The 56,104-nt window shown below is 69.3% G+C and carries 57 protein-coding genes, 1 pseudogene and 1 riboswitch (1 of these 59 cut by a window edge); of the genes and pseudogenes, 33 read left to right on the top strand and 25 right to left on the bottom strand.

The annotated features are described in order from the left end of the window. Positions 1-226 precede the first annotated feature (226 nt). Positions 227-1,330: a hypothetical protein gene (locus VHD82_RS19775; protein WP_325705670.1), complete on the top strand. Its 1,104-nt coding sequence runs from the start codon at positions 227-229 to the stop codon at positions 1,328-1,330. On the opposite strand, the gene thiE is transcribed toward VHD82_RS19775, so the two are convergent. Continuing rightward, on the bottom strand, positions 1,327-1,995 hold the full coding sequence (thiE, locus tag VHD82_RS19780; protein ID WP_325705673.1) for a thiamine phosphate synthase: 669 nt from the start codon (positions 1,993-1,995) through the stop codon (positions 1,327-1,329). The two genes, VHD82_RS19775 and thiE, sit on opposite strands and share 4 nt — an antisense overlap. Positions 1,996-2,050: 55 nt before the next feature. Continuing rightward, positions 2,051-2,159: riboswitch (TPP riboswitch) on the top strand. On the opposite strand from thiE, the gene thiO reads away from it, so the two are divergent. The 5 genes from thiO (at position 2,154) to VHD82_RS19805 (ending at position 5,819) form a co-directional block, all read left to right on the top strand. Continuing rightward, positions 2,154-3,251 (top strand): glycine oxidase ThiO, encoded by a 1,098-nt coding sequence (thiO, locus tag VHD82_RS19785; RefSeq protein ID WP_325705676.1) that lies wholly within the window; start codon positions 2,154-2,156, stop codon positions 3,249-3,251. It overlaps the preceding riboswitch by 6 nt. Next, positions 3,251-3,451, top strand: a complete 201-nt coding sequence (gene thiS, locus VHD82_RS19790) for a sulfur carrier protein ThiS (RefSeq protein ID WP_325705679.1) — start codon at positions 3,251-3,253, stop codon at positions 3,449-3,451. The genes thiO and thiS overlap by 1 nt, the downstream gene beginning before the upstream one ends. A 4-nt stretch (positions 3,452-3,455) precedes the next feature. Then, on the top strand, positions 3,456-4,223 hold the full coding sequence (locus VHD82_RS19795) for a thiazole synthase (protein WP_325705682.1): 768 nt from the start codon (positions 3,456-3,458) through the stop codon (positions 4,221-4,223). 124 nt (positions 4,224-4,347) lie between these two features. Continuing rightward, entirely contained in the window at positions 4,348-4,779 is a 432-nt protein-coding gene (locus VHD82_RS19800) for a MarR family winged helix-turn-helix transcriptional regulator (protein ID WP_325705684.1), read from the top strand. A gap of 47 nt (positions 4,780-4,826) precedes the next feature. Next, on the top strand, positions 4,827-5,819 hold the full coding sequence (locus VHD82_RS19805; RefSeq protein ID WP_325705687.1) for a hypothetical protein: 993 nt from the start codon (positions 4,827-4,829) through the stop codon (positions 5,817-5,819). On the opposite strand, the gene thiD (VHD82_RS19810) is transcribed toward VHD82_RS19805, so the two are convergent. From thiD (VHD82_RS19810) to VHD82_RS19830, 5 genes are all read right to left on the bottom strand, one after another. Next, the gene (gene thiD / locus VHD82_RS19810; protein WP_325705689.1) at positions 5,803-6,639 is read right to left on the bottom strand and encodes a bifunctional hydroxymethylpyrimidine kinase/phosphomethylpyrimidine kinase; all 837 of its coding nucleotides are present in this window, start codon (positions 6,637-6,639) and stop codon (positions 5,803-5,805) included. The genes VHD82_RS19805 and thiD (VHD82_RS19810) overlap by 17 nt on opposite strands. A gap of 5 nt (positions 6,640-6,644) precedes the next feature. Further along, the gene (gene thiD, locus VHD82_RS19815) at positions 6,645-7,463 is read right to left on the bottom strand and encodes a bifunctional hydroxymethylpyrimidine kinase/phosphomethylpyrimidine kinase (RefSeq protein ID WP_325705692.1); all 819 of its coding nucleotides are present in this window, start codon (positions 7,461-7,463) and stop codon (positions 6,645-6,647) included. Beyond that, complete coding sequence (gene thiC / locus VHD82_RS19820; RefSeq protein ID WP_325705695.1) at positions 7,460-9,091, bottom strand: phosphomethylpyrimidine synthase ThiC; 1,632 nt, start codon at positions 9,089-9,091, stop codon at positions 7,460-7,462. The genes thiD (VHD82_RS19815) and thiC overlap by 4 nt, the downstream gene beginning before the upstream one ends. Positions 9,092-9,309: 218 nt before the next feature. After that, positions 9,310-10,227, bottom strand: a complete 918-nt coding sequence (locus VHD82_RS19825; RefSeq protein WP_325705698.1) for a S1C family serine protease — start codon at positions 10,225-10,227, stop codon at positions 9,310-9,312. A 170-nt stretch (positions 10,228-10,397) separates the two neighbouring features. Beyond that, positions 10,398-10,955 (bottom strand): peptide deformylase, encoded by a 558-nt coding sequence (locus VHD82_RS19830; protein WP_325705701.1) that lies wholly within the window; start codon positions 10,953-10,955, stop codon positions 10,398-10,400. A 128-nt stretch (positions 10,956-11,083) separates the two neighbouring features. On the opposite strand from VHD82_RS19830, the gene VHD82_RS19835 reads away from it, so the two are divergent. After that, positions 11,084-11,392 carry a DUF3263 domain-containing protein gene (locus tag VHD82_RS19835; RefSeq protein ID WP_325705704.1) on the top strand — a complete coding sequence of 103 codons (309 nt, stop codon included), beginning with the start codon at positions 11,084-11,086 and terminating at the stop codon, positions 11,390-11,392. Further along, the gene (locus VHD82_RS19840) at positions 11,389-12,015 is read left to right on the top strand and encodes a LytR C-terminal domain-containing protein (protein ID WP_325705707.1); all 627 of its coding nucleotides are present in this window, start codon (positions 11,389-11,391) and stop codon (positions 12,013-12,015) included. Before VHD82_RS19835 ends, VHD82_RS19840 begins: the two co-directional genes overlap by 4 nt. On the opposite strand, the gene VHD82_RS19845 is transcribed toward VHD82_RS19840, so the two are convergent. Both VHD82_RS19845 and VHD82_RS19850 read right to left on the bottom strand, forming a co-directional pair. Further along, positions 12,012-14,216 carry an AAA family ATPase gene (locus tag VHD82_RS19845; protein WP_325705710.1) on the bottom strand — a complete coding sequence of 735 codons (2,205 nt, stop codon included), beginning with the start codon at positions 14,214-14,216 and terminating at the stop codon, positions 12,012-12,014. The genes VHD82_RS19840 and VHD82_RS19845 overlap by 4 nt on opposite strands. 4 nt (positions 14,217-14,220) lie before the next feature. Then, complete coding sequence (locus VHD82_RS19850; protein ID WP_325705712.1) at positions 14,221-14,811, bottom strand: TetR/AcrR family transcriptional regulator; 591 nt, start codon at positions 14,809-14,811, stop codon at positions 14,221-14,223. 66 nt (positions 14,812-14,877) lie between these two features. On the opposite strand from VHD82_RS19850, the gene VHD82_RS19855 reads away from it, so the two are divergent. Further along, positions 14,878-15,804, top strand: coding sequence for a zinc-binding dehydrogenase (locus tag VHD82_RS19855; protein WP_325705715.1), 927 nt, complete (start codon positions 14,878-14,880; stop codon positions 15,802-15,804). Here VHD82_RS19855 and VHD82_RS19860 read toward each other — a convergent pair. Then, positions 15,797-16,411: a nitroreductase family protein gene (locus VHD82_RS19860; protein ID WP_325705718.1), complete on the bottom strand. Its 615-nt coding sequence runs from the start codon at positions 16,409-16,411 to the stop codon at positions 15,797-15,799. The genes VHD82_RS19855 and VHD82_RS19860 overlap by 8 nt on opposite strands. A gap of 51 nt (positions 16,412-16,462) precedes the next feature. On the opposite strand from VHD82_RS19860, the gene VHD82_RS19865 reads away from it, so the two are divergent. Beyond that, positions 16,463-17,101, top strand: a complete 639-nt coding sequence (locus VHD82_RS19865) for a TetR/AcrR family transcriptional regulator C-terminal domain-containing protein (protein ID WP_325705721.1) — start codon at positions 16,463-16,465, stop codon at positions 17,099-17,101. On the opposite strand, the gene pssA is transcribed toward VHD82_RS19865, so the two are convergent. Next, positions 17,098-18,063: a CDP-diacylglycerol--serine O-phosphatidyltransferase gene (gene pssA / locus VHD82_RS19870; protein WP_325705724.1), complete on the bottom strand. Its 966-nt coding sequence runs from the start codon at positions 18,061-18,063 to the stop codon at positions 17,098-17,100. The genes VHD82_RS19865 and pssA overlap by 4 nt on opposite strands. A 2-nt stretch (positions 18,064-18,065) precedes the next feature. Continuing rightward, entirely contained in the window at positions 18,066-18,785 is a 720-nt protein-coding gene (locus VHD82_RS19875) for a phosphatidylserine decarboxylase (protein WP_325705727.1), read from the bottom strand. Positions 18,786-19,042: 257 nt separating this feature from the next. Here VHD82_RS19875 and VHD82_RS19880 point away from each other — a divergent pair, with 257 nt between their 5' ends. After that, positions 19,043-19,228, top strand: a complete 186-nt coding sequence (locus VHD82_RS19880) for a hypothetical protein (RefSeq protein WP_325705730.1) — start codon at positions 19,043-19,045, stop codon at positions 19,226-19,228. Between the two features lie 60 nt (positions 19,229-19,288). On the opposite strand, the gene VHD82_RS19885 is transcribed toward VHD82_RS19880, so the two are convergent. Beyond that, positions 19,289-19,576 (bottom strand): GlsB/YeaQ/YmgE family stress response membrane protein, encoded by a 288-nt coding sequence (locus VHD82_RS19885; RefSeq protein ID WP_325705734.1) that lies wholly within the window; start codon positions 19,574-19,576, stop codon positions 19,289-19,291. A gap of 22 nt (positions 19,577-19,598) precedes the next feature. Continuing rightward, entirely contained in the window at positions 19,599-20,804 is a 1,206-nt protein-coding gene (glp, locus tag VHD82_RS19890; RefSeq protein WP_325705737.1) for a gephyrin-like molybdotransferase Glp, read from the bottom strand. A 72-nt stretch (positions 20,805-20,876) separates the two neighbouring features. On the opposite strand from glp, the gene VHD82_RS19895 reads away from it, so the two are divergent. From VHD82_RS19895 to groL, 4 genes are all read left to right on the top strand, one after another. Continuing rightward, positions 20,877-21,491 carry an AIM24 family protein gene (locus tag VHD82_RS19895; RefSeq protein WP_325705740.1) on the top strand — a complete coding sequence of 205 codons (615 nt, stop codon included), beginning with the start codon at positions 20,877-20,879 and terminating at the stop codon, positions 21,489-21,491. Between the two features lie 99 nt (positions 21,492-21,590). Beyond that, complete coding sequence (locus VHD82_RS19900) at positions 21,591-21,797, top strand: cold-shock protein (RefSeq protein WP_325705743.1); 207 nt, start codon at positions 21,591-21,593, stop codon at positions 21,795-21,797. A 23-nt stretch (positions 21,798-21,820) separates the two neighbouring features. Then, positions 21,821-23,227, top strand: a complete 1,407-nt coding sequence (locus VHD82_RS19905) for a serine/threonine-protein kinase (RefSeq protein ID WP_325705746.1) — start codon at positions 21,821-21,823, stop codon at positions 23,225-23,227. Between the two features lie 237 nt (positions 23,228-23,464). Then, the gene (gene groL / locus VHD82_RS19910; RefSeq protein ID WP_325706420.1) at positions 23,465-25,096 is read left to right on the top strand and encodes a chaperonin GroEL; all 1,632 of its coding nucleotides are present in this window, start codon (positions 23,465-23,467) and stop codon (positions 25,094-25,096) included. Positions 25,097-25,170: 74 nt separating this feature from the next. Here groL and VHD82_RS19915 read toward each other — a convergent pair whose 3' ends face one another. Continuing rightward, entirely contained in the window at positions 25,171-25,383 is a 213-nt protein-coding gene (locus VHD82_RS19915; RefSeq protein ID WP_325705751.1) for a PspC domain-containing protein, read from the bottom strand. Positions 25,384-25,510: 127 nt separating this feature from the next. Between VHD82_RS19915 and VHD82_RS19920 the strand changes: the two genes are divergently transcribed. Next, positions 25,511-27,883 (top strand): xanthine dehydrogenase family protein molybdopterin-binding subunit, encoded by a 2,373-nt coding sequence (locus VHD82_RS19920; RefSeq protein ID WP_325705754.1) that lies wholly within the window; start codon positions 25,511-25,513, stop codon positions 27,881-27,883. Here VHD82_RS19920 and VHD82_RS19925 read toward each other — a convergent pair. Continuing rightward, entirely contained in the window at positions 27,880-28,815 is a 936-nt protein-coding gene (locus tag VHD82_RS19925) for an o-succinylbenzoate synthase (protein WP_325705756.1), read from the bottom strand. The genes VHD82_RS19920 and VHD82_RS19925 overlap by 4 nt on opposite strands. A gap of 73 nt (positions 28,816-28,888) precedes the next feature. Between VHD82_RS19925 and VHD82_RS19930 the strand changes: the two genes are divergently transcribed. Next, positions 28,889-29,860 carry a zinc-dependent alcohol dehydrogenase gene (locus VHD82_RS19930; RefSeq protein WP_325705759.1) on the top strand — a complete coding sequence of 324 codons (972 nt, stop codon included), beginning with the start codon at positions 28,889-28,891 and terminating at the stop codon, positions 29,858-29,860. 69 nt (positions 29,861-29,929) lie between these two features. Further along, entirely contained in the window at positions 29,930-30,502 is a 573-nt protein-coding gene (locus VHD82_RS19935) for a type 1 glutamine amidotransferase domain-containing protein (protein WP_325705762.1), read from the top strand. A gap of 60 nt (positions 30,503-30,562) precedes the next feature. Here VHD82_RS19935 and VHD82_RS19940 read toward each other — a convergent pair whose 3' ends face one another. From VHD82_RS19940 to VHD82_RS19950, 3 genes are read right to left on the bottom strand one after another with little or no spacing between them, the layout of a single operon-like run. After that, the gene (locus VHD82_RS19940) at positions 30,563-31,357 is read right to left on the bottom strand and encodes a DUF72 domain-containing protein (protein ID WP_325706423.1); all 795 of its coding nucleotides are present in this window, start codon (positions 31,355-31,357) and stop codon (positions 30,563-30,565) included. A gap of 24 nt (positions 31,358-31,381) precedes the next feature. Further along, positions 31,382-32,137, bottom strand: a complete 756-nt coding sequence (locus VHD82_RS19945; protein ID WP_325705764.1) for a DUF4253 domain-containing protein — start codon at positions 32,135-32,137, stop codon at positions 31,382-31,384. A 41-nt stretch (positions 32,138-32,178) separates the two neighbouring features. Beyond that, a complete protein-coding gene (locus tag VHD82_RS19950; protein WP_325705766.1) occupies positions 32,179-32,754 on the bottom strand; it encodes a hypothetical protein in 576 nt (191 codons plus the stop codon). Between the two features lie 69 nt (positions 32,755-32,823). On the opposite strand from VHD82_RS19950, the gene VHD82_RS19955 reads away from it, so the two are divergent. Continuing rightward, on the top strand, positions 32,824-33,579 hold the full coding sequence (locus tag VHD82_RS19955) for an arginase family protein (RefSeq protein WP_325705768.1): 756 nt from the start codon (positions 32,824-32,826) through the stop codon (positions 33,577-33,579). Positions 33,580-33,622: 43 nt separating this feature from the next. Here the strand turns inward: VHD82_RS19955 and VHD82_RS19960 are convergent, their stop codons facing one another. From VHD82_RS19960 to VHD82_RS36845, 3 genes and pseudogenes are all read right to left on the bottom strand, one after another. Then, a complete protein-coding gene (locus VHD82_RS19960; RefSeq protein ID WP_325705771.1) occupies positions 33,623-35,281 on the bottom strand; it encodes a DNA repair helicase XPB in 1,659 nt (552 codons plus the stop codon). Positions 35,282-35,289: 8 nt separating this feature from the next. Then, positions 35,290-35,574, bottom strand: coding sequence for a hypothetical protein (locus tag VHD82_RS19965; RefSeq protein ID WP_325705774.1), 285 nt, complete (start codon positions 35,572-35,574; stop codon positions 35,290-35,292). Further along, a pseudogene (locus tag VHD82_RS36845) lies at positions 35,571-36,330 on the bottom strand (FAD-dependent monooxygenase). The gene VHD82_RS19965 and the pseudogene VHD82_RS36845 overlap by 4 nt, the downstream one beginning before the upstream one ends. Here VHD82_RS36845 and VHD82_RS19975 point away from each other — a divergent pair. Continuing rightward, the gene (locus VHD82_RS19975; RefSeq protein ID WP_325706441.1) at positions 36,260-36,478 is read left to right on the top strand and encodes a hypothetical protein; all 219 of its coding nucleotides are present in this window, start codon (positions 36,260-36,262) and stop codon (positions 36,476-36,478) included. The pseudogene VHD82_RS36845 and the gene VHD82_RS19975 overlap by 71 nt on opposite strands. On the opposite strand, the gene VHD82_RS19980 is transcribed toward VHD82_RS19975, so the two are convergent. Then, positions 36,455-37,402 (bottom strand): ABC transporter substrate-binding protein, encoded by a 948-nt coding sequence (locus tag VHD82_RS19980; RefSeq protein ID WP_325705777.1) that lies wholly within the window; start codon positions 37,400-37,402, stop codon positions 36,455-36,457. The two genes, VHD82_RS19975 and VHD82_RS19980, sit on opposite strands and share 24 nt — an antisense overlap. Before the next feature lie 202 nt (positions 37,403-37,604). Here VHD82_RS19980 and VHD82_RS19985 point away from each other — a divergent pair, with 202 nt between their 5' ends. The 5 genes from VHD82_RS19985 to VHD82_RS20005 all read left to right on the top strand — a co-directional run bounded on the left by VHD82_RS19985 (position 37,605) and on the right by VHD82_RS20005 (position 43,987). After that, positions 37,605-40,097 (top strand): nitrate- and nitrite sensing domain-containing protein, encoded by a 2,493-nt coding sequence (locus VHD82_RS19985; protein ID WP_325705780.1) that lies wholly within the window; start codon positions 37,605-37,607, stop codon positions 40,095-40,097. A 169-nt stretch (positions 40,098-40,266) separates the two neighbouring features. Beyond that, positions 40,267-41,238, top strand: a complete 972-nt coding sequence (locus tag VHD82_RS19990) for a lipase (protein ID WP_325705784.1) — start codon at positions 40,267-40,269, stop codon at positions 41,236-41,238. A gap of 166 nt (positions 41,239-41,404) precedes the next feature. After that, entirely contained in the window at positions 41,405-42,427 is a 1,023-nt protein-coding gene (locus tag VHD82_RS19995; protein WP_325705787.1) for an ABC transporter substrate-binding protein, read from the top strand. 16 nt (positions 42,428-42,443) lie between these two features. After that, positions 42,444-43,208: an ABC transporter permease gene (locus VHD82_RS20000; protein ID WP_325705790.1), complete on the top strand. Its 765-nt coding sequence runs from the start codon at positions 42,444-42,446 to the stop codon at positions 43,206-43,208. Further along, positions 43,205-43,987: an ABC transporter permease gene (locus tag VHD82_RS20005; RefSeq protein ID WP_325705793.1), complete on the top strand. Its 783-nt coding sequence runs from the start codon at positions 43,205-43,207 to the stop codon at positions 43,985-43,987. Before VHD82_RS20000 ends, VHD82_RS20005 begins: the two co-directional genes overlap by 4 nt. Positions 43,988-44,060: 73 nt before the next feature. Here the strand turns inward: VHD82_RS20005 and mdlC are convergent, their stop codons facing one another. Both mdlC and VHD82_RS20015 read right to left on the bottom strand, forming a co-directional pair. Continuing rightward, a complete protein-coding gene (gene mdlC, locus VHD82_RS20010) occupies positions 44,061-45,647 on the bottom strand; it encodes a benzoylformate decarboxylase (RefSeq protein WP_325705796.1) in 1,587 nt (528 codons plus the stop codon). After that, on the bottom strand, positions 45,648-46,490 hold the full coding sequence (locus tag VHD82_RS20015; protein WP_414637552.1) for an ABC transporter ATP-binding protein: 843 nt from the start codon (positions 46,488-46,490) through the stop codon (positions 45,648-45,650). 276 nt (positions 46,491-46,766) lie between these two features. Between VHD82_RS20015 and VHD82_RS20020 the strand changes: the two genes are divergently transcribed. The 6 genes from VHD82_RS20020 (at position 46,767) to VHD82_RS20045 (ending at position 52,657) form a co-directional block, all read left to right on the top strand. Further along, positions 46,767-49,688 (top strand): nitrate- and nitrite sensing domain-containing protein, encoded by a 2,922-nt coding sequence (locus VHD82_RS20020; RefSeq protein WP_325705803.1) that lies wholly within the window; start codon positions 46,767-46,769, stop codon positions 49,686-49,688. Positions 49,689-49,691: 3 nt separating this feature from the next. Next, positions 49,692-50,144: a roadblock/LC7 domain-containing protein gene (locus VHD82_RS20025; protein ID WP_144746958.1), complete on the top strand. Its 453-nt coding sequence runs from the start codon at positions 49,692-49,694 to the stop codon at positions 50,142-50,144. A 24-nt stretch (positions 50,145-50,168) separates the two neighbouring features. Beyond that, positions 50,169-50,951, top strand: coding sequence for a DUF742 domain-containing protein (locus VHD82_RS20030; RefSeq protein WP_414637549.1), 783 nt, complete (start codon positions 50,169-50,171; stop codon positions 50,949-50,951). Beyond that, the gene (locus VHD82_RS20035) at positions 50,932-51,540 is read left to right on the top strand and encodes a GTP-binding protein (protein ID WP_325705815.1); all 609 of its coding nucleotides are present in this window, start codon (positions 50,932-50,934) and stop codon (positions 51,538-51,540) included. The genes VHD82_RS20030 and VHD82_RS20035 overlap by 20 nt, the downstream gene beginning before the upstream one ends. Before the next feature lie 142 nt (positions 51,541-51,682). Next, positions 51,683-52,105, top strand: coding sequence for a roadblock/LC7 domain-containing protein (locus VHD82_RS20040; protein ID WP_325705817.1), 423 nt, complete (start codon positions 51,683-51,685; stop codon positions 52,103-52,105). A 3-nt stretch (positions 52,106-52,108) separates the two neighbouring features. Beyond that, complete coding sequence (locus VHD82_RS20045) at positions 52,109-52,657, top strand: DUF742 domain-containing protein (RefSeq protein WP_325705819.1); 549 nt, start codon at positions 52,109-52,111, stop codon at positions 52,655-52,657. A 282-nt stretch (positions 52,658-52,939) separates the two neighbouring features. On the opposite strand, the gene VHD82_RS20050 is transcribed toward VHD82_RS20045, so the two are convergent. Continuing rightward, a complete protein-coding gene (locus VHD82_RS20050) occupies positions 52,940-55,171 on the bottom strand; it encodes a helicase-associated domain-containing protein (RefSeq protein ID WP_325705822.1) in 2,232 nt (743 codons plus the stop codon). Between the two features lie 91 nt (positions 55,172-55,262). Here VHD82_RS20050 and VHD82_RS20055 point away from each other — a divergent pair, with 91 nt between their 5' ends. Both VHD82_RS20055 and VHD82_RS20060 read left to right on the top strand, forming a co-directional pair. Further along, complete coding sequence (locus tag VHD82_RS20055) at positions 55,263-55,448, top strand: hypothetical protein (protein WP_325705825.1); 186 nt, start codon at positions 55,263-55,265, stop codon at positions 55,446-55,448. 12 nt (positions 55,449-55,460) lie between these two features. After that, on the top strand, positions 55,461-56,104 hold the beginning of the coding sequence (locus VHD82_RS20060) for an NAD-dependent malic enzyme (protein WP_325705828.1). The gene runs 751 nt beyond the window's last position; 644 of the gene's 1,395 nt are visible here — the first part of the coding sequence; its start codon is at positions 55,461-55,463; its stop codon lies off the right edge, out of view.

A 56,104-nucleotide genomic window follows, 5' to 3' on the forward strand; every position in this document is an offset into this window, starting at 1 on the left:
GGCACACTGTTCGCCATCGGTGCCAGTAACACTGTGCTCGTCCGGAAACACGTTGGGGCACAAGGAGAAGATTCCTCCGTTCGGATGAGTGGTCATTTCACCGAGAGCACACACGGTTGACCGACGAGTCCATTGTGGACGGTGCTGAGTGTTGCTGCTCACGAAACTGCTAACACCGGGAGCATTTCAATCGACTAACACGTTGAGTACCCGGAGATCACGGGCAATGGGCGAGCAGATCGGGATCATGACCGAGGAGAAGGAAAGCACCGAGAAGACCGGCCTCAAGCCGGCACAGATAGCGGCGTCGGCACTGGCAGCCGTCACGGCTGCGTTCCTTGGCTCGACGCTGGGAGTGGCGGGCACCGTCGTGGGCGCGGGCATCGCCAGCGTGGTCACGACGGTCGGCGGCGAGCTGTACCTGCGGTCGCTGCGGCGGACACGGGCCGCGGCCCGCAAGACCGCGGAAGTCCTGGCGCTGACCGACACCCGGTTGCGGCAGGAGACCCGGCTGGTCGAGCCGCCGCCGAGCACGCCGAACCCACTGATGCGGCGCTCGCCGGCGCGAAAGGGCCACCTGCCGCCCCTCGCGCGGAACGGCCAGTTGCCGCCCGCGCACGTGAACGCCGCGCAGCCGACGAGGCTGATTCCGAACGCCGGTGACGGTCAGTCGCAGAGCGGCCAGCGCACCGTGTTCATCGGGCGGCCCGGCGCGCACAACATCGCGTGGCCCCAAGGCACCCGGAACGGCGGCCCGCGGAACGGCGCCCCCGCCGCCGGGCCGAACGGCTTGCCCACTCAGCTGAACGGCGCGAGCGGTCTGCCCCCGCAGGTGAACGGCGTGAACGGCGTGCCAACGCAGGTGAACGGCGTGAACGGGCGGAACGGTGTGCCGCCGCTGGGCGGGGCGCCGACACAGGCCATGGCCGGGCCGGACACCGGGCCGGAGTCCGAGGCCAAGCGGCCGTGGTGGAAGAACCGCTGGACGCTGCTCGTCGGCACCAGCGTGATTGCGTTCCTGGTCGGGATGCTCGTCATCACCGGCTTCGAGGGCGTGACCGGGCAGGCCGTGTCCGGCGGGTCGGGCACCACGTTCGGCAAGGTCGTCGGCGGGTCCCGGGGCTCGTCCACGACGACACCCGAGACCAGCACGGTCACCCGACAGCCCGAGAGTTCGACGAAGCAGACGGGTTCGTCATCCGCCTCCACCACCAAGACACAGGCGCCCGCTCAGCAGACGGCAACAGCGGAACCCTCGGCGTCGAGCAGCGCGCAGAACACCGCTTCGGCAACGCCGACGGAGAGCGCCGCCCCGTCCAGCGGTCCCTAACCAGGGAGCCTGGAGACGATTTCCCTTGCCGCGGCCGCGGGATCCGCTGCCTGCGTGATGGCGCGAACCACCACCACGCGCGAAGCCCCCGCGGCCAGCACCTCGGGCAGCCGTTCGGTGTCGATCCCGCCGATCGCGAACCACGGCCGGGTCGTGCCGAAAGCCGCCGTGTCCCGCACCAGGTCCAGGCCCGGTGCGGGACGGCCCGGTTTCGTGGGCGTCGGCCAGCACGGGCCGGTGCAGAAGTAGTCGACGCCATCCTCGACGGCCGCGGCCTGCGCCTGCTCGGTCGAATGGGTCGAGCGGCCGATCACGGGCCGCTCCCCGATGACCCTCCGAGCGAGCGGTACGGGCAGGTCGTCCTGGCCGAGGTGCAGCACATCCGCGTCGACAGCCAGCGCCACGTCGGCCCGGTCGTTCACCGCGAGCAGGGCGCCGTGCCGGGCGCAAGCCTCGGCCAGCACCTCCAGCGCCGCCAGTTCCTGCTTCGCCTCCAGCGGTGCGCCGCTCGTCTTGTCGCGCAGCTGGATGATGTCCACCCCGCCGGCGAGCGCGGCGTCGGCGAACTCCGCGAGGTCGCCACGGTCGGCGCGCGCGTCGGTGCACAGGTACAGCCGTGCCGCGTCGAGTCGTTTCCGGATCTGGTCCCCACTGAGCCCTGGCATGGCCGCAACGGTAACCCACCCTTACGAGCGCACCGTCCGCAACGAGGTACCGTGGAGAGGTCCGCACGGGAGCCCGGGGCACGGGCTGAGAGGGAGCCAAGGCCGCTCCGACCGTGGAACCTGATCCGGATCATGCCGGCGCAGGGAGCGTGATTTCCGTGCAGAGCAACCAGATCGTCATCGTCGGCGGCGGCGTCATCGGGCTGTCCGCGGCCTGGCGGCTCGCCGCCGCCGGTCATGCCGTGCGGCTCGTCGATCGCACCCCGGGCCGTGGCGCCTCGTGGGTGGCGGGCGGCATGCTCGCCCCGGTCACCGAGGCGTGGCCGGGCGAGGAGGCTTCGCTCCACCTCGGCGAGGAGTCGTTGCGCCGCTGGCCGGCGTTCGCCGAAGCGCTCGCCGCCGAGGGTGGTGACCCGGGCCTGTCCACGGCGGGCACGGTCGTGGTCGCGTTCGATCGTGGTGACGCCGATCAGCTGGCTGTGGTCGCCGAGTATCTCGCCAAGGTCGGCCGCGCCGCCGAATGGCTCACCAGCAGGCAACTGCGCGGCGTCGAAGCCGGCCTCGGCTCGGTCCGCGGCGGGTTGCTCGTGCCCGGCGATCTCGGCGTCGACAACCGGAAACTGCTGCGTTCGCTGCAGGTGGCCGCGGCCCGGCGCGGGGTCGAGTTCGTCGAGGACAACGCGACCGCGATCGAACCAGGCCGTGTTCGCACTCCGGCCGCGGATCTTGACTGTGACGTGGTGGTCCTCGCCGCCGGCGCGCACAGTGGTGGGTTGCATCCGAAGCTCGCCGACGCGGTGCGGCCGTTGAAGGGTGAGATCCTGCGTCTCCGCGCCCGTCGCAGTAGCCTGTCGCCGCCGCAACGCACTGTCCGCGCGGTGGTCGAGGGCAGGCCGATCTACCTGGTGCCGCGTGTGGACGGCGAACTCGTTGTCGGCGCGACACAGTACGAAGCGGGCTTCGACGAGACGGTCGGCGCGCGCGGGGTACGCGAACTGCTCGAAGGCGCCGAGCGCGTGTTCCCGAGCATCGGCGAGTACGAACTCGTCGAGAGCGCGGCCGGGTTGCGTGCCGCGAGCGTGGACACGTTGCCGTTCATCGGCGAGCTCGAGCCCGGGATCTTCGCGGCGACCGGGCACCACCGCAACGGCCTGCTGATGGCACCGGTGACCGCGGACGCGATCGTCGCCTCGCTGTCCGGGGAGAAACCGCCCGCCGAGGTGGAAGCCGCACATCCGGAAAGGCTGGAGCACTAGTGGAAGTACAGGTCAACGGGGACTGGAAGGCCTTCCCCGACGGCACCACGATCGCCGGGCTGCTCGACGCGCTCGGCGCGGCGCGCCAGGGCATCGCGGTGGCGCTGGACGGCGAGGTGGTGCGGCGCGGCGACTGGGCCGAGGTGGTCGTGCCCGCGGGCGCCCGGCTGGAAATCCTGACGGCGGTACAAGGTGGGTGAGGTCATGTTCGACGGCACCGAGGATCAGCTCACGATCGGTGCGTACAAGTTCAGCTCGCGGCTGATCATCGGCACCGGCGGCGCTGGGAACCTCTCCGTGCTGGAGCGCGCACTGACCGCGTCCGGCACCGAGCTGACCACGGTCGCGATGCGCCGGGCGGACGCCGAGGGCGGCTCCGGTGTGCTGGAACTGGTGCGGCGACTGGGAATCCGGCTGCTGCCCAACACGGCCGGCTGCCGCAGCGCGGCCGAAGCGGTGCTCACCGCGCGACTGGCCCGCGAGGCGCTGGACACCGATCTGATCAAGCTGGAAGTGCACGCCGACGAACGCACGCTGCTGCCGGATCCGGTGGAAACCCTTGATGCGGCGGAACAACTGGCCGCCGACGGGTTCACCGTGCTCGCCTACACCAACGACGACCCGGTGCTGGCGCTGCGTTTGGAGGAGGCCGGTTGTGCCGCGGTGATGCCGATCGGCGCGCCGATCGGCACCGGGCTCGGCATCCGCAACCCGCACAACATCGAGCTGATCGTGTCCCGCGCAGGGGTCCCGATCGTGCTCGACGCCGGGATCGGCACGGCTTCCGACGCCACGCTGGCGATGGAACTGGGCTGTGACGCGGTGTTGCTGTCCACAGCCGTCACGCGCGCGCAGGATCCGGAAAGGATGGCGTACGCGATGCGTTCGGGCGTACTCGCCGGGCGGCTCGCGCGCGGCGCCGGCCGGGTGCCGCAACGGTTCTGGGCACAGGCGTCCAGCCCGCCGAGGTAACGATTCTGTGAGGGCGAACCGCGGGAAACGCCCGGCTATCGGTGTTCGCCGCACGACATCGTCGCGAGCACGTAAGGTTGTCCGCACCTGAATTCGGGGGAACGGCGAGCAGAAGGAGCTCGAGGTGGACGCGTCGGCAACCGAGGATGTCGCGGGGCGACTGTTTCTCGCGGTCGGAAGGCTGTCCAGGTCCCTGCGGCAGGCCGGTACCCCTGGCCCCGGGCACGGCTCGATCTCGGCGCTCGCAACGCTGGTCGCGCACGGCCCGATGAGGCTGGGCGACCTGGCGGTGAAGGAGGGCGTCGCCGCCGCGACCATGTCGCGGATAGTCGCGACGTTGGTGGAAGCAGGCTACGCGCGTCGCGAGCCGGATCCGATCGACAGGCGGGCCTGGCTGGCCACGGCGACCGAGGACGGCGAGCGGATGTTGTCCGGGGTCCGTTCCACCAGGGTGCACGAGCTGAACAAGCGCATCGACCGGCTGCCGATCGAGCTGCAGAAGGATCTGGCCGCCGGTTTGGTGTCGCTGGAAGCATTACTGGCCGACGAAGACTGAGCCGCGAGGTAATCGGGACGTAGGCGGACGTCACTAACGTTCGCGAGGTGAAGTTCCGGAAACAGAAGCCGGTCCCGTCGACGCCGTTGCCTCGTCCGGCCGCACCAGTGATCGCGCCGAAGTTCACGAAGATCGCGGCGATCGACGACTCGATCCGGGAGCTGTACTCCAAGCTGTCTGCCGAAAAGGTGCGCTCGTACGCGGCGAATCTGGCGCCGGTCTTCACCAAGGCCGGCAACGAGCCCGTCGGCGCGGTGCAGGAACTGGCCACGACGATGGTCCGGCATCTCGGGATGTCCGGCGTCCGGCTCATCGTTTCCTTCGCCGCGCTCGGTTCCGACGGCGCGCACGGGCACGCCGGTGAAGTCGAAATCGGTTCGGGTCCGGACTACTTCGTGCGGATGAGCGACAGTTACCGCCGCGATCTCACCGATGCGGCGGGGGTGCTTTCGCACGAGGCCATGCACGTGTTCCTGGCGAGAGCGAACGTCGCCTTCCCCGAGCGCGACCGCAACGAGATCCTCACCGACACGGCCGCCGTCTACCTCGGCCTCGGCTGGACGATGCTCAACGCGCACCGGCAGACCACCCGCTACGAAGGCGGCCGGCGTTTCCTGGCAACCCAAACGCTCGGATACGTCTCGCCCGCCGAACTCGGTTACATACTGGCGAAACGGGCACTCGCGTTCGACGAGAACATCGAGGCCTACCTTGGCGGCAACAATCTCGCGCTGACGGCCTACCGAGCCGGGTACTCCCGCGCACTCGACGACTACCGCCGCGCCCCGCTGGCCGCCTGCAGTGCGGCGGTGGCCAGGCAGTACGACGCCGACAAGAAGTTCGCCGTGGAACGGACTCGTGCCACCGGGATCAGCGGCCTGGTAAGGGAGTTCGACGGTGGCTACAAGTTCGAGGGCTACCAGCCGATGCACGTCGTGTTCCGGTGCCCGGCCTGTCACACCCGGCTGCGGGCGCCGATCGATCGCAAGGTGACCGTCCGGTGCCGCGTCTGCCGCTCCACGCTCAGCTGCCGGACCTGAACTCCTCCGGCGCCAGCCGCCAGAAGGTGCTCACCGGGCCGACTTTCGCGCCCATCGGGTACGAGTTGGCGACGGCGTTGCTGACGAACCACTTGCCGAACTTCGCCGCCTCGGGGACGGACATTCCCCGCGCAAGCCCGGCGGTCAGCGCGGCGGCCATCGAGTCGCCCGCGCCGTGGGTGTGCGGGGTCGCGTATCGCGGGCCGGGCAGCTCCAGGAACTCGGCCCCGTCGTAGAGCAGGTCGACGCATTCCGGGTCCTCGGTCAGGTGCCCGCTCTTGACCAGCACATATCGCGGCCCGAGCGCATACAATGCGATGGCGGCTTCGTGCATCTCGGCGCGGCCGGTCACGGTCAGGCCGGTCAGCAGCCGCACCTCGTCGAGGTTCGGGGTCAGCACCGTGGCCCGCGGCAGCAGCAGGTCGCGCAGCGCCGAGAGGCCGGCATCGTCGAACAGCGGGTGCCCGTGCATCGACGCGGCCACCGGATCGACGACGAACGGCACCGCGCGGCCCCGGCCGATGTCCGCGCGGTCGCACGCTTCGGCGACCGCCTTGATGATCTCGCCGGAAGCGAGCATTCCCGTCTTCGCCGCGTTCACGCCCATGTCGGCCGCGACCGCCTCGATCTGGCCCGCGACGATTTCCGGCGGGACGTCCGACCGGTCGTGCACGCCGAGGGTGTTCTGCACGGTCACCGCCGTGACCGCGACCAGGCCGTGCACCCCGCAGGTCAGGAACGTGCGCAGGTCGGCCTGTAGACCGGCGGCCCCGCCGGAGTCGGAACCGGCGATGGTCAGCGCACTAGGAACAACACCCATGCGCCCTATTGTCTCAGCCGCCAGAACGGGGACACCGGGCCGACGCCCGCACCGAGTGGATAGGCGTCCGCCACGGAGCGCTCGATGAACCACTTGCCCTCGGCCACCGCGTCCGGCACGCCCAGATCCATCGCCAGCGACGCGGTGATCGCCGAGGCCAGCGTGTCCCCGCCGCCGTGCGTGTGTTTCGTGTCGTAGCGGCGGCCGGGCAGCTCGATGTACTGCACCCCGTCGGAGAGCAGGTCCACGCACTCCGGATCGGTGTAGAGGTGCCCGCCCTTGACGAGCACCCATTGCGGGCCCAGCTCCAGCAGCGAATCCGCCGCGTGGCGCTGGCTCTCCCGGTCCGTCACCTCGACGCCGGTGAGCAGCCGCACCTCGTCCAGGTTCGGCGTGACGAGGGTGGCGCGGGGAAAGAGCAGGCTACGGATGGCTTCCAGCGCCTCCTCGCGGAGCAGCGGGTCACCCGTCATCGAGGCCGCGACCGGGTCCACTACGAACGGGGTCTCCGCCGAGCGGCCGATCCGGACCTCATCCAGGGTGACGGCCACCGCCTCGATGATCTCCGCGGTGGCCAGCATCCCGGTTTTCGCCGCGTCCACGCCCATGTCCCGCGCGACGGCCTTGATCTGCGCCGCCACCACGTCCGGCGGGATCTCGGTGAACCCTTGCACGCCAAGGGAGTTCTGCACGGTGACCGCCGTGATCGCGGTCATCCCGTGCACCCCGCAGGCGAAGAACGTGCGCAGGTCCGCCTGGATGCCCGCGCCACCACCGGAATCGCTGCCGGCGATGGTCAGTGCCGTTTTCGGGGTCGCCGTCATCGCTCCACTACCGGTAGATAGACCTGGTTGCCCTGTTCGCCGAACTCGGCCGACTTCTCCCGCATCCCGGCCTCGATCGCGTCCACAGTGGACAGACCGTGTTCCTCGGCGTACTTGCGCACGTCCTGGGTGATCCGCATGGAGCAGAACTTCGGCCCGCACATGGAGCAGAAATGCGCGGTCTTGGCCGGTTCGGCAGGGAGCGTCTCGTCGTGGAAGGAACGCGCGGTGTCCGGGTCGAGGGAGAGGTTGAACTGGTCCTCCCAGCGGAACTCGAAGCGCGCCTTGGACAGTTCGTCGTCCCAGTCCTGGGCGTACTGGTGGCCCTTGGCGAGGTCGGCGCTGTGCGCGGCGATCTTGTACGTGATCACGCCCGTCTTCACATCGTCCCGGTTCGGCAGGCCGAGGTGTTCCTTCGGGGTGACGTAACACAGCATCGCCGTGCCGTACCAGCCGATCTGCGCCGCGCCGATGGCCGAGGTGATGTGGTCGTACGCCGGGGCGATGTCCGTCGCAAGTGGACCTAGGGTGTAGAACGGCGCCTCGCCGCAGAGCTTTTCCTCCAGCTCCACGTTCTCCTTGATCTTGTGCATCGGCACGTGGCCCGGGCCCTCGATCATCACCTGCACGTCGTGCGCCCTGGCGATGTGGGTCAGCTCGCCGAGCGTCTCCAGCTCGGCGAACTGCGCGCGGTCGTTGGCGTCGGCGATCGAACCGGGGCGCAGCCCGTCGCCGAGGGAGAACGTGACGTCGTAGGCGTGCAGGATCTCGCAGAGTTCCTCGAAATGCGTGTACAGGAAGGATTCCTGGTGGTGCGCGAGGCACCACGCGGCCATGATCGAACCGCCGCGGGAGACGATCCCGGTGACCCGCTTCGCCGTCAGTGGCACGTACCGCAGCAGCACCCCGGCGTGCACCGTCATGTAGTCCACGCCCTGCTCGCACTGCTCGATGACGGTGTCCCGGTACACCTCCCAGGACAGTTTTTCCGGGTCCCCGTCGACCTTTTCCAGCGCCTGGTACATCGGCACGGTGCCGACCGGGACCGGCGAGTTGCGCAGGATCCATTCGCGCGTCTCGTGGATCCGCTTGCCGGTGGACAGATCCATGATCGTGTCGGCGCCCCAGCGGGTCGCCCACACCATCTTGTCCACCTCCTCCTCCACCGAGGACCAGACGGCCGAGTTACCCATGTTCGCGTTGACCTTCACCAGGAAGTTCTTCCCGATGATCACGGGCTCGCTCTCGGGATGCCTGCGGTTGACCGGGATCACCGCGCGGCCGGCGGCCACCTCGGCGCGCACGAACTCGGGGCTCACCCGCTCGCGGGTGGCCACGAACTCCATCTCGCGGGTGATCACCCCGGCTTTTGCCCAGCCCAGCTGGGTGTTGTGCTCCGTCGACCAGCCGCTGCGCAACGGCTTGAGTCCACTGTGGACATCGATCACGGCGTCCGGATCGGTGTACGGGCCGGAGGTGTCGTAGACGTCGAAATGGTCCCCGTTGGACAGTTCGATCCGCCGGGCCGGCACCTGGAGGCCGGATTCGGTTGCGTGGTAGACCTTGCGTGATCCGGTGATGGGGCCGGTGGTCACCCGGACGTCGGCGTTGTTCTCCAGCGTCGTCAAAAAGATCACTCCCTACGCCGGCATTACCCGGTCAGGTTCGGCGGTCGGTGACACCCGGGTCCGGATCGGACACCAGTCACCCTCTCAGCCCGCCAAGGCGCGAGCTCCCGCGTTGTTTGTCCTTCCGACCATGCCACGCCTGGCCGCGCAGAACAAGTGCGGCCCGTCACCCGCTTTCGCCCCAGTCCGGGTGATCTCGTCTTGCGCACCAAGGAGTTCTAGCTCGGCAGCTCCGTCGGGGTGGCGATCACGTCGACCATCGCGCCGTTGCGCAGCACGGTCACCGGCAACCGGGTGCCGATCACTTCGGCGAAGAGTTCCCGCTGGATGTCCTGTGCGTCCGACACCCGCGCGCGGCCCACGCTCAGCACCAGATCACCGGCATGCAACCCGGCGCGCGCGGCCGGGCCGCTGGGCACAACCTCGACCACGCGCAGCCCCGCGCGCTGCCCGGTGTGCTCGGCCACCTCGTCGGGCAGCGGCGCAGGTTTACCGACCACCCCGAGGTACGCGCGCCGCACCTTGCCCTCCACGAGCAGCGTGTCGATGATCCGCCGGGTGGTGGAGTTGATCGGCACGGCCATGCCAAGCCCGATCCCCGCGACCGCCGTGTTCACCCCGACCACGTGGCCGCTGGAGTCGGCGAGCGCGCCGCCGGAGTTGCCCGGGTTCAGCGCCGCGTCGGTTTGGATCACGTTTTCGATCACCCGCCCCGCGCTGCGGGTCTGCACCGGCAGCGACCGGCCGAGTGCGCTGACCACGCCGGCGGTGACCGAACCCGCCAGCCCCAGCGGACTGCCGACCGCCACCACGAGCTGCCCGACGACGAGCTTGTCCGCATCGCCGAACCGGACCGGGGCGGGCGCCTCCCCGCGCACCCGGACCACCGCGAGATCCGACAGCGGGTCCGCGCCGATCACCCGGAATGGGACTTCGGTGCCGTCGGAGAACGTGGCTGTGCCACTGCGTTCGCGACCGACGACGTGCGCGTTGGTGATGAGGTAACCGTCGTCGGCGAAGACCACCCCGGAGCCGCCGCCACGGCCGAGGCCGAGACTCGCCACGTGCGGGGTCACCTCGGCGGCGACGGAGCTGACCGTGCGGGAGTAGGCGTCGAGAGCGTCCGAATCCGGCATCACGACCACCCACTTGATTACACCGTTACAGGTGCTACCAGTGTGCGCCCGATTTACTCAGGTCCGCCGCCCCTTTCACCGTGGGCGAACTCGGTGTCCGGCGGGACACCCGCACCCGGCCGGTCCTCCTGGGCGATCGCTTCCTTCGTCGCGCCCGCGCCGTGTGGTCCTCAGCTCTCCCGCGGCGGCAGCCAGGAAAGCCCCGGAACGCCCCACTTGTTGCGCTTGAGCATCCGCTTCGCTTCCCGCGCGTGCCGTCCGACCAGCCTGTCCAGGTAGATGTAGCCGTCGAGGTGGTCGGTCTCGTGCTGCAGGCAGCGGGCGAAGTAGCCGGTGCCCTCGACCTCGATCGGATTGCCCTCGACGTCGTACCCGGTGACCTTGGCCCAGCTCGCGCGCCCCGTGGGGAACGACTCGCCGGGCGCGGACAGGCAGCCCTCCCAGTCGTCGTCCGGGTCCGGCATGGTCTCCGGAACGGGCGAGGTCTCCAGCTTCGGGTTGACCACGATGCCCTTGTGCTGCGCGCCCTCGTCGTCGTGGCAGTCGTAGACGAACAGGCGGAGGTCCACGCCGATCTGGTTGGCCGCGAGGCCCACTCCCTCGGCGGCGTACATTGTCTCGAACATGTCGTCGGTGAGGGTGCGCAGTTCCTCGTCGAAGCGGTCGACTTCGCGGGTCGGGTTGTGCAGCACCGGGTCGCCGGCGATACGAATCGGGTGGATCGTCACAACCTGCGATCGTACCCATTGTTGCACCGTGACGCGCCGGGCCGTGATCCCACCCCGATGCATGGCCAGCGTGGTTCAATGGCGCCGCGGAATGACAACCGTGTGTTTCGCCGAAGTTGAGGAGTCACATGGACGCCGCGGAGTCGATGGCTGACGGGCAGCCATCCCCGCCCGAGCCGGCCTCCGGCCTGTCCGAACGCGAGCGAGCGATCCTGGCGTTCGAGCGCCAGTGGTGGCGCTATGCCGGCGCGAAGGAACAGGCGATCCGCGAGCAGTTCGAACTCTCCCCGACGCGGTACTACCAGCTGCTCAACCAGTTGCTCGAGAAGCCGGAGGCGCTGGCCGCCGATCCGATGCTCGTCAAGCGCCTGCGCAAGCTCCGTACCGCAAGGCAGCGCAAACGGGTGGCTCGTCGGCTGGGGATCGAGGCGCGATGAACTTCTTCCAGAGTCTGTCCCGGCCGATGCGGCTGGCCGGGGTCGCATTGCTCGGCATCGCCGTGATCGCGGGCGTGATCGGCGTGGTGACGGCGCTCAGCGGGGGCGAATCGAGCCAGACGGCGGCGCCTTCGCCGACGGCTTCGGCCTCGGGCACCAGCCAGGCGCCGGGCACGTCGGCGTCCAGCCCGACCACGACGACGCCCCCGCCCGCCAGCAGCGCCCCCGCCACGACGGGCGCGCCGCCGGCTTCGCCCGGGCCGCAGGGCGGCGCGCCGACGGCGCCGAACGGTGGCGTCCCGGCCGACCAGGCCGCGGCGAAGTGGGTGCCGGTGCGCGTCTACAACAACAGCACCATCACCGGCCTCGCGGCGCGCGCGGCACAGGACTTCCGCGGCGACGGCTGGAACGTCGCCGAGACGGCGAACTACCCGTACGGCATCATCCCGACCACGACGGCCTACTACACCCCGGGCACCGACGAAGAGACCGCGGCGAAGGCGCTGGCCGCGGACTTCGGGATGAAGGCCGAGCCGCGGTTCGAGGGCATCCAGAACTCGAGCGCCGGTGTCATCGTGATCGTCACCAACGACTACCGCGGCCTGCAGTCCAAGGGTTCCTAACGCCCCTTGGCGTAGGCCTCCAGTTCGGCGAGCTGCTCCGGATCCAATGAGGGGCGCACCTTTTCCCGCGCGGCCGTGAGGTGCGCGGCAGTGACCTCGGTGGCATCCAGTGACTCGCGCATCGCGGTCAGCGCCGCCTCCCTGATCAGCGCCGCGCAGTCGGCCGCCGAGTAACCGTCCAGAGTGGACGCATACTCGGCAAGGTCCACATCGGACGCCAGCGGCGTGTTCTTCGCCGTGGCGCGCAGGATTTCGGTGCGGGCATCGGAATCGGGCGGCGGCACGTAGACCAGCCGCTCCAGCCGGCCGGGGCGCAGCAGCGCGGGGTCGACCAGTTCGGGCCGGTTCGTGGCACCGAGTACGACCACCTCGCGCATCGGCTCCACCCCGTCCAGTTCGGTGAGCAGGGCGGCCACCACGCGGTCTGCGACGCCGGAGTCCGACGACTGCCCGCGGCGCGGCGCGAGCGCGTCGATCTCGTCGAGGAACACCAGCGACGGCGCGGCCTCGGCGGCTCGGCGGAACAGTTCGCGCACCGCGCGTTCGGATTCGCCGACCCACTTGTCCAGCAGTTCGGCGCCCTTGACCGCGAACACGTTCAGCGCGCCGGTGCCGGCGAGCGCCCGTACCAGGAATGTCTTCCCACCACCGGGCGGACCGTAGAGCAGCACCCCGCGCGGCGGCGCGACGCCGAGCCGGGCGAAGGAGTCCGGGTAGCGCAGCGGCCACAGCACCGCTTCGGTGAGGGACTGCTTCACCTCGCTCATGTCGCCGACGTCGTCGAGGCTCAGCCCGCCGGTGGCCAGAGTGTCCGAAGTGGACATGGAGATCGGGCGCACGGTTGCCAGCGCGTCCAGCAGATCCTGTTGGGAGATCCGCGGTTCCTCGGCTTCGCGTTGACGCAGGGCGGCGCGAAGGGCCGCATCCCGGCGCAGCGCGATCAGGTCCGCAGCAACGAATCCTGGCGTACGTGCGGCGAGCGCTCCACAGTCCACACCGGACTCGACCGGTACGTCGCGGAGCAGCATCCGCAGCAGCTCGGTGCGGATCTTGTCGTCCGGCAGTGGGACCGACAGCTCGCGCTCCAGCAGTTCGACGCCGCGCAACCGCGGGTCGCAGGCTTCGGGGTGCGCGGTCGTGGCGACCACGGCGAAACCCTGCTGGCCGAGTGCGTTTCGCAGCTCCTCCAACAGAATCGTGGCGACCGGCGGCCGCTGCGTGGCGGGCAGGAGCGCGTCGATGTCCGTGATCAGCAGGACGGTGGGCGTGTCCGCGGCCGCCTTGGCCATGGTCTCGCGCAGCACGCTCGCGGCCGCGTTCGGTTCCAGCACCGCGATGTTCGGCGCCGCGAGGCTGAGCACCCGGATGTCCTCCGCCGCCGCGACCGAACGGACCAGGGTGGACTTGCCGACGCCCTCGGGGCCGGACAGCAGCACGCCGAGCCGGGCCGTGGTGCCCAGCCTGGCCAGCAGCTCGGGCCGCTGGAAGGCCAGATCGAACCATTCCGCCAGCGTCCTGGCCTGCGTCTGCGCGCCGACCAGGTCGGTCACCGGCACCGGCTCGCCCTCGTCCTCCTCGGGCGGCGCGATCGTGACGGGGGCGGGCGCCGGGGCGGCTTGTTGCTGGGCCTGCGTGACGCTGTCGCGCCAACTGACCACAGTGGACTGACCGACGGCGACCGCGCCGGGCGGCTCGGTGGCGGTGACGGTCAGCAGCTCCGTGGTCCAGGTGGAGCCGATCGCGCGGGAGAGCTGGCCGCGCACGGTGGCGGCGTCCGAACCCGTCGTCGGCGCAAGGTCTTGCGGCAGCAGGGAAACCGCGTCGCCGATCGTGAGCACCTTGCCCACCAGCGCGAGCCGCAGCGTGTGCGGGGTGACCGAACTGCTCGCCAGCCGTGAGCCGGCGACTGTCACCGTGCGAGCCGCCGAAACCGAGGCGCGCGAGACCACGACCTCCGCGCCTTCGGTGACGCCGAGGTTGGACATCGTCACGTCGTCGGCGAGCACGATGCCGGGAGCGTTCCCCCCGTCCGCCGGTGCGGCCAGCGCGGCGCTCACACGGGCGCCGGTGAGGTGCACGGCGTCCCACGCCCGCAGGCCGAGCGCGTCGAGCACCTCAGGGTGCAGGCGGACGATGCCGCGCCTGCTGTCCAGCGCCGACGGGGTGTGCCGGAGGGTAAGCGTGATCTGGGGTGAGCTCACTCTGTCACCTTAGAGACAGACTCCGCGGAATGGCGGCGAACGCCCGCTCGATCTGCGCGGGCAGTTCCGCGGGGTCGCCGGACTCCTGCCACGCGGCGATCGCGACCCGCCAGGAGGCGACCACGACCTCGATCAGCAGCCGCAGTTCCATCTCGTCGCCCCGGCCGATCCGCCGCACCAGCTCACGCTGGACGTCCGAGCAGTAGCGCAACGTGTGGCCCTCCAGCGACGGCGAGGACTGGACGAGCTCCAGCGTCGGCCGGAACTGGCGGAACCAGTAGTCGTCCATCCGGCTCACCGCTTCGAGCAACACCTCGCGCAACGCGTCGAACAGCGGCGCGGCCAGCTCGCCCTCGCCGACTATTTCCAGGAAGGTGTCCCAGAACTGCCGGACCGCGGTCAGCGCAACGTCCTCTTTGGACGGGAAGTTGCGGAAGAACGTGCGCTTGGAGACGTCCACGGCGTCCACCAGCGCATCGAGCGTGGTCGCTTCGAAGCCGTGCTCGGTGAACATCGCGACGGCCGTCTCGGCGAGCGCCTGACGGGTGCGCAACTTCTTGCGCTCTCGCAGCGGGAGTGGCTCTGTCGCGGTCATCGCAACGAGTGTAGCTTGTGCTTCGAGATGGCAAATGCCACTAAGTGGCACTTTCTGGAGGAACCTATGCGAGCACTGGTCGTCGACCACGCCGCCGAGTCCCACCTGGCCCTCGCCGAGGTGCCCGAACCGGTACCCGCGCCGAACGAGGCGCTGGTCCGGGTGCGGGCGATCTCGTTCAACTACGGCGAAATCGGCGCGAGCACGGACCCGGGGGTGCCCGACGGAACGTTGCTGGGCTGGGACGCGGCCGGGGTCGTGGAACGTGCGGCGGCGGACGGTTCCGGGCCCGCCGCAGGCACGCCGGTGGTCACGCTCAACGGCGCCGGGGCGTGGGCGGAACGCCGCGCGGTGCCGACGAGCCTGCTGGGCGCGGTACCCGAAGGCGCCGACTCCGGCGCGATCAGCGCGATTCCGGTCGCCGGGCTGAGCGCGCTGTATGCCTTGCGCCGCTTGGGTTCCATCCTCGGCAGGCGGGTGCTGATCACCGGCGCCTCGGGCGGGGTCGGGCGCTTCGCGGTGCAGCTCGGGGTGCGCGCCGGAGCAGAGGTCGTGGCGTCGGCCAGGCAGCAGGACGGCCTGCGGGAGCTGGGCGCCACCGACGTCGTCGAGAATCCGGCCGAGGTGACCCGGCCGGTGTTCGGGATCCTGGACAACGTCGGCGGCGCGCACCTCGTCGCCGGTTTCCAGGCGCTGGAAGCGGGCGGAAAACTCGTCAGCATCGGGCACACCGCGCACGCGGAAGCCGTGTTCGAGCTGGGTGCGTTCCGTGCCGACGCCGGGCGGCACGAGCGCTCCATCGAGACCTTCTACCTGTTCGCCGACCCGGCGAAGGACTTCTCCGCCGACCTGTCCTGGCTGGCCGGAGAGGTCGCCGCCGGCCGGGTCGACCCGCAGATCAGCTGGCGGGGCGACTGGTCCCGGCACGCCGAGGCGTCCGCGGCCCTGCTCGGCAGGCGGCTGCACGGCAAGGCGGTACTGGAGGTCAGTTGAGAGTGCCCCAATGGTCGAAGTAAGTGACTTCTTCGACCGGCCGCCGCGCGGCAGGGCGGAAGTCCTGCTGTGTGGTGTAAGCCACGGGCAGCACGGCGATCTGCGTGAAGTCCGCCGGAATGCCGAGCAGTTCGCCGACCTCACGCTCGTGGCCGTAGAGGTGGTAGCCGGAGATCGTGCTGCCGAGGCCGCGGGAGCGCAGCGCCAGCTGGAAGCTCCAGATCGCGGGGTACGCCGAGCCGTAGAAACTGGTCAGCGTCACGTTGTCGCCCTCGGGTTTTCCTTGCAGGCAGGCGAAAACCAGCGCGGGCACCCGGTCGAAGACATCGAGCAGGCGAGTGGCCGACGCCAGCGCCTTTTCCGTGACGAGGTGCCCGTACTCGGCCTGCATGGCTCGGCCGACCGCACGGGTCGGCTCGGCGATCTTCGCCTTGAGACCGGGATCGGTGACCACGACCCAGCGCAGGTTGCCCAGCTGGCTGCCGGCCATCGGCGCCTGCATGGCCAGGCGCAGGCAGTCGAGCAGCACCTCCCGTTCCACCGGCCGGTCGAGATCCAGTTTCCGGCGGACGGAACGGGTGGTCGTGAGGGCGGTGTCGATGTCCACGTGCGGCTTCCTCTCGCTTACTTACACCGTAAGTACTTACACTGTAAGGCAATGAGCCGCGAAACGCTATCCCGGGAGAAGGTGCTCGACGCCGCCCTGCGCCTTGCCGACCAGAACGGCCTCGGCGGACTGTCCATGCGCAAGCTCGCCACCGAACTCGGGGTGGAGGCGATGTCGCTGTACAACCACGTGCGGAACAAGCGCGATCTGCTCGACGGCATCGCGGCCAGGGTGCTCGAAAGCATTCCGCTGCCGGACGCGAAGTTGTCGTGGGAGAACCGCCTGCGGGAGTTGGCATACACCACGTTCGCGGCGTTCAACGCGCATCCCGCGGTGGCGCAGGCGCTCGCCGCGGGCGAGGTGAAACCGTTGTCACGCGGCGCTTTGCGACTGATCGACGCGATGGTCGGCGCGTTCCTGGACGCGGGACTGACCGAACCGCACGCCGTGCGCGGCTATCGCTCGATGCTGGGCATGGTGTTCGGCGCGGTGCTGGTGGGCTCCTCGGCGCCGGGCGGCCAGCCCGCCGCGAAGCCCGTCGAATGGTTCCAGCGCAACGTTTCCGCGAAGGACCTGCCGCATCTGCACCGCGTGCTGCCGGATCTCGTCGAGGTCGACTGCGCGCAGGACTTCGAGTTCCAGCTGGAGCTGTTCCTCAACGGGCTGGCGAACAGCGGGACCTGCTCCTAGTGCTCCCCGCGCTGGCGCAGGCCGATGCGGCGCCAGCTGCGCCGACGGTTCCGGTCCTGACCGTCCGGCGGGAAAGTACGCACGCCGCGCACGACGTGACTGTTGGTTCCTGGCCGGGGCAGCCGCGCGCCGAGCCTGCCGGCGCCGGCCAGCGTGGGACGGCGCAGCCGCAACCGGCGCGTACTGCGCGAGCGACGGATGGCGCGGCGCTCCCGCAGCGGCACGTTCCACGCCTCGGGGTGGTTCGCCAGCCAGTGGTAGCGGCGCACGGCATACGGGATGTGCACGAGGTAGATCAGCAGCGCCGCGGCGAGCGCGATCAGCGGGTACTGGATGATCGCGGCGGCGAGCAGCCCGACACCGACCAGCAGCGGGGCGATCGCCTTCGCCGGGGCCCGGACCGTCTTCAGCGACAGCGTCGGGATCCGGCTGATCAGCAGCATCGAAGTGCCGACCGTCCAGATCCACACCAGCGGCCGCGAGGCCCACCAGCCGTCGCCGAACTCCAGGGTCAGGATCAGCGGCAGCAACGCCAGCAGGCCACCGGCCGGCGCCGGCACGCCGACGAAGAACTCGTTGGCGTAGGGCGGTTTTTCCACCTCGAGCAGGGTGTTGAACCGGGCCAGCCGCAGCACCATGCACACCGCGAACACCAGTGCGCAGATCCAGCCGATGCCCTGGGTGTCGGTGTGCCAGATGTAGAGCACGAGCGCGGGCGCGACACCGAAGGAAATCGCGTCGGACAGCGAATCCAGCTCCGCGCCCATCTTCGAGGTGGCGTCGAGCAGGCGCGCGATGCGGCCGTCGAGGCTGTCCAGCACGGCCGCGACCCCGATCGCCCCGATGGCGAGCACGTAGTTGTGGTTCAGCGCGAACTGCACCGAGGACAGCCCGGCGCACAACGCGAGCACCGTGATCGCGTTCGGCAGCAGCCGGACGCCCGGGGTCACCACGCGGACCATGCCTAGTCCTTCCCCTGGGGGAGCTCGGCGAGCGGGGTTTCGCCGCCGATCGTGCGCTGGCCGAGGCTGACCAGCACCCGGCTGCCCGCGGGCAGGTAGAGGTCAACGCGTGAGCCGAAGCGGATCAGGCCGTAGGTCTGACCGGCGGTGATCTTGTCGCCTTCGGCGACCTGGCACAAGATGCGCCGCGCCACCAGTCCCGCTATCTGGACGACCACCAGCTCGTGCCCGTCCACGGTGCGCAGCAGCATCGAGTTGCGCTCGTTGTCGTCGCTGGCCTTGTCGAGGTCCGCGGACAGGAACTTGCCCGGCCGGTAGGCGATCCGTTCGACGAGTGCGCTCGCCGGCGCGCGCTGGACGTGCACGTCGAAGACCGACAGGAAGACGCTGACCCGCATCCGCTTCTCGGCTGGCAGCCCGAGCTCCGGCGGCGGCGTGGCCTCCTCGATCAGCGAAACGAGCCCGTCCGCCGCGGCGAGTGCCAGGCCGGAACGCTCCGGCGGCACCCGCTTCGGCTCGCGGAAGAACGCGGCGGTCGCCAGCGTCGCCAGGCCGGCGAGCGTGCCCAGCGGCTTGGACAGCCGCCGCAGCAGCAGCGTCGCCGCCACCCCGCCGGCCACGAACGGGCGGCCTGCCGGGTGCATCGGGGGGAGGGTCTCGCGGGCGAGTCGCACGGCGTGGGCGACGGGATTGTTCGCCTGCTCAGGCAGGTTGGGGCTCATCTGCTTCCCATGGGTTGGCTCAAAGGTAACCGGTTGGTATCGACCAGGCGGGCACGAGCTTGGCATTCCACCGACCCGGGTATCCACGCTACCGCCAGGTCCCCACCGGCCCGGTGCTGCGTCCCCGCAGACGGCTCCCCACCTCGCGTTCCGGCCGCGGATGTGCACCCAACTGGGTGAACCCGCGCGGGGAGGGGATGTTAACGCACCGTTGCATCCGGCGATGCAGAACGTAGTAATGGCAGAGAGGAACCGTCATGGTGATCCCGGACTACGCGCTCGGCGGGCGTCTTGGCCGGATGCTCGAAGCCTGGCGGAAGGACATCGGCAGCGTGCCGATCCCGGAGGTGGTCGACCTCGCCACCGCCCTGGCCATCGTGCGGGCGGGGCGGCGGCGGACTGACGCCTCCCCCGACGAGGCGCCGATCCGGCTGCGCGACTGAGCACCAGCCGGAAAAGCTTAGCCTCGGTCACGCATTTTGTGACCTTTTGTGGAGAACTTGTTACAAACGGTCACGCGGATTGCGCCGGACCAGCCCCACGACGAGGCGCATGATCCCCAGCAACACGATCGCGCCCAGCACGGCGACCCCGAAACTCGGGAAGTCGAAGCCGAAGTCCTTCTCGTGCCCGGTGGTGAGCCGGTAGATCAGCCCGCCGAGCGCCGCGCCGACCACGCCCACCAGCACGCTGACCAGGCAGCCCTGCCGCCGCCGGTCCCGCCCGCCGATGACCAGGTTGGCTGCCCACCCCGCCAGCGCGCCGAACACGATCCACGAGAAGAAGCCCATGGCCACACCCTAATGGCAGCGCTCAGAACAGCAGGACGTCCACTTCGCTGCCTTCGGCGGCCTCGGTCACGTCCTCCGGCAACACGATCAGGCAGTTGGCCTGGGTGAAAGCGGCGAGCAGATGCGAGCCGGGGCCACCGCGCGGGCCGACCTCGCCGGTCACCTCGCCCTCCAGCTGCCAGTAGTACCCGCGCCGGAACTGCCGCCGCCCGGCCGGGGACTTCAGCCGCTCGGTCAGCCGCGCGCGCACGCGGTGCCTGCTGACCGCCGTGTGCCCGAGCGCGGACAGGATCGCGGGTCGTAAGAAGACCTCGAAGGACACCAGCACGCTCACCGGGTTCCCGGGCAGCGTCACCACTGGAACCCCTTGCCAGCGCCCGTTTCCCTGCGGCCCGCCCGGCTGCATCGCGACCTTGCTGAACGTGACACCGGCGCCGGTCAGTGCATCCTTGACCACCTCGTACGCCCCGGCGCTGACGCCACCGGACGTGACCACGAGATCGGTGCCGGACAGCTTCGGTTCGAGGATGCGGCGGAACTCGTCGACGTCGTCGACCACACTGCGCACGATCTCCACTTCGCAGCCCAGCGCCCGGATCCCGGCTTCGAGCATGATGCTGTTCGACTCGTAGATCTGCCCGAAGCGCAGCTCCGCAGGCGGGACGACGAGCTCGGAACCCGTCGACACCACCAGCACCCGCAGCGGCGCCCACACCGTCAGCCGGTCCAGTCCGACCGCCGACGCGAGCCCGAGCTGGGGTGGGCCGAGCACCGTGCCCGCGCTCAGCGCGACCGTGCCCTTGGCAACGTCCTCCCCGGCGTGCCGGACGTGCGCGTCGACCGTCGCGGCCTCGCGGATCAGCACATTTTCGGTGCCGCCGTCGGTGTGTTCGACCATCACGACGGCGTCGGCACCGGGCGGCATCGGGGCGCCGGTCATGATCCGGTGCGCGGTGCCCGTGGCCAGCTCGGGCGGATCCGTGCGCCCGGCCGGGATGTCCGCGGTGACCGGCAGCTCGACCGGGTGGTCCGCGCTCGCTCCCGCGACGTCGGCCGCGCGGACGGCGTAACCGTCCATCGCGGAGTTGTCGAACGGCGGCAGGGAGACCCCGGCCAGCACGTCCTCGGCCAGTACCAGGCCGGCGCATTCGCCGAGCGGTCTGCGCACCGGGTCTCGCCTGCCCAGCAGTTCGGTCACGCTGGCGCGGTAGTCGTCGACGGAAATCACGTGCACCATCCTCCCCCGGGGGATCGTCCGTGCAACACTCTCCCCGTTTCGATCAGTTGAGGGGGAGGCGGAGTGCAGGTCCACACGCGCCACACGCCCGTGTTCGGCGTCGCGCGGGTCAGTCTCGCGTCCGGCGAGGCGGTACAGGCCGTGGGCGACACGATGATCGCCAGCAGCTTCGGGATCACCGAGGTGCAGCAGTCCCGTGGTGGCATGCGCGCGGGCGGCAAGGGCGCGCCGTCGGTGTTCACCGCGCCCGCCGAAGGCGGCTGGGTGGACCTCGCGCCGCCGGGCGCGGGCGACGTGTACCCGCTGGAGCTGGACGGGCGCACCGGCTGGAACGTGGCCAAGCTCGCCTTCCTTGCCCGGCCGTCCACGGTCCGGGTGGACCCGGGCTGGCAGCCGCTGCAGGCACTGTTCGGCGGGGACAACGGTTTCCTCGAGCATTACAGCGGAACCGGCCCGCTGGTGCTGGCGTGCGCCGGCCCGGTGGACGCGTTCAACATCGAGGCGGGGGAGCTGATCACCGTGCGCCCGGGCTTCCTGCTCGCCTACCCCGACACCGTGCAGTGCCGGCTGCGTGCGATGGATCCGTCCGGTCCTCAATCGATCCGGACGGGCGAAGGACTGGCGCTCGACTTCGCCGGTCCCGGGACGGTTTTGGTGCAAGCTCGTAAATCTCGGTAATCAACCATTGCCCAGGGCCGTAATTCCGGTAGCGTGATCGCATCTCGGGCGCCGGTTCAACCGGTCTCCCGGTGGTTCTTTCGCCGCAAGGAGGACGCCGTGGCAGTCGGCACGGTCAAATGGTTCAATTCCGAAAAAGGCTATGGGTTCATCGCGTCACCCGAAGGCCCTGACGTTTTCGTACATTATTCGGCCATTCAGTCTGATGGATTCCGCACCTTGGACGAAGGGGACAAGGTGGAGTTCGAGATCCAGGCCGGCCGCGACGGGCGAAGCCAGGCGGCGGACGTCCGCAAGCTCGCCTGAACGCTGCGGCTAGGCTGCGCTGTGTGACAGGCGATGTGTCGGGGGACCTCACCGGTCGCCGGCTGGGTAACTACCGCATTGACGGGGTGCTCGGCAAAGGCGGCATGAGTGTCATGTACAAGGCCACCGACGTCCGGCTCGGGCGGAAGGTGGCCTTGAAGGTCATCGGTGAGCACCTCGGTGCCGACGCCGAGTTCCGCGAGCGGTTCGTCGACGAGGCACGCAACACCTCGGCCATCGACCACGCCAACGTCGTGCCCCTGTACGACTTCGGCGAGATCGACGGTATGCACTACATCGCCATGCGGCTCGTCGACGGCGCGGACCTGGCCAGCCTGATCTCGACCGGTCCGATGTCCCCGGACCGCACACTCCGCCTGCTCGACCAGGTCGCGGACGCGCTGGACAGCCTGCACAACCGCGGCCTGGTGCACCTGGACGTCAAACCGGCCAACGTGCTGGTCACCAGCCGGGAGTCGGCGCGCGAGCACGTCTACGTCGCCGACTTCGGGCTGACCCGCCGTGGCGCCACCGGGCACCGCACCAGGGGCGGGGACTTCCTCGGTTCGCCGACCTACGCCGCGCCCGAACACCTGCGCGGTGAACCGCTCGACGGCCGCACGGACCAGTACGCGCTGGCGTGCGTGCTGTTCGCCTGCCTCACCGGCGGGCCGCCGTACAAGGGCGACGTGCCCACGGTGATCAAGGGACACCTCGCCGGGGAGCCGCCGCCGGTGTCGCGCCAGGGCGGGCTGCCGCCGGCGATCGACGAGGTGATCCGCAAGGGGATGGCCAAGAACCCGCCCGACCGCTACGACAACTGCGTCGAGTTGATCTCCGCCGCGCGCAAGGCGCTCGGCCCGGCCGCGACGCCGGAGACCCCGCAGGCCGGAACACGGGAGGCAGGCCAGATGCAGCCGTTCGGACAGCAGCCGGGGCAACCGCCGCAGCCCGGTCCGCAGTCGGGCCCGCACCAGCAACAGCACCAACAGTCCGGGCCGCACCAACAGCAACCCGGGCAGCAGCAGCCGCCGGGCTGGGGCCAGCAGCAGCCGCAGTACCCACAACAGCAGCAGCCGTATGGTCAGCCGTATCCGCAGCAGCACCAGCAGTACGGGCCGCCGCAGGGCTACGGTCCCCCGCCGCAGTACGCCGCCCCGGGCTACGGCGCTCCCGGTTACGGGCCGCCCGGTTTCTCCCCGCAGCCGCCGCCCAAGAAGAACAGCCTGCTCTGGCTCTGGCTGGTCGTCGCCGGGATCGTGGTGGCCGCCGGGATCGTCGCGGCCGTCCTGCTGCTGAACAACGGCGGCGGCACCACGCCGACCACCACCGCACCCCCCATCCCGGTCGGGCCGACCGACACGGGCTCCGCCGGGTCTTCTTCGAACAAGCCGCCGCCCACCAGTATCTCGATCAAGCCCTCCTCCTGACCTGTGGTTCTTGCACTCTCACCCGGAGAGTGCTAAACACGAGATTGGCACTCGACACCGTTGAGTGCCAGGCAGGTGGTCGCCGATCATCTGCCTGAAGGTCGGGACGGTGAGGCCGGACTCGGGGTACCGAGCGAGGTCGTCCGTCGCGGGCACCGAGCCTGGCCGAGGACGTGTCCTGCTGCAGGCAAGCCAGCAATGGCCACGCAGCGCCCAATACCGGAGGACAACACCGCAATGGCCAAACTGATCGCGTTCGACGAGGACGCCCGCCGCGGTCTCGAGCGCGGCCTCAACACCCTCGCCGAAGCCGTCAAGGTGACGCTTGGCCCTCGTGGCCGCAACGTCGTGCTCGAAAAGAAGTGGGGCGCGCCGACCATCACCAACGATGGCGTTTCGATCGCCAAGGAGATCGAGCTCGAAGACCCGTGGGAGAAGATCGGGGCCGAGCTCGTCAAAGAGGTAGCGAAGAAGACCGACGACGTCGCGGGTGACGGCACCACCACCGCCACCGTGCTGGCCCAGGCGCTTGTGCGCGAGGGCCTGCGCAACGTCGCCGCCGGCGCTGACCCCATCAGCCTCAAGCGCGGCATCGAGACGGCCGTCGAGGCCGTCGTCGAGCAGCTGCACAAGGCCGCCAAGGAGGTCGAGACCAAGGAGCAGATCGCTGCCACCGCCTCGATCTCGGCCGCTGACCGCACCATCGGCGAGCTGATCGCCGAGGCGCTCGACAAGGTCGGCAAGGAAGGCGTCGTCACCGTCGAGGAGTCGAACACCTTCGGCCTGGAGCTCGAGCTCACCGAGGGTATGCGCTTCGACAAGGGCTACATCTCGGGCTACTTCGTCACTGACGCCGAGCGTCAGGAAGCCGTTCTGGAGGACCCGTACGTCCTGCTGTTCGGCTCGAAGATCGCCAACGTCAAGGACATGCTCCCGGTCCTGGAGAAGGTCATGCAGTCGGGCAAGCCGCTGCTGATCATCGCCGAGGACGTCGAGGGCGAGGCCCTGGCCACCCTGGTCGTCAACAAGATCCGCGGCACCTTCAAGTCCGTCGCCGTCAAGGCGCCCGGCTTCGGTGACCGCCGCAAGGCCATCCTGCAGGACATCGCGATCCTGACCGGTGGCCAGGTGATCAGCGAGGACGTGGGCCTCAAGCTGGAGAACGCCGACATCACCCTGCTGGGCCGCGCCCGCAAGGCGGTCATCACCAAGGACGAGACGACCATCGTCGAGGGTGCCGGCGACGCCGACCAGATCCAGGGCCGGGTCAACCAGATCCGCGCCGAGATCGAGAACTCGGACTCCGACTACGACCGCGAGAAGCTGCAGGAGCGGCTCGCCAAGCTGGCCGGCGGCGTTGCCGTCATCAAGGCCGGCGCGGCTACCGAGGTCGAGCTGAAGGAGCGCAAGCACCGCATCGAGGACGCGGTGCGCAACGCCAAGGCCGCCGTCGAGGAGGGCATCGTCGCCGGTGGTGGCGTGGCTCTGCTGCAGGCTGCCGAGATCGCGTTCGCGGGCCTGAAGCTCACGGGTGACGAGGCGACCGGTGCCAACATCGTCAAGGTGGCGGTCGAGGCTCCGCTCAAGCAGATCGCGGTGAACGCCGGCCTTGAGGGCGGCGTCGTGGTGGAGAAGGTCAAGGGCCTGCCGCAGGGTCACGGCCTGAACGCCGCCACCGGTGTCTACGAGGACCTGCTCGCCGCCGGCGTGCCGGACCCCACGAAGGTCACCCGCTCCGCGCTGCAGAACGCCGCCTCCATCGCGGCGCTGTTCCTGACCACCGAGGCCGTTGTCGCCGACAAGCCGGAGAAGGCTGCCGCCGCTCCGGCCGGCGACCCGACCGGTGGCATGGGCGGCATGGACTTCTGAGTCCAGTCGTCAGCTGAGTACCAGAAAGGCCCGGGCGGGTTTCCCGCCCGGGCCTTTCGCTGTCTCGGCCCGGCTCACTCGGCGTTGTCTTCCGGGGGCAGCGCCCAGCAGGCGGCGTAGACCAGGATCGGCGCACCGGCCCCGAGGATGGTGGCGGCGACCAGGCCGATCCGCAGGATCGACGGGTCGACGCCCAGATAGTCGGCCCAGCCACCGCACACCCCGGCGACCATCCGGTCGCTCGTGCTGCGGTGGAGCTTCTTCACGGTGTTCGCGGTGTTGTTCATGGTTCGATCCTGGGTCACGAACCCCTTGGCACATCGGGGAACGGCCCTGACCGGACCCGGATTCGCAACCCTGACCCTGGAGTTGCTCCACATAGGCATCGCGGCGTTCGAGCGTTAGGGTCGAATCATGGCGGGATCTTTGCTGGGCACCGAGGTACGCCGGGTCGAAGACCCGGAACTACTGCGCGGACAAGGCAGTTATGTCGGCAATCTCAAGTTCGACGACGCGTTGCATGTGGCGTTCGTGCGCTCGCCGTTCGCGCATGCGCTGATCAACTCGATCGACGTGACCGAGGCCGCGAAGGCGCCCGGCGTCGTCGCCGTGTACACCGCCGAAGAGCTCGGCTTGCCGGAGCTCCCGGTGTTCATCGAGGTCAACCCCCAGTGCGGCCGGCGTCCGCTGGCCGTGGACCGGGTGCGGTTCGTCGGAGAGCCGGTCGTGGCCGTAGTCGCCGAGAATCCGGTCGCCGCGGCCGACGCGCTGGAACTCGTGGACATCGACTACGACGCGTTGCCCGCGGCTGTCGACCCCGAGGGTGCGCTGGAACCCGATGCGCCACAACAGTTTCCGGAGCTGGGCAGCAACATCGCGGCCGGCGAGCGCGACGAGGACGAGGCGGCCGTGCTCGACGGCGCCGACGTGGTGGTGCGCGCCAGGATGGAGAACCAGCGCCTCGCGGTGGCCCCGATGGAGGGCAACGCGATCGTCGCGGTCGTGCCGTCCGACGGCGAGTTCGACGCCACCATCTACGTTTCCACCCAGATGCCGCACGGTTTCAAAGCGGCGGCCGGGAAGGTGTTCGGCTGGGCGGCGGACAAGATCCGCGTGGTGACCCCGCACGTCGGTGGCGGGTTCGGCGGCAAGGTCGGGGTGATCCCCGAGCACGCGGTGGTGATCGAGGTCGCGCGTCGGCTCGGCAGGCCGGTGCGCTGGACCGAGACCAGGTCGGAGAACCTGCAGGCGATGCCGCAGGGTCGTGCCCAGGTGCAGTTCGGCGAGCTGGGCCTGCGTTCGGACGGCACGATCGTCGGGCTGAGGTGCCGGGTGATCGGCGACGCGGGCGCGTACGCGGGCTTCGGCGGCGCGCTGGCGCTGGGGCCGACGAGGACGATGTCGCAGGGTGTGTACCGGATCCCGAAGATCAGCTACGCCGGGATAGCCGCGTTGACGAACACCACGCCGGTGGGCGCGTTCCGTGGCGCGGGCAGGCCCGAGGCGGCGGCGATGCTGGAGCGGCTGATGGACCTCGCCGCGGCGGAGCTCGACCTGGACCCGGCGGAGATCCGCCGGCGCAACTTCCTGCAGCCGGAGGATTTCCCTTACACGACAATCACCGGCGCCGGCTACGACACCGGTGACTACGACCTGCCGTTGCGGGAGGCGCTGCGGCAGGCGGGATACGAGGAGCTGCGCGAGGAGCAGGCCCGGCGGATCGCGGCCGGTGAGCCGGTGCTGCTTGGGATCGGGATGAGCGCTTACGTCGAGATCACCGGCGGTGGCGCGGGCGAGTACGCGTCGGTCGAGGTGCGGCCGGACGGCGGGGCGTCGATCAAGGTCGGCACGTCCGGGCACGGGCAGGGGCATCCGACGTCGTTCTCGATGATCGTGTCGGATCTGCTGGGGATTCCGATGGAGTCGGTGACGTTCCTGCAGTCCGACACCGCCCAGGTGCCGCGCGGCGGTGGCACCGGCGGCTCGCGGTCGTTGCAGGTCGGCGGCAGTGCCGTCCGGCAGGCCGCGGATCTCGTGTTGCGGCGCGCGAAGGAATTGGCGGCGTCCCGGCTGGAGGCGGCCGTCGAGGACATCGAGCTGACCGAGGACGGTCGCGTCGGCGTCGCCGGGGTATTGACGGCGACGATGAGCTGGGCGGAGCTGGCGAAGGCCGCCGAGGAGGACGGCGAGCCGCTGACCGAGGAGACGGACTTCAAACCGGGTGGGGCCACTTTTCCCTTCGGGGCACACGTTTCCGTCGTCGAAGTGGACACCGAGACGGGATACGTGCGGCCGTTGCGGCACATCGCGGTGGACGACTGCGGCCGGGTGCTGAACCCGTTGATCGTGCGCGGGCAGCAGCACGGCGGTGCGGTGCAGGGGATTTCGCAAGCGTTGTGGGAGCAGGTCTCCTACGACGAGGATGGGAACCCGGTCACCGCAACCTTCGCCGACTACCACGTGCCCTCGGCCGCGGACGTGCCGAACCTGGAGGTCTCCAACACGGAGACGCCGTCACCGAGGAACCCGTTGGGTGCCAAGGGAATCGGCGAGTCGGCCACGGTCGGCTCGACCCCGGCCGTGCAGAACGCGGTGATCGACGCGGTGCGGCATCTCGGCGTGCGGCACATCGATCTGCCCGCCACCCCGCAGCGGGTGTGGAGGGCGATCCAGGCCGCGCGCGGCGGCTCGCCGATTTCGCCGTGGCGCGAGCCGCCGGCCGCTTTCGACACGCTGCCGATTCGCTCTTCGTCCACTTCGGCGGACGCGGACGAAGCGGTGGCTTAGACCGCGCGCACCCTCGTCAGCCGGTCGAGCCAGGCGGCGCGGGTGGCGTCGTCGGCCTCGAATTCCTTTGCCACGTCCGGTTCCGGCGCGGTGCGCAGCACGGGCAGGTAACCGTCCACAGGGGACAGTGACGAGCTGGTGACATCGCCCGTCAGCAACGAGCGAGTGCCGAGCCCGCAAGCGAAATCCAACGTCGGGAGCGCGCCGGCCAGCGCCAGTCCGGCCGCCAGGCCGACACTGGTTTCCACCGCCGAGGACACCACGCAGGGCAACCCGCACGCCTCGGCGACCTCGAGCGCCCGCCGGACGCCGCCGAGCGGGGAAACCTTGATCACCGCGACATCCGCGGCCCCGGCCACCGCCACTTTCAGCGGATCCTCGGCACGCCGGATCGATTCGTCGGCGGCGATGCGGACGTCCACTTGCCGGCGTACGGCCGCCAGTTCTTCGACCGACGGGCAAGGTTGTTCGGCGTACTCCAGTCCACCCGCGGCGCGTTCCAGTTCACGGATCGCCTTCACCGCGGTGTCGACGTCCCAGGCCGTGTTCGCGTCGATCCGGATCGCGCCCGCCGGGCCGAGTGCGTCGCGTACCGCCGCCACCCGGTCGCAGTCGTCCACAATGGACGAGCGCGGGTCGGCGACCTTGACCTTCGCCGTCCGGCAGCCGGAGGCGGCGACCAGTTCGTGTGCCCGCTCCGGCGAGACGACGGGGACGGTGGTGTTCACCTCAACCCGGTCGCGGACCGGGGCGGGCCAGCCCTCTTCGCCGGCCTCGACCGCGGCGGCGAGCCACGGCGCGCTCTCGGTGTCGGAGTAGTCGGCGAACGGGCAGAACTCACCCCAGCCCACTGCTCCGCGGAGCAGCACACCCTCGCGGACGGTGATGCCTCGGAACCGGTTGCGCATCGGCACGGCGTACACGAACTCCATGCCCGAGATTGTCGCAGCCCCGCTAATGGACCTTTTGGTTAATTAGCCTTACGATGCGAGAGGAGGTGGTCTGATGAGGGCGGTTGTGCTGACCGAGCCGGAGACGATGCGGCTGGTCGAGCTGCCGGAGCCGGAGTGCGGCCCGCGGGACGTGCTGGTCCGGATGCGTGGGCTGGGCCTGTGCGGGTCCGACCTCGGGGTGTACACCGGCAGCCGGAAGGTCGCCGGCACGCCCTGGCTGATGGGGCACGAAGGCGTCGGCGAGGTGGTCGCGGCCGGGGCCGAGGTCACCGACCGAACGGTCGGGCAGCAGGTCGCGATCGAGCCGAACTACTGCTGTGGCCGGTGCCCCGCGTGCGTGGCCGGGTTCACCTCGGCCTGCCCGAACCGGGTGATCGTCGGGATGAACCACCCGGGCCTGCTCGCCGAGTACGTCGTCGTGCCTGCCGAGTTCGCCTGGCCGGCTGCCCCGACCGTCGTGCTGGAGGACCTGGTGTGCACCGAGGCGCTCACGGTGGCCCGGTCAGCCATCCGGCGGTCCGGTGTGCGGCCCGGTCAGCGGTGCCTGGTGGTCGGCGCGGGGTCGCAGGGGTTGCTGCTGTGCCTGGCGCTGCGCGAACTCGGGGTGAACGCCGTCGTGCAGGAGCCGCACGAAGGCCGGGTCGAACTGGCGCGGTCGTTCGGCGCCGAGCTGGTGCGCGAGACCGATGCCGGGTTCGACTTCCTGTTCGAGACCTCCGGCGTGCCGCAGGCATTGCGCGCCGGCCTGGCGAAACTCGCCCCGGGCGGGACGGCGCTGCTCGTCGGCATCAGCAGCCGGTCGCTGGAGCTGACTAGCGCCGACCTGGTGTACCGCCAGCTCACCGTGCGCGGTTCGCTGATCTACGACCACCCACGGGATTTCGCGGACACCGTCGCGGTGCTCGGCCAGGGCCGGATCACGCCGGGCAAGGTGCTGCAGGCCCGCTTCCCGCTCGCCGACGCCGCCGAAGCGTTCGCGAGTGTCCGTTCGGTGGCGGGGAAATCCTGGATCGCGTTCGACTGAGTCCGTCATGTTTCGGTCGCACCCGACAGCGGGTATCGCCAAGTCCTGACAGACGAAAGGAGTGCGATCGTGACTGACCGGTTGGCTGGTAAACGAGTCGCTTTCGTGGTGGCGCCCGAGGGGATCGAGCAGGTCGAGCTGACCGAGCCGTGGCGGGCGGTCAAGGACGCCGGGGGAACGCCGGAACTGCTTTCGACCCAGCCCGGCAAAGTGCAGGCGTTCAACCACCTCGACAAGGCCGACACGTTCGGAGTGGACAAGGTGATCGCGGACGCGTCGGCCGGGGACTACGACGGCTTGGTACTGCCCGGCGGCGTCGCCAACCCTGACTTTCTGCGAACCGACAAAACGGCGGTTTCGTTCATCGGCGACTTTTTCCGGCAGCAGAAGCCTGTCGCGGCCATCTGCCACGCGCCGTGGACGCTGGTCGAGGCCGACGTGGTGCGCGGTCGGCGACTGACTTCGTGGCCGAGCCTGCAGACGGACCTGCGCAACGCGGGCGCCGAGTGGGTGGACGAAAAGGTCGTGGTGGACAACGGCTTGGTGACCAGCCGGAAACCGGACGATCTGCCCGACTTCTGCTCGAAGATGGTCGAGGAGATCGCCGAAGGTAAGCATTCGAAGCAGGCAGCCGGCGCCTGAGCGACCGGCCGGTGCACTGGAGCGCGCCACGCTCGGGGTGCGCGCTCCGTGTGCCAGGCCTCAGCCCTTCAGCCTTTCCGCCAAGGCGATCGCGTCGGCCGGGGCGTGCACCTTCATATCGTTGTCGAAGTACACATACACGTCTTTCTCTTGCCAGGAGCGGATCTTCGCCGCCCATTCGTCCAGCGCGCGCTCGCTGTAGCCGCTGGCGTACAGCTCCTCGTCACCGTGCAAACGCACGTAGACGAACTCCGCGGTGACCTCTTCGAGGCTGACCCAGGTGCCGGCCGAATCCGCTATCACACATGCGATGTCCTTCTCCGCCAAAAGTTTCGGAAATTCGGGCTGCCGGAAGCTGGAGTGCCGGACCTCCAGGGCGTGCCGGATGGGCCGCTCCGGGCCAGGTTTGGTGCAGGGCTCGCCCTTGAGCTTGTCGTCGTGCTTCCGGGCGAGCGCGGCGGCCGCTCGCGCTGTCCGGGGAAGCAGGTCGAAGAACTCTGTCAGCTGGTCTGGGTCGTAACTCAGGTTCGGCGGAAGCTGCCAGAGGATCGGCCCGAGTTTGCGGCCCAGCGCGAGCACACCGGAGGCGAAGAAGTTCGCCAGCGGTGTCTCCACCTCCCGCAGCCGCTTCATGTGCGTGATATAGCGCCCGCCCTTGACCGCGAACACGAAATCCTCCGGCGTCTCCTCGGCCCAGGCCCGGTAGCGCTCCGGACGCTGCAGCGAGTAGAACGACCCGTTGATCTCGGCCGAGTTCATCCGGCGCGACAGGTACTCCAGCTCGCGCCGCTGCACCAGCCCCTTGGGGTAGAAGACACCGCGCCACGGCGGATACCGCCAGCCGGAGGTGCCGATCCTCAGTTCCGCGATGAAAACTCCTTAGTCCCAGGAAAAACGCCAGTGCCGACGGTGCACGAGCCCGGCCGCGTACTCGCGCAGGTTGCCCGGCTGGCCCGAGAAGCTGCGCTCCGAGAACGCTCTGTGCTCCGCCGCGAGCACGAGCGCCCGGCCCTGCAGGCGGGGCGGCGCCGCGACGGACAGTTCCAGCTCGTCGAACCCGAGGACGATGAGAGTGGCGCCGAAGCGATCTTCCCAGCTGCGCAGCACCGCGGAAATCGCCGCCACCTGGTCCGTGGACTTGATCATGCCCGTCCAGCCCAGCGCGGCAGGCACGTCCGCCGGCCTGTCCACCCGCACCAGCCCGAGCCGGTACGAACCGCGGCGGGCGAGGATGGAGCCGGTGTTTCCCGCCTCCGCCAGCGGGTCGACCCGGAGGGTGGATTTCCTTGCCAGGCCGGGAAAACCGGCCCCGTACGGGCGCAGGCAGCCGGTACCGGCCGCGCAGCAGAACGGGTCCCACCAGCGCTCCAGCGTCGCCGCCACATCGATCGCCTCGACCTCGTGCACGGCGGGGGCGAGCCGGCCGCGATCGTCTATCCAGTCCTCCCCGTTGGCGGCGAAGCGCTCGTCGTGCGGCACCAGCACGGGCCAGAGCCCGGAGTGTTCGAAAGCCGCGATGCAGTCCCGGAAGCGGCCGGGCTCGGCCAGCGGCTCGTCCGACAGCCACATCGGCCCGTGCCAGCTGCCCGCGGGCAGGTCCAGGCCCGGTGCGGTGTCGATGGAAGTGATCGTCATCTGGTCCCCTCAGTGGTCCGTTTCACCAACGCATCCGAACACTAGTTCGAGGGTACGACAGTTTTGCTCCGGCGATGACGGGCGTACCCCAGCAGTGCGAGCGTGAGCGCCCAGCCGCCGGCGACGGCCACGGAAATGGGCAGCAGGAGGAACAATGGCTGCCAGAACACGAACGTGACGATCGCGACCAGCAGGCAGAAACCCGTGGTCAGCGGCAGTGCGTCCGGTTTTCGCCTGGCGACGAACACGGGCAGGCCGCCGATCAGGATCGCGGCCAGGCCGAACAGCGATTGGGCGCTGCCGCCGGACACCCACAGTGCGAACCAGATCAGTCCGGGCACCGCGGCGATCGCGAAGACCACCCATAAGAGATGCCGGGAGATCCGTTCGATCGTCTCGCTGTCCGCGTGCCGCGCGACGAGGAACGACGCGACGGCGAGCACGGCGACGAGCACCACCGCGCCGACGAGCAAGGCCGGTACCGCGCGCTGAGTTCCTTGCGCGGCAATGAAATGTGCGCTTCCCAGCGCGCTGATCACGCCTGCGGCGCAAGCGGCGACGAGCGCTGTCACATAACGCGGCAGCAGCGCCGAGGTGGGGAACCCATGCTCCGTCACGACCCCAGAGTTCCACGCCGGACGTAAAATCATGCTTCGGTCCGATCGCCGGTCGCCTATGCTCCGCGCGTGCCGATTCTCGTACCCTTCCATCAGGACGAACGACTCCCGCGGGACACCATCCCGGTGCCCGGCGCGGCGCCGTTCACGCCGGAGCTCACCGGCGCGGATCAGTTGGCGCGGATGGGCCAGCTGTACGACGCGGTGGCGGACGAGGTCGCGAGCCGGATCCGCGCGAACACCGTGCCGGCGGTGGTTTCCGGGGACTGCCTGATGGCGCTCGGGGTGCTCACCGGTGTGCAGCGGGCCGGGGTGAGCCCGTCGATCCTGTGGCTGGACGCGCACGGCGACGTGCATACCCCGGAGACCTCGACCTCCGGCTACCTTGGCGGAATGGCGTTGCGGTTCCTGCTCGGCGCCGCGCCAGGCCCGCTCGCGGAAAAGCTCGGCCTGCGCCCGCTCGCCGAAGAGTCCGCGACGCTGGTGGACGCGCGCGATCTCGATCCCGCCGAGGTCGAATACCTCGCCACGGCGAAGGTCCGGCGGGTGCCCGTTTCCGACGTCGAGGCGCCGGAAGGCCCGGTGATCCTGCACGTGGACGTCGACGTGCTCGACAGCGGCGAGCTGCCCGGCCTGCGGTTTCCTGCCGCCGACGGACCCGCGAAAGCCGAGCTGCTGCGGGCCGTCGGCCGGATTCTGGACGGTGGCAACGTCGTCGCGGTGCACATCGCTTGCCCGTGGTTCCCCGGGCAGGAGCAGGAAATCCGCGCACAGCTGCTGGCCGAGCTGCTCGACTGCTTGTCGCCGGTTTCGTGTGACGAATAGGTGTCTGTGTCATGCGTTGGTGCTGTGGTGTGGCCCTGCTCGGCTACTCGCCGCCGATTTCGCCTGACAAATAGGCGTCCGCGTCATGAATCGTGTAGGCGTAACCCTGCTCCGCGAGGAAGCGCTGCCGGTGCGCGGCGTACTCGGCGTCCAGCGTGTCCCGCGCGACGACGGAGTAGAAGTGCGCCTGCCGTCCGTCGCCCTTCGGGCGCAGCAGCCGGCCGAGCCGCTGCGCCTCTTCCTGCCGGGAGCCGAACGTGCCGGACACCTGGATGGCCACCGACGCCTCCGGCAGGTCGATGGAGAAGTTCGCCACCTTCGACACCACGAGCCGGTCGATCTCCCCGCGCCGGAAGGCGTCGAACAGCGCCTCGCGTTCCTTGTTGCGCGTCGAGCCCTGGATCACCGGGGCGTCCAGCTCCCGCCCGAGCTCGTCCAGCTGGTCCAGGTACGCGCCGATGACCAGGGTCGGCTCACCGGCGTGTTTGTCCACAAGGGACTTGATGACCGCGATCTTGGTGTGTGCCGTCGACGCCAGCTTGTACTTCTCGTCGGCCTCGGCCGTCGCGTACAGCAAGCGCTCGTTGTCGGTCAGCGTCACCCGGACCTCGATGCATTCGGCGGGCGCGATCCAGCCCTGCGCCTCGATGTCCCGCCACGGCACGTCGTACCGCTTCGGCCCGATCAGCGAGAACACGTCACCCTCGCGGCCGTCTTCGCGCACCAGCGTCGCCGTCAGCCCCAGGCGGCGGCGCGACTGCAGGTCCGCCGTCATCCGGAACACCGGCGCGGGCAGCAGGTGCACCTCGTCGTAGACCACGAGCCCCCAATCGCGCGAATCGAACAGCTCCAGGTGCCGGTATTCGCCCTTGGTCTTGCGGGTGACCACCTGGTAGGTCGCGATGGTGACCGGCCGGATCTCCTTCTTCTCCCCGGAGTACTCGCCGATCTCCTCCTCGGTCAGCGACGTGCGCGCGATCAGCTCACGCTTCCACTGCCGCCCGGCCACGGTGTTGGTGACCAGGATCAATGTCGTCGCCTGTGCCTGCGCCATCGCGGCGGCGCCGACCAGCGTCTTCCCCGCGCCACATGGCAGTACGACCACACCTGAGCCACCGGCCCAGAACGCCTCGGCGGCCTTGCGCTGGTAGTCCCGCAGCTGCCAGTCCCGCTCCTCCAGCGACATCGGGTGCGCCTCGCCGTCCACGTAGCCGGCGAGGTCCTCGGCCGGCCAGCCGACCTTGAGCAGCGCTTGCTTGAGGCGCCCGCGTTCGGACGGGTGCACGAGCACCGTGTCCTCGTCGACCCTGGCGCCCAGCATCGGGCTGATCTTCTTGTTGCGTGCCACTTCCTCCAGCACCGCGCGGTCGGTCGTGGCCATCACCAGCCCGTGTGCCGGGTGGTTGGTGATCTGCAGCCTGCCGAACCGGCCCATCGTGTCCACGATGTCGATCAGCAGCGGTTGGGGAACCGGGAAACGCGAATAGCTGGTCAGCGCGTGCACGACCTGCTCCGCGTCGTGGCCGGCCGCGCGGGCGTTCCACAGCGCGAGCGGGGTGATGCGGTACGTGTGCACGTGCTCGGGCGCGCGCTCCAACTCGGCGAAGGGCGCGATCGCGATCCGGGCGTCATCGGCCTGCGCGTGGTCGACCTCGAGCAGCACGGTCTTGTCGGATTGGACGATCAGCGGGCCATCAGTCACGTATCCCTTTATACGGCGCCGCCGAACCAGCTCGTCAGCGCGTCGGTCACCGGGCCATCGCCTGACCAGCAGACACGGCCGTCGGGACGGCACAGCAGCGCGTCGAAGTCCTCGTCTGCCTTGGCGTGCATCACGTCCACCCGGCCGGCCCAGCCCGCCGGCCACTCGCGGTCGTGCAGGTCGAGCAGCAGACCGCGGCCTGAACGCAGGAGTTCGGCTAGCCTGGCCGGGCCGTCGGCCGTGGTCAGGTCGAAGTCGCGGACCCGGCCGGGCGCGTCCAGGCCGGAGATCATCCCGGCGAGGCAGCGGTTGGGGTCGGGACGCGTTGTGCGGCGGTGTGGTGCAACACCCGCGCGGCGGCGGGATGGCGTTCTTCCTGGTAGGTGTCCAGCAGATGCACGTCGCTGCGGATCTTCGCGGCGAGTTTCCAGCCGAGGTTGGATGTGCGCGGCATCCCCGGCGCAGAGGATCCGGCCGTGGCGGTAGTTCTCCAGCTGCCGGGTGGCGTCGCTGAACCGGTACTTGCGGTCACCGACCGGCACGAGCGCGCGCCGTCGCAAGCGACGAAGTACTTGGCGCGCAAGGACTTCCCGCCTGCTGCCACGGTGACGCCTTCGTCGGCCTGCTCGACAGCGGTGATCTAGTGACCGCGCAGCACGGGCCTCCTCGACCATCCACTGTGGAATAGAGAGCCGATACGGATGCCTTGTGTCCCAACGTGTTGCGTCGAGTGGCACCGGCGGAAACGCGAAGGGCCCGCCGACGTCCTGGCGCGGCAGTTTCCGGGCCTGCAGCGATTCGAGCAGGCCGCGCACGTCCAGCAGCTCGCTGGTGCAGGCCTGGAGCGTGCCGCCCTTGACCTGCTCGATCCGCTCGGTCAGCAGCTCGACGACCGTCACGTGGAGCCCGGCCAGGCGCAGTTCGCAGGCCAGCGTGAGCCCGGTCGGGCCCGCTCCGGCGATCAGGACGTCTGTCGCAATGAGCTTGCGAGAGCGAAAGAAGGTGCGAACCCGCGAGACGATTTCCGGCACCGCCATCGAGTCGTTCATCGCCAAGGGGTTCGCCCAGGTCTCGATCACCGAGGTCGCGGACCGGATCGTCGGAGGAACCAGCGTGGATGACGCCGACGCGGCTGCAGCCGCTGAACAGGGATTTTCGTTGCTGGTAGAGGGTTTAGGGAGTGTCGGCCTTCGGTAGCAGCGAAGGCACGTCGAGCCGTTGCGCCAGCATTCCCGTGTCGTGCATCAGGTCGGCAACGCGCTGCAGGCGCACGCCGTTGAGCGAGGTCGGGTACACGCCGAGTTCGATCAGCGCCGCCGTGGTTTCGTCCACCCCGGCGATCCCCGGCAACGCGGACCGCACCACCGACTGGTCCGCCGCGCGCTGCTGCGCGTCGCCGAGGCCTCGCCGGAAGGCGGTCAGGGTGTGCGTGTTGGCCTGGGCGAACAGCCCGGTTGCGGCATAGGCCGAAACCGGGAAGTCCATCGTGGCGCCGCGCGAAGAGTCCGCCAGCACCCGCGCGCCCAGTTCCTGCTGTGCCTTGGTGCTGAAGGGTTCGGGCATCAGCGCGGCGTCGGCGGAGCCGTCCTGCAGCGCGGCCGCCATCCGGTCGAACGTGCGGGTCACGAACTTGATCCGGCTCGGGTCGCCGCCCGCCGTGGTGATCATCGAGCGGGTGGCGAGCGCGCCGAAGTCGGTGGTGGAGTCGACCGCGATCCGCGGCGACTTCTTGCTCGACAGGTCGGTGTAGTCCGAATCAGGCAAGGTCAGCAGCACCGCGGTGTAGGGCGCGGAAGTATAAGCCTCGCCTTGAAGCTGGAGCGCGGTGCCGCCGGCCGCAGCGGTGAAAAAGGCCACATCCGTGGCGAACGCCACATCGACTTTTCCGGTCGCCAGGTCGTTGAGCGCGTTCTGTGAGTTCGATTCTTCGACCAGTTCGACGTGCAGGCCCATCCGGGTGAAGGAACCGTCCGCAACGGCGATCCGAAGCGGAGCGGTATCGATCGGGTTGCCCACCCCGACCCGCAGGTCCGTGCGCTCCATCTTGCTCTGATCGGGTGAGCTACCCAGTCCGGACGGGCCACTGCAGCCGGTGACGAGAACGAGGGCCGCGACCACCATGATCGCTACTCCTCGCATTCGACCCCCCTGCCGAGCGACACGAAATCCACACGTGGGTAGAGCTTAGGATCTGCGCCCAATACCATCGCCGACGGACCGCACCGAGAGTAGACAGCGCCCAGGCTCGTGCCACGCTCTAGTAGGTTAACGGTTCCGCGTCGGTTACGGTCCGTGTTCAGTACGCAGCTAGCGAAGGAAGGCGATGGCCCGTCGGCAGAAGCGTCACGACGCCGGTGACGCGCTGGAGCGGCGGCCGGAAATCCGGGCGGGCGGCCGGTGGCGGCTGCGTAACTGGCGCCTGCGCACGAAGCTGATCGTCGTCCTGCTGATTCCGACGGTGAGCGTGCTCGCACTCGTCGGTGTACAGGTGCGCGGCGACCTCGCGCACGCCGACGAACTGGCCGAGCAGTCCGCACACGGGCGCGTCGACGGCGCCGTGAACGACGTCATCCACCAGCTTCAGCGCGAGCGCGACCTGAGCGTGAAATACGTCGCCGCCGGCCGGGACGGCGATCCGGCCGACCTGCGGGACCAGCGCGACAAGGTGGACGCCTCGATCGGCGCCGTCAACAAATCCTTCGACGCCGAGCGCACCAAGCTCTCCGACACCGGCGCCGCCGATCTGCGGGCGACCATCGGCAGGCTGGACGTGCTGACCGGCCTGCGGTTCGCCACCGAGCACTCGAACCTCCCTGCCGACGCCACGCTGCGCTCCTACAGCGGGCTGATCTCCGGCATGCTCGACCTCTCCGACCAGGCGGTCGCCCGGATCACCGACCCCGAGCTGTCCCGCCTGCGGCTCACCGCGACCGCGCTGGCGCGGGTGAAGGACCAGATGTCGGTGAAGCGCGCCGTGCTCGCCGAGGCGCTGGCCGAAGGGAAGCTGTCCACCGACGAGCTGCGCGCGCTGCTGGGCGCGGACGCCGAGCTGAACGCCGCCCGCAGCGACTACCGCAAGTTCGCGACCCCCGCCGAGCAGCGGATGTACGACGACACCGTGATCGGGCTGATCGTCGACACCGGCAACAACATGGTGGAGTCCGCGATCACCCGCGCGGAGATGAACCAGAACCTGGCCGGCCTCGACCCGCAGCAGTGGGACACCGCCAGCACCTACACGATCAACCTCGCCGAGAAGGTGCAGCAGGCGCTGCAGTCGGAAACCCAGCAGCGCTGCGATTCCCTGGCCTCCGACGCCCGCCGCTCGGCCATCGTGAACGCCGGCATCGTGCTCGGGATCCTGCTGCTGTGCATCGTGCTCGGGGTGATCATCGCGCGCTCGCTGCTGCGGCCGTTGCGGGCGCTGCGCGCGGGTGCGCTGGACGTTGCCGAGCACCGGCTGCCCGCGGCGGTGCAGGACATCCTCGCCGACCCGCATCCCGAAGGCGCCGCGCGGCGGCGGGGCATCGAGCCGGTCCCGGTGTTCAGCCGGGAGGAGCTCGGACAGGTCGCGCGTGCGTTCGACGCGGTGCACGGGCAGGCGGTCCGCCTTGCCGGGGAACAGGCCTCGCTGCGGGAGAACATCAACGGGATGTTCGTCAACCTTTCCCGGCGTAGCCAGGATCTTGTCGAACGGCAACTGTCCGTTTTGGACCGGATGGAGGCGGGCGAGCAGGACCCGGAAACGCTCGGCGGACTGTTCGAGCTGGACCACCTCGCCACCCGGATGCGGCGCAACAGCGAGAACCTGCTCGTTCTCTCCGGGCACGATCTCGGCGACGAGCGGGCCCAACCCGTTGCGGCAGAAGAGATCATCGGGGCCGCACTGTCCGAAGTGGAGCATTATCAGCGAATCGAACTGACCGCGACGCCGGAGCTGGCCATCCTCGGGCACGCGTGCAGCGACCTCGTGCACGTGATCTCCGAGCTGCTGGAGAACGCCACCCTGTACTCGCCCGCGAGCACCACCGTCACCGTGGTCAGCTCGATCACCGCGGACGGCGCGTGGGAGGTGCACATCACCGACTCCGGGGCCGGGATGCCCGAGCCGGAGATCCAGCGCGCCAACGCGCGACTGGCCAAGCCACCAGCCGTCGACGTCGAGGTGTCCCGCCGGATGGGGCTGTTCGTGGTCGCGACGCTCGCCGGGCGGCACGACATCAAGGTGCGGCTGCGCACGGACGTCGGTGGTGGCCTGGTCGCGATCGTCGTCGTGCCCGCCGAACTGGTCGTCGAGCAGGCCCCGGCGCGGCCGGTCCCGCCGCCGGAGCCCAGGCAGATGATCGGCCCGCCCGCGCTCGTTGCCGTCCCCGAGTCCGACCCCGAGCTGGCGCTTCCCGCGGTACCGGAGCCCTCGCGCCGGGCCCCGGTGGAGAACGAGCCGCCGCCGGACTGGCCATCGGAGGACGACGACAAGCGCACGCCGTACTACCTGGAAGAGGACGAACCCACCGAGCGGATGCCGGCGTACCAGGCCGTGCTGTCCCAGTGGTTCCGCACCGGTGAGCACTGGCCCGTGCGTGACCAGTCCGCCGAGCCCGACTGGCCCGGCGAGGAAGAGCCGGTGCAGGGTTCCACCTCCGGCCGGCTCAACGGGGTGCACGGCCCGCTGCCCGCGTCCGCGGTCGACGAGATGGACGCGCCGACGCTGCGGCTGGATCCGGATGCCGTGCGCGGCCGGATGGCGCGGCTGCAAGACGGATTTGTCCGGGCTCGGGAAGCGCGTTCCACAACTCATCGGGGCGGCGAACGGTAATCCGCTATTTGCGTTCTGCACTACGCCGAATAGCGCACGATTACGTGACCGTTGTTACGGCGAATAGCCCTTCATTTATCGACCGTTCGCCGAAAATCCCCACGAAAGGCATTGACGGGATGCCAATACGAGGAGCAGACTCCGCCGCACGTTGGGTTACTGCGGGAGGGTGAGCGTGCGGGCACTGTTCGTGATCGCGGCGGCAGCAGGTGCATTGCTCGTCCCGGCCGGCGCCCAGGCGGCCACCGGACCCGCGCTCGACGTACCCGTTGCCACCCTTGACGCGGCTCTGAGCTGCTCAGATGGCATCGCGGACGCGCAGCGCGACCCGATCCTGCTGATCCCCGGCACCACGCTCACCCCGGCCGAGTTCGACTGGAACTACGCCCGCGCGTTCGCCGCGAAGGGCTGGCCGTACTGCACGGTGACCCTGCCCGACCACGGCATGGGCGACATCCAGGTGGCCGCCGAGTACGTCGTGCACGCCATCCGCACGGTCAGCGCCGAGGCGGGGCGCAAGGTCGATCTGGTGGGCCACAGTCAGGGCGGGATGATCCCGCGCTGGGCGCTCAAGTACTGGCCGGACACCCGTGCCGACGTCGCTGACCTGGTCGGACTCGCCCCGTCGAACCACGGCACGCTGGTCGCGCAGGCGGTCTGCGCGCCCGGGTGCGCCCCGTCGTTCTGGCAGCAGCGGACCGGTTCGGCGTTCCTGACCGCGCTCAACAGCGGCCCCGAGACCTGGCCCGGGATCGACTACACGAACGTCTACACGGCGCTGGACGAGGTCGTGACCCCGAACTTCGACGACAACGGCAGTTCCTCGCTGCACACCGGAGGCGGCCGGATCAGCAACGTCGGCCTGCAGCAGGTCTGCCTGGCGCACGTCGCCGACCATCTGACCACCGGCACCGCGGACGCGCCGGCGTTCGCGCTGGTCGTGGACGCGCTGACGCACGCGGGGCCGGCGGACCCGGCCAGACTCGCGGCCGGTGTCTGCGCCCAGCCGGTCATGCCCTACGTCGATCCGGTGACTCTTCCGGTGAATGCGGCGAATCTCGCCACGACGGTCGCCACCCAGGTCGCGCTTTATCCGCACGTGCCCGCCGAACCGGCATTGAAGAACTACACCAGATCATGATCAAATCGGACTGTTGCGGTTACCGCGTTCTGCGATAGGTTGCGCCCGAGTTTCGATCTACCCGAAAGCAACACCCGTTCGTGTGTAATATACCGCCCTGTTCCTTACTACCAGTAATTGATCCGTCACCACAGATGATGGATAACGCCGCGTCAGGAGCGTCGGAATGCCCATGTATGGAAGCGCCACCACCCGTCGTAGATTCGTCAGGCTCGCTCTCGGCGCCACCGTCGCCGGGCCGTTGGCCGCCTCCGCCGGGTGCAGTGCGCTGAACGGTTCGAGCTCGAACGACACGTCCGGCAGCAGCAGCTCGGGCGCCGTGGAGAAGAGCAAGCTCAACGTCGGCATCCTCACCGGCCAGCAGGGTGTCTCCACGAAGCTGGCGGAGAAGTACGGCTACTTCAAAGACCAGGGCCTGGACGTGACGAGCAAGATGTTCGCCTCCGGTCCGGCCGCGTATCCCGAGCTCATCAACGGGAACATGGACTTCATCATCACCAACTACGTCTCGTTCTTCCAGGCGATCGCCCAGAAGACGGTGCAGGCGAAGATCGTGGTGGATGTCGACCAGCTCAGTGAGAACGGCCTGGTCGTCATCGCCAAACAGGGCTCCAACATCAAGGAGCCCAAGGACCTCGTCGGCAAGAAGGTCTCGATCCACCAGTCCGGCTCGATCGCCGAGGTACTGCTGCGCGCCACCCTGAAGGACCACGACGTGGACCCGAACCAGGTGCACTTCCAGCAGATCAAGTTCCCGGATATCCCGGCGGCGCTGCAGGCGGGCACCATCGACGCGGGTGTCGAGCTGGAGCCCTACATCACCCAGGCCGAGAAGCAGGGTGCCGAGCCGGTGCTGAAGATCGTGACGGGGTCGACCGCCAACATCACCTCGGCAGGCTTCATCGCGCTCGACTCGTTCATCGAGAAGAACCCGAAGACGGTGGCCGCGTTCCAGAAGGCCATGGTGCCGGCGCAGACCGCGGCCGCGGACCGCACCAAACTGCTCGAGGTGCTGCCCGACCTGACCGGGGTGGACAAGGACACCGCTTCGCTGCTGGCCACCGACGTCTTCCCGACCTCGGTCAGCGCCAGCCAGCTGCAGCGGGTCGTCACGCTGATGCAGTCCTACGGTGGCCTGACCGCGCAGTTGGACGCCAACCAGTACATCGTGCCGACCCCCAAGGTCTGAGAAGAGAACGACGATCGTGCGAGTTGCGCTTCGCAGGCTCATCGGCCTGATCGCCTTCCTGGTGCTGTGGGAGGTGATCGTCCGGGTGGGCGTGCTGCCGGACAACGTGCTGCCACCGGCGTTCGTCGTGCTGGTCCGGTTCGCGGGCCTGTTCGGCAACGCCGGTTTCATCACCGGCGCGGTGTCCACGCTGTTGTCGTGGCTCATCGTGCTCGGCCTGACCGTGCTGATCGCGGTCCCGCTGGGGGTTCTGCTCGGCAGCTTCAAATGGCTGCGCCTTGCCATCAGCCCGATCGTCGAGTTCCTTCGCCCGCTGCCCGCGGTGGCGTTGATCCCGTTGGTGATCCTGCTGCTGGGCAGCGACGCCGAGACCAAGATCGCGCTCGCGGTGTTCGCCTCGGTGTGGCCGGTGCTGTTCAACACGATCTACGCGATGGGTGAGATCGATAGCCAGATTCTGGACACCGCAAGGGTTTTCCGGACTCCACCGGTGCGGAGGCTCTTCACCGTGCTGCTGCCCAGCATCGCGCCGTTCACGATGACCGGTGTCCGGCTCTCGGCGTCCATCTCCCTCATCGTGCTGGTGACCACCGAGTACCTGACGCTCGGCACGGCGGGCATCGGCCAGTTCGTGTACTTCTCCGGCACCACCTCCGGCCGGATGGACATGGTGCTCGCCGCCACGGTCTTCCTCGGGCTGGTGGGCTACCTGGTCAATCTCGGCCTGGTCGGGATCCAGCGGCGCTGGCTCGGCTGGTCCGCGGTGGGGGGTGCGGTGTGAGCGCTTCGAAATGGCTCGATTTCGGCAGGCGCTGGCTGGTGTTCATCGCGTTCCTGGTGGTATGGCAGCTGGTCACGAAGGCGGCGGACGACCCGTACTTCCCGCCGCCGACCGACATCCTGTCCGCCGCGAAGGACGCCTTCTTCGGCAACACCGCGCTGACTGACGACATCCTGCCCAGCCTGGGCCGGATCTTCGCCGGCTGGGGCATTTCCGTGGTGGTGGGGGTCCCGCTCGGGCTGGCGCTGGGGCGTTCGCCGGTCGTCACCGACTACGTGTCGCCGATGTTCTTCTTCGCCAGGTCCATCCCGGCGGCGCTGCTGGTGCCGGTGTTCCTGGTGGCCTTCGGCATCGGGCCGAAGATGGAGATCATCACGATCCTGTGGGGCACCATCTGGCCCATCCTGCTGAACACGATCGACGGCGCGCGTTCGGTCGACGACGTCAAAACCGAGACCGTGCGCGCGTTTCGCATCAGCAGGGCGGACTGGATCTTCGGGGTGGTACTGCCGACGGCGCTGCCGAAGGTGTTCGCCGGAATGCGGCTCGGCCTGTCGCTGGCGATCATCCTGATGGTGGTTTCCGAGCTGATGGGCGGCTCTACCAGCGGAATCGGCTACCAGATGATCCTGACCCAGAGCAACTTCGTGCTGTCGCAGATGTGGGCGTGGATCGTGCTGGTGAGCCTGCTGGGCTACCTGGCCAACCTCTTGTTGTCGGTCGCCGAGAAGCGGGCACTGGCCTGGCACCCGGGCTTCCGCTCCGAGGCGGCGATGTAGCGGGAGCGCTCCTTATATATAAGGAGTAAGTGACAGCGGCCGCGAGCCTGTCCCGGTTCGCGGCCGCCGCACCTCAGCCGCCGTAGCGGATCTTCACGTCGATCAGCGTGGGCACGCCGGACGCGAGCGCCGCCGGCACCGCCTTCCGCAGTTCCTCCGGGGTCTCGACGAGTACGGCGTCGCAGCCCATGCCGCGGGCAAGGCCGCAGAAGTCGATCCCGCCCAGATCCGAACCCGGCACCTTGCCGCGCCCTGACACGTGCGCGTGTTCCCGGACCGCCCCGTACTCGGAGTTGTCCAGGATGACGAAGGTGACCGGGACGTGGTGCTGCGCCGCGGTCCACAGGGCCTGGATGCCGTACATGCTCGAACCGTCGCCGAGCACCGCGACCACCGGGCGCTCCGGCACGGCCATCTTCGCGCCGATCGCCGCGGGCAGGCCGTAGCCCAGCACGCCGCTGGCCATGGTGAGGAACCCTTCGCCTGCCGCGTTGACCGGCAGGTACCGCTGGATGTCCCCGCGCTGGCTGGGCGCTTCCTCCACGATGAGCACGTCGTCGGGCAGCATCCGGGAGAGCTCGTCGTTGACGAACGCGCCTGTCATCGCTTCGCCGACAGCAGGTGCGGCCGGGCGCGGCGGCTGTTCCCGTGGTGCGGGCAAGCTACGGGAGGTTTCGGCACTGACCAGGGCCGACAACGCCGTGATCGCGGCGCGCGGGCTCGCCAGCACCGGCGTCGCGTACGGGGCGCGGGCGAGTGCCTCGGAGTCGTCGTTGATCAAGTACAGCGGGGGCAGCTCGGGCACGTCGTCCGGCGAGGGCACGTGGTAGGTGAACGCGGGGGCGCCGATCACCACCACGAGGTCGTACGCCGAGAGCACGCCGTGCGTCATCTTGCGGCTCGGCTTGAGGAAACCGCCGAACTGCGGGTGGTTCTCCGGGAACGAGCTGCGTGCGGAGAACGGCGCCGCCCACACCGCCGCCTTCGTCCGTTCGGCGAGCGTGATCACATCCGGCACGGCGTGATCGATGTCCACCGCGGCCCCGACCACGATCGCCGGCCGCTCGCTCGCGTCCAGCGCACTGGCCACCTCGGCGATGGCTTCGGCGTCCGGCGCGAACCCGCGCACGCGCGGCTTGGCGGGCAACGACTTCGCGGCCTGCTCCCAGTCGTCCGCTGGGATCGAGAGGAACACCGGGCCGTACGGCGGTTGCGTCGCGACCTGGTAGGCACGGGCGAACGCGGCCGGCACGTCCTCGGCGCGGGCCGGCTGGACGCTCCACTTCACGTACGGCTTGGGGAACTCGGCCGCGTCGATGGCGACGAGGAACGGGTCGAAGGGGAGCATCGAGCGCTCCTGCTGGCCCGCGATCACGATCAGCGGCGCGCGGTTCTGGTGCGCGGTGACCATGTTGCCCAATGCATGTCCGAGCCCGCCTGCGGAGTGCAAGTTGACCACTGCGGGCCGTCCGGTCAACTGCGCGTACCCGTCGGCCATGGCCAGCACCGCGGACTCCTGCAGCCCGAGCACGTAGGTGAAGTCGTCGGGCCAGTCCGCGAGGAACGGCACCTCGGTGGTGCCCGGGTTGCCGAAGACGGTGGTGATCTTCCATTCGCGCATCAGCTCGCGAACGGCGTCCCGTACGGTCGGCGCGGTCATCTACGAAGTCCTCTCTTCGGTTTTGGTTTCCTGCTCGGAGAGCTCCCACTCGGCGATGTCGCCGGCCGCGGCCGTGGCCTCGGCCGTTCGCCCCTGCAGCAGGCGGGCGATCTCACCCCGCAACGCGACGAACTCCGCGGATTCGCGGGTGCCGATCTGGTCCCGCTCCGCGGGCAGGTCCACCTTGAGATCCGCGACGATCGATGCCGGTGATTTCGACAGTACGAGCACCCGGTCGCCCAGGTAAACGCTTTCGTCGATGTCGTGGGTGACCAGCAGGACGGTGCTGCCCTGCTGCTGCTTCACCCGGCGCAGCAGGTCTTCGAGTTCGAACCGGGTCTGCGCGTCCACCGACGCGAACGGCTCGTCCATCAGCAGCAGCGCCGGGCGGCTGGCCAGCGCCCTGGCGATGGAGACCCGCTGCTGCATGCCACCCGAAAGTTGCCATGGGTATTTGCGCGCGGCGGCCGACAGGCCGACCGACTCCAGTGCCTCACGCGCGCGCTCGCGGCGTTCGGTCTTGGGAATTTTGGCCGAACGAAGGGGAAATTCGACATTTCCAGCGACGGTGAGCCAGGGGAACAGCGAGCGGCTGTAGTCCTGGAAGACCACGGCGAGGTCGCTGGGCACGCCCGACACCGGGTCACCGTGCAGGCTGACGCTGCCGCCGCTGGGCTTGATCAACCCGGCGATGCACCGCAGCATCGTGGACTTGCCGCAGCCGGACGGGCCGACGATGCACGCCAGCTCGCCGGACTCGACGGTGAACGAAAGATCGCGGACCGCGGTGTGGGCACCTTCCCCGCCGCCGAAGCGGTGATTGAGCCCGTTCACCTCGAGCATCGTGGGCACTTGCTGTCTCCTCGTCTGTGGCGGGCGAACGATCTTGTGAACCGGTGACAAAGATCACCCATTCTGATCGTCAGGATTCGGCGCTCTACTGAGAGTGGTTTAACCGCGTTCAAGCTTGGGAGTTCTTTCAGGTCACGGCACCGCTCATGGATCAGCCCTCGCGCCTTTGCCCAGGAAGGGTTACATCTTCACCGGCTGTTCGCTACCCTCTGCACCTGCAAAAGAGGTTCGAACCCCAATGCTGGCGGGATTGACGGTGGTACAGCGGTGCCGAGAGAAGACACCCCACATGTAGCGGGGACTCCTGCGCAGCAGTCTTCGGCGCGATCCAGTGGATCGCGACTGAGCCTACGAAACTGGAAGCTGCGCTCCAAGCTGGTCCTGGTCCTGGCGGTGCCGACCCTGACCGCCCTCGTGCTGGGCGGCCTGCGCGCCTACGACGAGCTGCATCAGGCCGACGAGTTCGGCCAGACCACAACCCAGGTCGACGTGGCCACCAAGGTCACCGACGTGATCCACCAGCTGCAGAGCGAGCGGATGCTCGCCGTTGCGAAGATCATCACGCCCGGCGACGTCGACCTCCAGAGTGCACTGAACAGCCAGATCCGCCAGGTCGACCAGTCCGTGGCGGATCTGCGCGAGTCCGCCTCACAGCTCCAGATCGACGACGCGTCGAGCAAGCAACGCTACGACCGGGGCCTGCAGCGGCTCGACACCCTCGCCGCGCTGCGCACCACGGTCAACACGCCCCCGTACTCCGAGCAAGCGGCCTTCACCACCTACACCTCGATCCTCGACTCGCTGAACCAGCTCGGTCAGGAAGTCACCATCGCGGTGAACGACCGCGACCTGCTGCGCCAGGGCACCACGCTCCAGTCGCTGTCGGAGGCGAAGGAGTTCGAGTCGCGGCAGGACGCCGCGATGGAGATCGCGGTGATGCGCAACGGGTTCACCGGGCTGCTGCTCGACCAGGTGCGCCAGGCGCAGGCCAGCGCGGCGGCCACGCTCAACGTGTTCAAGGCGAACGCGAGCACCGACCAGCTGCAGTTGTTCAACGACACGGTCAGCGGGCCGGACGTGGACGGCCGGGAACGGCTGGCCGCGGGTGCGCTCGCCCGCGGCGCGGAAGGCCAGCCGCCCGGCATCGACCGCAACGAGCTGGTCGCCGACAGCACCGGCACGATCAACAAGATGCGCACGATGGAGAGCGATCTGCTGTCCAACCTGCGCTCCAGCTCCCAGGCACTCGCCGACGGCGCGACCACCGCGGCCTGGCGGGACATCGGGATCGTGCTGGTCGTGCTGATCGGCGCGCTGATCCTGACGTTCCTGATCGCCCGGATCATGCTCCGGCCACTGCGCGTGCTGCGGACCAGCGCGCTGGACATCGCGTACACGCGGCTACCCGAGACGGTCAACCGGATCCTGCAGGACCCGGACCCCGTCGCGGCCTCGGCCAACGCGGTCGATCCGGTGCCGATCACCAGCCGCGAGGAGATCGGCGAAGTCGCGCGCTCGTTCGACGCGGTGCACGAACAGGCCATCAAGATGGCGGCCGAGCAGGCGCTGTTGCGGGAGAACGTCAACGGCATCTTCGTGAACCTGTCCCGGCGGTCGCAGCGGCTGGTGGAACGCCAGCTCGGCGTGATCGACCGGCTCGAGGCCGACGAGCAGGACCCGGACCACCTCGCGAGCCTGTTCGAGCTCGACCACCTGGCGACCCGGTTGCGCCGCAACGGTGAAAGCCTCCTGGTGCTCTCCGGTGCGGGCCTGGCGAAGTCGGTGCCCAAGCCGGTGTCGGCCGCGGACGTGATCGGTGCCGCGGTGTCGGAGATCGAGCAGTACGCGCGCGTCGAGGTCGGCGTGATTCCGGAGGTCGCGGTGCGCGGGCTGACCGTGCACGACCTGGTGCACCTGTTGGCCGAACTGCTCGACAACGCCACGTACTTCTCCGAGCCGGAGACGAAGGTGAGCGTCCGCGCGGTGGTCACCCGCCGCCGGTCGCTGGCCATCCAGGTCACCGACCGCGGGGTCGGCATGTCCGAAGAGCAGGTTTACGAGGTCAACCAGCGCCTCGCGGACCCGCCCGACCTGGACGTGTCGGTGACCCGGCGGATGGGCCTGTACGTGGTCGCGCGGCTGGCCCAGCGGCACGGCATCGAGGTGCGGATCCGGGAGAACGAGGACATCGAGGGTGGCGTGATCGCGCGCGTCGTGGTGCCGGCCGAGCTGCTGGGCCCGGTCGTCGCCGACGCGCCGCCGCTGCCGCCGGCCCCGTCCGAGACCTCGCTGCCCTCGATCCCCGCGGTGCCTGCGCAGCGGCCCCGGCCCGCGTCGGTCGAGTCCGAGCAAACCCAGCGACAGCAACGAATTCCGGATGGTCCCGGCGGGCTGACGCCACTGGCGGAGCCGATCAGCCTCGACGATCTGGTGGCCGGTTCGCCCAACGCGGCGTTCATGAGCCGGGGCAAGCCCGGTTCGAACCCGTCCAACGGGCATCCACCGGAGGGCACGACCCGGTTCACCCCGCTCCAGCTGCCGAAGCGGGAACCGCAATACGTACCGGTGGCTCCGCCCGAGCCGCCGGCCGAGGAACCACCGGCCCGCGAGACCGGCGTGCTCGACGACGACGTGCCGACCAAGCGGCTGCCGATCTATCAGTCGGTTGTCTCCCGGTGGTTCAGTGAAGACGGCGACGACGACCAGGGCACCCGCGGGGAGGAGTCCGAAGGCCCGATGACGGGAGATCTCGGCGAACCAGCAGTCCGGCAACCGGAGCCAGAACCGGAATCCGAACCGGAAGCGCTGGAAGCCACACCGATGCTCGACGAGGTGTGGCGCAGTGCGGCTGACGAAGGCTGGCAGGCCGCGCAGTCGCTACTGGAGCCGAAGGGTGAGGAGGTCACCCCGGCCGGTCTGCCCAAGCGCGTACCCAACGCGTACCTGGTGCCAGGCTCGGTCACCGCGGGTGAGTCCTCGTCGGCGTCGTTCACCGACACCACATCGGCACGACCTGGCCACAGCGCCATCGCGAGGTCGGCTACAGCGGCGCGTGACCGTATGGTGAGCTTCCAACGGGGCTACACCTCCGGCCGGCATGCGCTTGACAACTCAGGCCGGCGGGCCGGAGAAGGCGTTTCGGTGACTGGCGGGGAGCTGTCCCTGCCCGAATACGGCAGTGAGGAGTGACGAGTGACACGGCCGGGTTCTCTTCAGCCGAAAGGCTCGAAATCTCAAGGTTCGCAGAACGGTTTCGCCTGGCTCATCACGGATTTCGTGCACCGCGTCCCTGGCGCGGCACACGCTGTGGTGGTTTCCGCGGACGGACTGATGCTGGCCGCTTCCCGCGGCCTGCCCAAGGACAGGGCGGACCAGTTGGCCGCGGTCGCTTCGGGGCTCACCAGCCTGGCGCGGGGCGCGGCGAAGGTCTTCGAAGGCGGCCCGGTCGCGCAGACCGTGGTCGAAATGGCAAACGGCTTCTTGTTCCTGATGTCGGTTTCCGACGGTTCCTGCCTCGCTGTACTGGGCTCGCCGGACAGTGACATCGGTCTCGTAGTCTATGAGATGACATTGCTCGTCGACCGGGTCGGACAGCAACTGACCCCAGAGATGCGGGCCCAGTTGCAAGGGGCCGTGCGCGGATAACACCGCGCGACGAAGGGGACTGGAGTGGACGCGGGGCGATCAGCGGACTTGGACGGGGACCGAATGGGGATGGGCTCCACGGCTTCCGGCTCGGATCCGGAGGAACCGCGGAATGCGCTGGCCGACGATGACTGGACGCAGTTCCGGGCACGAGTGGACCGGGAGTGGCGGCAGCGCCGTGCGACCGGTGCCGACGGCGGTGAACCCACAGGTTCGTCGTTGCCTGCTTATCAGACGGGCGAGTTCCGCACGCCCGATTTCGGGGACCGGCTGATGTCCGGTCCCGGCTCGGAGCTGTTCGGTGGCGGACCGGACAGCGGGTCGCCCAGCGGAGAGTTCTCGGCTTTCCCGCCCGCCGCACCCGGACCGGGCCCGGCGAGTTATCCGAACCATCCCAGCCATCCCAATCACCCGAGTCACCCCAGCCTGCCGGCGATCCCGACGTCCATGCCGCCGGCGCCGGCGGAGAGTTCGGGGCTGGTCCGCCCGTACTTCCGGACCGGTGGCCGGACCAAGCCGACGTACGATCTCGCGATCGAGGCACTGGTGTCGACCAGCGAGCGCGGGCGTTCGCTCGACCGCGTCCGGGTGCCCGAGCACCGGTCCATCTGTGGACTGTGCCTGGACACGCGCTCGGTGGCCGAGGTGGCGGCCTATCTACGATTGCCCCTCGGCGTGGTGCGCGTGCTGATCGGTGACGTGGCCGGTCTCGGTCTCGTCCTCGTGCACACCGCGACCGTCGCTGTCGGCGATCGTCCCAGTATCGAATTCATGGAGAGGGTGCTCAGTGGGCTTCGGAGAATTTGACTCCGACGCGAACACGTCGGTGGCCAGCGGGCCGACCCAGTCGGCCAAGATCGTGGTGGCCGGCGGCTTCGGTGCGGGGAAGACCACCCTGGTGGGTGCGGTGTCCGAGATCGACCCGCTGACCACGGAAGCGCAGATGACCGAGGCCAGCATGTCGGTCGACGACGTCAGTTCGACGCCGAACAAGGTCACCACCACCGTGGCGATGGACTTCGGCCGGCTCTCGCTCGACTCCGATCTCGTGCTGTACGTGTTCGGTACGCCGGGGCAGCACCGGTTCTGGTTCATGTGGGACGACCTCGCGCTGGGTGCCATCGGTGCGGTCGTGCTGGTGGACACCCGCCGGTTGGCTGACGCGTTTCCCTCGATCGACTTTTTCGAGAACCGGAAACTGCCCTACATCGTGGCGATCAACTGCTTCGATCGGTTGCTGCATCACCAGATCGAGGACGTCCGGCATGCGCTGACGATCGCGGACAACGTGCCGATCATCGCGTGCGACGCACGGGATCGTGAGTCCGCGAAGCAGGTGCTGATTTCGGTCGTCGAGCATGCGATCACCCGCGATACGGCGCTGCAGCCTGGCTGAGTGTCCGGGCGGTCACCGTCGAGGTACGGCCGTTGGGGTGAAGATGGGGATCACCCATCGTTGTGGGTCGACAAGGCTGCTGTGAGGAATACCCTGACAGGGAATAATCGCGACTACCGCTTCGATCGGCGAGGAGGCACCAGTGACAGCGCCGGCTCAACAGGCGGGCAGCTTCGGCTGGCTGATCACCGATTTCGTGCGCAGGGTCCCTGGCGCGGCGCACGCCGTGGTCGTGTCCGCGGACGGTCTGCTGTTGGCGAGTTCGGACGGGTTGCCGAAGGATCGCGCCGACCAGCTGTCCGCGGTTTCCTCCGGCCTGGTGAGCTTGACTCTCGGTGCGGCGCGATGTTTCGACGCCGGCGTGGTGAACCAGACCGTCGTGGAGATGGAGCGCGGTTACCTGTTCCTGATGTCGATCAGCGATGGCTCGTGCCTGGCGGTGCTGGCCGCGCCGAACTGTGACATCGGCACGGTTGCTTACGAAATGACCCTGCTGGTCGACCGGGTCGGTCAGCAGATGACGCCGGAGTTGCGGATGCAGCTCCAGGGCGGCGTGCGCGGGTAGGCGATGCGAGGACTGACGAACGGGGCCCCGGGCCCCGAACTTGACGAGTGGGAAGCCCTGCACCAGGGCGCGGACCGTGAGCCGCTGGATTCCCCGGCGCGGTTCAAGCTGAATCGTTCGGCCGTGCTGACGGCGGTGCGGTCGTTGCCGGGCGTGAAGCGTGCCCCCGCCCCGGTGCCGGCCCCGGCTTCGCCGCCCCCGCCGCGCTCGATGGGCCGCCGCATGATGCGCCCTTATGCCCACACCCGCGGCCGGACGCGCCCCGACTACGAGCTGGCGCTGGAAGCCCTGGTGTCCACAAGCGACCGTGGCCGCCGGTACGAGGGTGCGGTTTCGGTGCAGCACAGGCGAATCTGTGATCTGTGTGTGGAGCCACGCTCGATCGCGGAGATCGCGGCGTTCCTGTACCTGCCGTTGAACGTGGTGAAGGTGCTGGTCAGCGACATGGACAACCTGGAGCTGGTGATGATCCACCAGCCCGGTTTGTCCTTCGGGGACCGTTCCTCCCGGCAGTTCATGGCGCGCGTGCTGGACGGTTTGCGAGGGCTTTGAAAGGCCCCAGAGTTGGGTGGTCATCCCGTCGCCTGCCCGGGGTGAAGTGGTACCGCTTCCGCAGGCGACGGGATGACCACAACTCGCCCACCTCGAAGACCGGCGGTCGAGCTACGGGCCCCTGGGCGTCCTTGAGCCTGCCCCTCCGGCGAGGAGATCGTTTTCCCTTGCGTAGCAAGGGTTACGCAGTGTTCGGCGCTGGGGATCGATTCGGTGGCGGGGTCTGGGCGTGGTGGTCGTCGGCTTGCGTTGCCGGGCGGGTAGCAGCCTGCGAAAGCGCTGTCAGTCCTCGATCAATGCGGCGGAAGTGATGCGGTGCAAGGGGAAGCGCTGATCATCCGTGCTCATCAGCACGCCACCACCGACATGCGCGGGGGTGACGATCCGCTGGCTGGCGGTGCCATGCGAATCGACAAAGCCGATCCACACCTCGCGCTGTTCTCGGCTCGCACGGGCCAGTAGGGCCATCGTCGCGGAGGTGTCCGAACCGCCACCGCCGGCGGGGAGCCGCACTTCCGCGCCCCGACGTCGGCTCGCTGCACGGTCGCCGGCACGGAGGTGGGCGATCACCGTGCTCAGCTGGTCCGAGTTGGGCCCTGCCGGTTCACCCGTCACACGGCGGGTTTGCTTGGGGCGGGCGGGAATTCGCCGACCGCTCGGGCGGAGGTCGAGTACCCGGCCGTCCGGGCCTTCGGCGGCGGGGGCGAAACCGGCGGCACGCAAACCGTCGAGAACTTCGGCCAGCGGGATCGGGCTCACGAGCACCGTCGGCGCGATTTTGCGTAGTTCGTATTCGGTCGCGACCGGGTTTCCCAGCACCTCGGCCAGTAGCACCTCGTCGTCACAGCGCAGGAAGGACGCGGCGGCGCCACCTCGCAAGCGGCCGTGGCGGCGGGCGACGTCGTCGATCAGGTAAGTGAGGGACTGTGGCACCGGGGTGGCCGAGCGGGCGCGGAACAGTTCATGTAGCTCGTCCGCCGTGCGGCCCGCGTCGAGCGCGCGGCGCACCGTTGCTTCGGTGATCCGGTAGACCGTTGCGTGCCCGGCCGATTCGACGTCCGCGACCGTCTTGATCTCCGTGGCGAGTTCCGGCTCCAGCGGGCCCGGCGCGACGACGGTCAGATCGGCTTGCACCAGTACGTGGTCGATCGGGGCGGGCATCGCGTCGATCATCGCGTTCAAGGCGCCGCTACGGTCTTCGGCCAGGAGCGCCTTCGTCGCGGTGGTCAGTGCGCCGAGCGCGACCACACCGAGGATCGACGCCTCGGCCATCGTCCAGCGGACCGTCTCGTCCCGCAGCCGCCCGCCACGCCGGGGCGCGCGCCAGGCCAGTACCGCGACCAGCTCGTCAACGCTCTTCACGCCCGAGCCGTCAGGAAGTTCGAGCAGGCTTTCCAGGATCCGCCGGCGATTCACCGGGGCGAGCGGCCGACGTAAATCGTCCGACAGCGGGGCCATCGCCTTGTCCTTCGAATCCCGCTGACCTGCCAGGCCTGGCAATCGTGGCAGGTCCAGCCAGGCCTGCGCGAGGGTGAGCCAGCGCTGGGCGGGAGCCGAAGCGAGCCACGAATCGGTCAAGGTGGTCGGCACCCATTCGGGCGTGGCCGACCCGCTGTCCGCGACCAGGCCGGCGCCCACGGCCAGCTCCGCGAGCACCGTGGCCCGCACGTCGTCGACGTCGAGCTCACGCGCCAACTTCCGCAGCTCCCGCACGCCGAGCCCGCCCGCCTTGAGCACCGGCGGCGGCTGCTCGGACCACAGGTTCAGCAGGGATTCCAGCTGGCGCAGGAATTCCGCCGCCTCGCCGGCCGCCGCTTCGTCCACAGTGGACTGTTGGTGCGAGTTGGTCGGCAGTGCCGGTTCCTCGATCGCGCCCGGCGAGACCGCGCGACCACCGCGCAGCGCGACGCCGAGCTCGCGGGGCAGCTCCACCGTGTCGTTGTTGCGGCGCAACAACAAGCCGCGCGCCAGCAGCCGCTGTACCGGGGTTTTCGCTTGCTCCAGCGGTACCTCCACCGCCGCGTCCCGACTGCGCCCGATCGGCGGACCTGACGCGAGGGCGCCGAGGACGCCACGCTCCTCGTCCGTCAGCTCGGCGAGGTCGAACCCGGCCAGCGCGGGCACCGAAGCGCCGAGCCCGGCCGGGTACGGGCCGACGATCTCCCGCGTGACCGGCAGCACCCGGATCGCGTCGTCGTCGCCCCAGGCGATGGCGCGAGTCTTCAGCCGGGCCAGCGCCGGAGCGGGATCGGCACCCACCAGCTCGGCGACCGGCGCGAGCGGCACCGGCTGAGTGTCGGCGTCGGCGACCAGCAGGGCGTCCAGCACAGCGAGGGTGAACGTGTCGAGCTCCTCCAGCGAACGGGCGGTGGAGCCGGCCGTGCCCGCGCGCGTAGCGAGCACCGTGCTGTCGGAAGGGGGCGGGGTGGCCAGGTCGCGCCTGGCCTGCAAAAGCGCGGCCAACTCGTCGTCGGACGCGGAACGCAGCCAGTCCGCCAGAGAGGTCGCGGGCATCACTGTTCAGGATACCGCCCTGATCTCCGCGCACCGCCCGCGTTGAGGCAAACTGAAGGAAGCACAGGCAGGCCAGACCCGGGAGGACGACGTGGCCAAGGAAAACGGCAAAAAGGCCGGACGGATCGACCCGACCTGGCCGCAGGTTCCCGAGGGTGAGCACCCGGTGACCGAGCTCGCGGCCGACCGGCAGGGCGCGCTGTCGCCGTACGGCGACCTGACCTTCCCGCTCGACACGGTGCCCTACGTGCACCCGGAGACACAAATCAACAAGTAAGGGGTAACGACAGTGCCGGTTCCCGGCCCCGGTTATTCGATCACTGTCCGTGTCGAGGCGCCGCCTTCGGCGAGCGCAGCGGGCGATCTCACGACCGCCGTCGGCCGGGTGGGCGGCGTGCTCACCGCGTTCGACATCGTGGATTCGAACGCCGACGCGATCGTGGTCGACATCACCGCGAACGTTTCCAACGCCGACCACGTCGAGGACATCACCAAGGAACTCGACTCGCTGCCCGGCGTTCGCGTGCGCAAGGTTTCCGACCGCACGTTCCTCATGCACCTCGGCGGGAAGCTCTCCGTCACGCCCAAGGTGCAGCTGCGCAACCGTGACGATCTGTCCCGCGCCTACACCCCGGGCGTGGCCCGGGTCTGCCAGGCGATCGCGGCGAACCCCGCCGACGCGCGCCGGCTGACCATCAAGCGCAACACCGTCGCCGTCGTCACCGACGGCTCGGCCGTGCTCGGTCTCGGCAACATCGGCCCGGAGGCCGCGCTGCCGGTGATGGAGGGCAAGGCGGCGCTGTTCAAGAAGTTCGCCGACGTGGACGCGTGGCCGGTGTGCCTGGACACCCAGGACACCGAGGAGATCATCAAGATCGTCAAGGCGCTGGCGCCGGTGTACGCCGGGATCAACCTCGAGGACATCGCCGCGCC

Source organism: Amycolatopsis sp. (assembly GCF_035546795.1).
Classification (GTDB): Bacteria; Actinomycetota; Actinomycetes; order Mycobacteriales; family Pseudonocardiaceae; genus Amycolatopsis_E.

Excerpts from the sequence above, each read along its gene's own strand:
- VHD82_RS19775 (WP_325705670.1), top strand. The coding sequence starts at position 227 with ATGGGCGAGCAGATCGGGATCATGACCGAGGAGAAGGAAAGCACCGAG.
- thiE (WP_325705673.1), bottom strand. The coding sequence starts at position 1,995 with ATGCCAGGGCTCAGTGGGGACCAGATCCGGAAACGACTCGACGCGGCA.
- VHD82_RS19795 (WP_325705682.1), top strand. The coding sequence starts at position 3,456 with ATGTTCGACGGCACCGAGGATCAGCTCACGATCGGTGCGTACAAGTTC.
- thiD (WP_325705689.1), bottom strand. The coding sequence starts at position 6,639 with ATGGGTGTTGTTCCTAGTGCGCTGACCATCGCCGGTTCCGACTCCGGC.
- thiD (WP_325705692.1), bottom strand. The coding sequence starts at position 7,463 with ATGACGGCGACCCCGAAAACGGCACTGACCATCGCCGGCAGCGATTCC.
- VHD82_RS19825 (WP_325705698.1), bottom strand. The coding sequence starts at position 10,227 with ATGCCGGATTCGGACGCTCTCGACGCCTACTCCCGCACGGTCAGCTCC.
- VHD82_RS19835 (WP_325705704.1), top strand. The coding sequence starts at position 11,084 with ATGGACGCCGCGGAGTCGATGGCTGACGGGCAGCCATCCCCGCCCGAG.
- VHD82_RS19840 (WP_325705707.1), top strand. The coding sequence starts at position 11,389 with ATGAACTTCTTCCAGAGTCTGTCCCGGCCGATGCGGCTGGCCGGGGTC.
- VHD82_RS19850 (WP_325705712.1), bottom strand. The coding sequence starts at position 14,811 with ATGACCGCGACAGAGCCACTCCCGCTGCGAGAGCGCAAGAAGTTGCGC.
- VHD82_RS19855 (WP_325705715.1), top strand. The coding sequence starts at position 14,878 with ATGCGAGCACTGGTCGTCGACCACGCCGCCGAGTCCCACCTGGCCCTC.
- VHD82_RS19865 (WP_325705721.1), top strand. The coding sequence starts at position 16,463 with ATGAGCCGCGAAACGCTATCCCGGGAGAAGGTGCTCGACGCCGCCCTG.
- pssA (WP_325705724.1), bottom strand. The coding sequence starts at position 18,063 with ATGGTCCGCGTGGTGACCCCGGGCGTCCGGCTGCTGCCGAACGCGATC.
- VHD82_RS19875 (WP_325705727.1), bottom strand. The coding sequence starts at position 18,785 with ATGAGCCCCAACCTGCCTGAGCAGGCGAACAATCCCGTCGCCCACGCC.
- VHD82_RS19880 (WP_325705730.1), top strand. The coding sequence starts at position 19,043 with ATGGTGATCCCGGACTACGCGCTCGGCGGGCGTCTTGGCCGGATGCTC.
- VHD82_RS19885 (WP_325705734.1), bottom strand. The coding sequence starts at position 19,576 with ATGGGCTTCTTCTCGTGGATCGTGTTCGGCGCGCTGGCGGGGTGGGCA.
- groL (WP_325706420.1), top strand. The coding sequence starts at position 23,465 with ATGGCCAAACTGATCGCGTTCGACGAGGACGCCCGCCGCGGTCTCGAG.
- VHD82_RS19915 (WP_325705751.1), bottom strand. The coding sequence starts at position 25,383 with ATGAACAACACCGCGAACACCGTGAAGAAGCTCCACCGCAGCACGAGC.
- VHD82_RS19920 (WP_325705754.1), top strand. The coding sequence starts at position 25,511 with ATGGCGGGATCTTTGCTGGGCACCGAGGTACGCCGGGTCGAAGACCCG.
- VHD82_RS19925 (WP_325705756.1), bottom strand. The coding sequence starts at position 28,815 with ATGGAGTTCGTGTACGCCGTGCCGATGCGCAACCGGTTCCGAGGCATC.
- VHD82_RS19930 (WP_325705759.1), top strand. The coding sequence starts at position 28,889 with ATGAGGGCGGTTGTGCTGACCGAGCCGGAGACGATGCGGCTGGTCGAG.
- VHD82_RS19945 (WP_325705764.1), bottom strand. The coding sequence starts at position 32,137 with ATGACGATCACTTCCATCGACACCGCACCGGGCCTGGACCTGCCCGCG.
- VHD82_RS19965 (WP_325705774.1), bottom strand. The coding sequence starts at position 35,574 with ATGATCTCCGGCCTGGACGCGCCCGGCCGGGTCCGCGACTTCGACCTG.
- VHD82_RS19975 (WP_325706441.1), top strand. The coding sequence starts at position 36,260 with ATGAGCTTGCGAGAGCGAAAGAAGGTGCGAACCCGCGAGACGATTTCC.
- VHD82_RS19980 (WP_325705777.1), bottom strand. The coding sequence starts at position 37,402 with ATGGTGGTCGCGGCCCTCGTTCTCGTCACCGGCTGCAGTGGCCCGTCC.
- VHD82_RS19985 (WP_325705780.1), top strand. The coding sequence starts at position 37,605 with ATGGCCCGTCGGCAGAAGCGTCACGACGCCGGTGACGCGCTGGAGCGG.
- VHD82_RS19995 (WP_325705787.1), top strand. The coding sequence starts at position 41,405 with ATGCCCATGTATGGAAGCGCCACCACCCGTCGTAGATTCGTCAGGCTC.
- mdlC (WP_325705796.1), bottom strand. The coding sequence starts at position 45,647 with ATGACCGCGCCGACCGTACGGGACGCCGTTCGCGAGCTGATGCGCGAA.
- VHD82_RS20015 (WP_414637552.1), bottom strand. The coding sequence starts at position 46,490 with ATGCTCGAGGTGAACGGGCTCAATCACCGCTTCGGCGGCGGGGAAGGT.
- VHD82_RS20045 (WP_325705819.1), top strand. The coding sequence starts at position 52,109 with ATGCGAGGACTGACGAACGGGGCCCCGGGCCCCGAACTTGACGAGTGG.
- VHD82_RS20050 (WP_325705822.1), bottom strand. The coding sequence starts at position 55,171 with ATGCCCGCGACCTCTCTGGCGGACTGGCTGCGTTCCGCGTCCGACGAC.